We start from the raw sequence: 56,453 nt of genomic DNA on the forward strand, positions 1-56,453 counted from the left end.
GGTAGTGCCGGCCGCCGGCCGGCTCCACGGATTGCATGCAATCTCGTAGAGCTGGGCTCTGCCCAGCTGCTGTTGGATTCAGGCGAACAGCTGCAGTGTGCACCGTTTCCCTGGCTTGGGCCGCCCGGTGCCGGTTTGCGGGGTCGCCGCAAGTACGTCCGTGTAGGCTACGCGGACGCCATCCATGGCGACGAGTCCCCCGCAAACCGACCCCGGTCGACCCTTTGACAGTTGGCCGATGGCCACGGGAAACGCCGATGTCGGCCTTCGGCCGACATGGGGTTTCGTTCGATTTCCATGCGTTACCGGACGCGGGCGATTTCACGGCGGTTGTTTGGGAACCAACCCTACCGGAGCGTGCCCCGCCTCGTAGTGACATGCCATGCGTGTCCCCCGTAAACCGTCAAAGCACGCATTCGTGTCGACCATCGGTCGGCACACCGGCTTTTCCTGTGGCCTCCGAGGCACTGTCGGAGGGTCGGCGGGGGTGGGTTTGAGGGGGCACGAGCCGCATGGATGCGGCGATGAGCCTACATGGATGTATTTACGGCGTCCCCCACAAACCCGCACCCGACGGCCCTGACCAGGGAAACCTCGCAACCCACGGCTGTTCGCCCGAATCCAACAGCAGCTGGGCAGAGCCCAGCTCTACGGATCGCATGCAATCGGGGGAGCCGGCCGGCGGCCGGCACTACCGCAAATACCAAAAAAAACGGCGCTTCCGTTTCGGGAAGCGCCGTTGCCTTTCGCGTCAGTGACGAACGCTTAGTTCGCCAGCTGGGCCTTGGCTGCCGCCACCACGTGCTCGGCGGTGATGCCGAAGTGCTTGTACAGCGCGTCGGCCGGGGCCGAGGCGCCGAAGGTGTCGATGCCTACCACGGCGCCGTCCAGGCCCACGTACTGGCGCCAGAAGCCGGTGACGCCGGCTTCCACCGCCACGCGGTTGCGGATCGCGTTCGGCAGCACCGACTCACGGTAGCCCGCGTCCTGGCGCTCGAACACGTCGGTGGACGGCATCGAGACCACCCGGGTCTTGATCCCGGCTGCGTCGAGTTCCGCCTTGGCCGTCATCGCCAGGCCCACTTCCGAACCGGTGCCGATCAGGATCACGTCCGGCACGCCGCCTTCCGCCTCGGCCAGCACGTAACCACCGCGCGCGATCTGCGCCACCTGCTCGGTGCTGCGCTGCTGGTGCGGCAGGTTCTGACGGCTGAACACCAGGCAGCTCGGGCCGTCCTGGCGGGTGATCGCCGCCTTCCAGCTCACTGCCGACTCCACCGCATCGCACGGACGCCACACATCGTTGTTCGGGATGTAACGCAGCGACGCCAGGTGCTCCACCGGCTGGTGGGTCGGACCGTCTTCGCCCAGGCCGATCGAATCGTGCGTGTACACGTGGATCGCATGCGCCGGGATCAGCGCGCTCATGCGCACGCCGTTGCGCGCGTAATCGCTGAACACCAGGAAGGTCGCATCGAACGGAATGAAACCGCCGTGCAGCGCCAGGCCGTTGGCAATGGCGGTCATGCCGAACTCGCGCACCCCGTAGTACACATAGTTCGCGTTCGGATCATCCGTCGCGACCGACTTGCTCGCCTTCCACAGCGTCAGGTTCGAGTGCGCCAGATCGGCCGAACCGCCGACCAGTTCCGGCAGCAGCGGCGCGAACGCCTCGATGGCCAGCTGCGACGCCTTGCGCGACGCAATGGTCTGGCCTTCAGCCTGCACCTGCGCGATGTACGCGTCTGCCTTGGCCACGAAATCGGCCGGCAGCTCACTGTTCGAACGACGGGTCAGCTCTTCGGCTTCGGCCGGGAACTGCGCCGCGTACTTGTCGAACTGCTGCTCCCACTCCGCCTGGCGCAGCGTGCCGGTGCTGCCCGCACGCCAGCCCGCGTAGATCTCTTCCGGGATCTCGAACGGACCGTAGTTCCAGCCCAGCTGCTTGCGGGTCGCTTCCAGCTCGTCCTTGCCCAGCGGCGCGCCGTGGCTCGATTCCTTGCCCGCCTTGCCCGGCGAACCGAAACCAATGGTGGTGCGGCAGCAGATCAGGGTCGGCTTGTCCGACTGCGACAGCGCGCTTTCGATCGCCGCCTTGATGCTGTCCGGGTCGTGGCCATCGACGCCGCGCACCACGTTCCAGCCATAGGCCTCGAAACGCTCGGGGGTGTTGTCGGTGAACCAGCCTTCGGTGTTGCCGTCGATCGAGATGTGGTTGTCGTCCCAGAAGCAGACCAGCTTGTCCAGGCCCCAGGTGCCGGCCAGCGACGCCGCTTCATGCGACACGCCTTCCATCAGGCAGCCGTCGCCCAGGAACACCCAGGTGCGGTGGTCCACGATCTCGTGTTCCGGACGGTTGTAGCGCTGCGCCAGCAGCTTCTCTGCCAGCGCGAACCCCACCGCGTTGGCCAGGCCCTGGCCGAGCGGACCGGTGGTGGTCTCCACCCCGGGGGTTTCGTGGTGTTCCGGGTGGCCGGCGGTCTTGCTGCCGAGCTGGCGGAACTGCTTGAGCTGCTCGATCGGCAGGTCGTAGCCGCTCAGGTGCAGCAGTGCGTACTGCAGCATCGAGCCGTGGCCGTTTGACAGCACGAAGCGGTCGCGGTTGAACCACTTCGGGTTGTTCGGGTTGTGACGGAGATAGTCGTTCCAGAGGACTTCCGCGATGTCCGCCATGCCCATCGGCATGCCGGGGTGACCGGACTTGGCGGTTTCGACCGCATCAGCGGCAAGGAAGCGGATGGCGTTGGCCAACTGGCGGCGGGTGGGCTGCGTCATGATTCAGGGGTGTCGGGAGGCGGCCGCGAAGCTGCGGGCCGCCCATTGTCCCATAGTCCACCCGCCGGGTCAGGCGGGTCAGGCGTGTGAAGACGTCCCCGGCACCGGGCTTTCTTCAGTTTCGCCCTTGGCCACCAGCGTGGTCAGGGCCAGGTCGCCGGTGACGTTCAGCGCGGTGCGGCACATGTCCAGGAAGTGGTTCACGCCCAGGATCAGGCCGATGCCCATCGGGTCCACGCCGACCATGGCGCAGATCATCGCCACCACCGGCAGCGAACCGGACGGCACGCCGGCCGTGCCGATGCCGCCCAGGATGCAGACCACCATCACCATCAACTGCTGGGTGATGCTCAGGTCCACGCCGAAGAACTGGGCCAGGAAGATCACCGTCACGCCTTCGAACAGCGCGGTGCCGTTCTGGTTGGCGGTGGCGCCCACGGTCAGCACGAAGCGCGAGACCTTCTGCGGCAGGCCCATCTGGTCAGCCACGCGCAGCGCGGTCGGCAGGGTGGCATTGCTGGAGGCGGTGGAGAACGCCATCACCGTTGCTTCCTGGGTGTCGCGGAAGAACGCGATCGGCGAACGGCCCGACAGCCACACGGCCACGCCGTAGCTCACCACCATGTGCAGGCCCAGCGCCAGCACCACCACGCCTACGTACGCGCCCAGGCGGATCAGCAGGTCGAAGCCGAAGATCGCCGCCAGGTTGAACATGAAGCAGGCCACCGCGTACGGCGCCAAGCGGATCACCAGGTTGATCAGGGTCATCGAGACCTCGAACACGCCTTCGATCACCTTGCGCAGCGGCGCGGTCTTTTCGTCCGGGGACAGCACCATGCCGATGCCGAACATCAGCGCGAAGAACATCAGCGACAGGATCGCGCCATTGCTCGACGCCGCCGCCAGCACGTTGCTCGGCACGATCGACAGCAGCATGTCCATGCCCTTGGGCTGCTCGCCGATGTTGGCCACGATCTCGCGGCTGCGCTCGACGTTTTCATGCAGCAGCTGCTGGGCCATGGCCGGGTCCACGCCCACGCCCGGCTTGAGCAGGTTGACCAGCACCAGGCCCAGGCCGACCGCCACGCCCGAGAGCAGCACGGTGTAGGCCAGGGTCTTCCAGCCGATCCGGCCGAGCGAACGGATGTCGCCCATTTCCGACACGCCCATCACCAGCGCCGAGAAGATCAGCGGCACGATCAGCATGAAGATCAGGTTGAGGAACAGGCCCGACAGCGGCGTGGTCACGTAGGTCATGACCGCGCGCGCAGCGTCGGGCAGCCACGGAATGCCGCCGCCAATGGCGTGCACGATCAGCCCAAGCACCAGGCCAAGCCCGAAGCCGATACCCATTTTCCAGTGCAGTGGCAGCTTCTGCCGGGGTGTTGCGGCGTCGGTCATCGGAGCGGCATTCCTTGAAGATAAGTAAAAGAGCTTAGCAAAGCCGGCCATCCCGCCCGCTTCAGCCGGACGGCGGGTACAGCGGCGGCAACGGAGTATTCGACGCGGCCGGCGCCGGCTGCCAGTGCGGTCCGTCATGGAAGGCACGGCGCAGCGCCTGCCGGGCCTGGCCCGCATCGCCGCCATCGGCACTCCAGCGCGCGGCCTGCAGGTCCTGCAGGGCCTGCCGCTGGGCCGGGTCGGCCAGCTGCGCCAGCACCGCCTCCAGGCCACCCCGGATCCCGCCCATCGCCGCCAGCAGCGCGACGATGTCATCCAGTCCGTCCTGATCCAGCGCGCGGCGCAGCTCGGCGCGCGAGGGCCGGCCGGCGGTCGGTGCGGCCTCGGCGAGCGGACCGCCGCCCACGGCCGCAGGCGCGCGGCGGCGGCGCCATGCCCAAGCCAGGGTCAGCAGCCACAGCGCGGCGAAGCCCACGGCTGCAGCGATCCAGCCCCACGGCGGACCGCCCGGGGCGCTGCCGCCCAGGGCGACGCTGTCGCCCGTGGGCGCCGTGGCTCCGGGCAGCGCCGAGGTGGTGTCCAGCGCCACCGGCGCCGGCGCGGTGCCCGGCGCGCCTTCGGCCACGGTCACGCGCAGGTCGGGCAGCGTGGCGGTGCGTGCCTGCCCGGCGCGCACGTCCCACCAGCCCATGCGCGGGCCGGGAATGGCCAGGGTGCCGGGCTGGCGCGGCACCACCGAGTAGCGCCGGGTCAGGGTCAGGCGCGGGGTGCCGCCATTGAAGGTCTCGTCGTACTGCGGCGGCTCGGCGAACACCTGCGCGGCGGGGCCGACATCCAGCGGCGGCAGTTCCGGGAACTGCGCGCGGGTGGCGCCTTCGGCGACCGCTTCGACCACCACGGTGACCGCTTCACCGGCGCGCCCGTGGGTGGGCGCGGCGGTGTAGCGCAGGCGCAGGTCGTGCAGGGGCAGCCACGGCTGCGGCGCCGCGTCCGGTTGCGCGCGGACCTGCAGGGTGCGGTCGGGCGCGTTGGCGCGCAGCCGGCCGTCACCGCCGAACAGGTCATCGAAGAAGCCGCCGGCACTACGCCCTTCGAAGCGCGCGCCCTTCAGCACCAGCGGGCCGCTACGCTCGGGAATCAGCAGGTAGCGGCGCTCCACCACGTTGTAACGACGGCCGTTGACCTCGCGGACCAGGCTGCGGTCTTCGCCCACCCGCTGCAGCGAGGCGCCTTCCGGCGCGTCGAACCCCAGCTCGCCCGACAGCAGCTGCGAGGCGTAATACAGACGCACCACCACGCCCACGCTCTGCTGCACGTAGGGGTTGGCGTCGTCCACTTCGGTTTCGACGAAGGCCTTGGCATTGCCCGGCACCGCGGCCGATGCGCCGCTGCTGGCCGACACCGTCAGCGGTATCGGCGCGGTCAGCACGTTGCCGACCCGCAATGACGGAATGGTCAGCACGCCGCTGCGGCGCGGCGTGAGCGCCACACCATACAGAGAGCGCGACTGCATCGCGCCATTGCTCCATTGCACCTGGCGGCTGCTGGTCTGGCCACTCAGTTCGAAATCGGCCTGCAGCGGCGTGTAATCGGGCGCGCCACCGTCGGACTCGATGTTGAGGGTGACCGTTTCGGTGTCGCTGATCGCATCACGGTCCAGCCAGGCCCGGGTCTGCGCGTTGGCCACGCCGCTCACGCACAGCAGCAGCCAGACGCAGGCGCGCCACCCGAGCCGCGTGGAGGTTGCTGGGTTCATGGTCCTTCCCGTTTCCTGCGTTCGTTTTCCAGTTGGAACTTGGCCCGCAGCAGGCTGCCCGGATCATCCGGCACCCGCCGCATCCAGGCCTCCACGGCCTGGCGCTGCTCGCGCTGCTGCGGCGTTTCGTTGGCCTGTGCGCGCTGCGCCGGGGTCTGGTCGGCCTTGCCCTGCTGGCGCTGCATCGCCTCGTCCATGCGCTGGCGCTGCGCGGCGTCGGCGCGCGCCTGCTCGGCCGGGTCCGGTTTGCCGGGCTCGTTTTTCTGCTGTGCGTTGCCCTGCCCGGTCTGCGGCTGGCCCTGGTCGCCCTGCTTGCCCGGGTCCTGCTTCTGCTGCTGCGGGCTCTGCTGGTTCTTGTTCTGTTGGTTCTGCGGGTTCTGTTGGTTCTTCTGGTTCTGCTGCTGGCCCCCACCCTGCGGCGGCTTGCGCTTGCGCGCGGCGTCCACGGCAGCACGGTTGGCCACCGCATCGGGCATGCCCGGGCGCTGGCGCAGCGCATCGTCGTAGGCGGCGATGGCGGCGTCGTACTGGCCCTGGCGTGCCAGCGCGTTGCCCAGGTTGTAGTGCGCTTCGGGCCCCTCGATGCCTTCGAACTGCTGCTGGGCAGCCGCGAAGTCACCGCGACGATAGGCATCGACGCCGGCGGCAATCCGCTGCTGGTCGCGCTGGTCGTCGCGCTGCCACAGCGAGCGTTCGGCCGCGTGCACGGGCGCCGGCGCGGCCAGCGGCAGCAGCACGCACAGCAGTGCAACGGCGGCGAGGCCACGACGCCGGAAGGCCCACAGCGACAGCAGCATCAACGGCGGCAGCAGCCAGAAGCCTTCATCGCGCCAGGCCATGCCTTCGCCCTGCCGGCTCTGGCCTTCGCCGGCGCTGCTGCGCGGGGTGAGCACGCCGAGCGCACGCAGGTCGCCGTCGTCGTTGGCCACGGCGGCGTAGTGGCCGCCGCCGGCATCGGCCAGCGCACGCAGGCTGCCCGGTTCCAGCTGGGCGCGTTCGATCCGTCCGTCGCTGCTGCGGTAGGCGGCGCCGGACGGCGTGCCCAGCCCCAGCACCGAGACCTGGAAGCCCTGCGCACGTGCAGACGCGGCGGCGGCACGTGCCGCGTCGTCGGCGCGGTCGGTCAGCAGCAGGATGTCGCCGCCCTTGGCGCCGGACTGCTGCAACAACAGCACGGCCGCTTCGATGGCGCGGTCGGCGCGCTGGCCATCGCGCGGCATCACGTCCGGCGCGAGGGCGTCCAGATACAAGGCCACATTGGCGCGGTCGCCGGTCAACGGCGCCACCGTATACGCGTCATCGGCATACGCCAGCAGGGCCAGCTCGCCGCCGCTGCGCTCGCGCAGCAGGGTGGCCAGCTTGGCCCGTGCCTGCAGCAGGCGCGACGGCGGCAGATCGGTGGCAGTGACCCGCGAGGACAGGTCCAGCGCCACCACCAGCGGGGCCGGCGCCTGCCACAACGGCTGCGGCAGCTGCCGCCAGCCCGGGCCGGCCAGCGCCAGCACGGCCAGCGTCCAGCCGAGCAGCAACAGCAGCAGGCCGCCCCATGCGCGCCGGCCGCCGGCGACCAGCAGGTGCGGCAGCAGGTGCGCGTCGACGTTGTGCCGCCATACGCTGCTGCGACGCCGGCGCCAGTGCCAGAGCAGCGCGATCAGCGGCAGCGCGGCCAGCGCCCACAGTGCCTCGGGGCGTGCCAGGTGCAGCGGTACATTCATCAGGTTCATGCCCAGCGCCTTGGCAGCAGCCAGGCCAGTGCGCCCAGCAGCATCGCCAGCGCCAGCGGCCACCCGTAACGCTCGATGCGCGGGCGCACCGCGGCACCGGCGGCGGTGATGGGTTCCAAGCGGTCCAGCTCAGCATAGATGCCGGCCAGTTCGTCGGTGTTGCGTGCACGGAAGGCGCGCCCGCCGGTGAGCTCGGCAATGCGGCGCAGGGTGGCTTCGTCGACCGGATCCTCCCCTGCCGCGATCTGCACGCCGAACAGGCTCATGCCGCCGTCGCCACCGAACGCCACCGGGTACACCCGCACGCCTTCGGCCTTGGCCAGCTCGGCCGCACGCAGCGGCGGCAGCACCCCGGCATTGCTCACTCCGTCGGTGAGCAGGATCAGCACGCGCTGGCCTTCGGGCTGCTCGCGCAGGCGCTTGACCGCCAGCGCGATGGCGTCGCCGATCGCGGTATCGCGGCCGGCCAGGCCGACCTCGCTGTCGGTGAGCTGGTTGCGCACGGTGGTCAGGTCGGCGGTGATCGGGGTGAGCGTGTAGGCGCGCTCGCCGAAGATGAGCAGGCCGACCCGGTCGCCGGCGCGGCGGTCCAGGAAGTCGGCCAGCACGGCCTTGGCGGCGGACAGGCGCGGCACGATCTGGTTGCCCAGGGACATGTCCGGCTCGCTCATGCTGCCGGAGACGTCGACCGCGAGCATCATCTGCCGGCCCTGCTGCGGCGGTGCGATCGGTTCGCCCAGCTGTTGCGGTCGGGCCAGCGCCACGCACAGGCAGGCCCAGGCCAGCCACGGCAGCAGCCGGCCGATGCGCCAGGCGGCTGCGCCGTGGGCCTGGCCCAGGTCGGCCAGCGCACCGGCGGCATACGGCACGCGCAGCGCGGGCCCGGCGGCCGCGCTACGCGGCCACCAGCGCATCAGCCACGGCAACGGCAGCGCCAGCAGCGCCCATGGCCAGGCCAGGTCGTCCAGCCACGGCAACAGCGAGACCAGGCTCTGCGGCATCATCGTGCGCGCCCGCTGATCAAGGTCAGGAAGCGCGCCCGCGCCAGGCTGCGCAGCCGGTCCACCTCGTCGGGGGCCAACGTGGGGCGGTAGGCGCCGTCCAGCAGCAGGCGTCCGTCGCCGTCGGAGAATGCACGGCTGCCGGGGGCATCGAGGAATTCCAGCCAGGCCTGGCCCTGCAGCAGCTCGGCACCGGCCTGCCGACGGCGCGCGGCACGGCGCAGCAGCTCGGCGATGGCCGCCACCTGGGCGGTGCCCGGCGCGGCGCCCTCGACGGTGGTGTCGAACAGCTGCAGCCAGCGCCGCTCGCGACGGCGACGCAGCGCGCGCCAGGCCCACAGCGCCAGCACGATGAGGGCCAGCACGCCCAGCACCAGCCACCAGCCCAGCGGCAGCGGCCACCACGATGGATACGGGGGCAGGTGCACGTCGCGCAGCGGCAGCGAGGTAGCCGTGCTCATGCCACTACCGCCGACGGCAGCGGGCCCAGCCAGCAGTCGCTGGCGTCGTCGGTACTCACCACGTGCACCTGGATGCGGCGCGCACCGAGGCTGCGCTGCAGCGCTTCGAGCGGTTCAACGAAGCGCGCATGCCAGTGCGCGCGCACGGCGCTGTCGTGCAGGTCGAGCACCACCGGGCGTCCCTGCGACAGGAACGGCAGCACGGCGTCGGGCGGCGCCAGTTCGAGCGGGTCGGCCAGCAGCATCAGCTGCACTTCGTGATGCATGGCCAGTGCGGTCCAGCGCGGAATGTCGATGGCGGCCGCGCGTGCAGGATCGGCCAGCACCACCACCCGGGCGCCGGGTCGAAGCACGCGCGCGGCCTGCTGCAGTGCGCTGTCCAGGCCGGCGTCGTCGGCGGGCGGCGCCGCATACCAGCGGGTCAAGGCGTCGAGCACGCGCAGCACGCCACGGGTGCCACCGGCGGGTGCGATCGGCGCTTCGCTGCGGCTGCCGCGCAGGGCGCTGAGGCGGTCGCCCTGGCGTTGTGCCAGCCATGCCGCGACCGCGCCGACGCGGGCGGCCTGCACCGATTTGAAGCGCACGCGGGTGCCGAAGTACAGCACCGGGTCGGTGTCGGCCACCAGCAGGGTCAGGCGTTCGCGTTCGGCTTGGAACAGCTTGGTGTGGGCACGGCCGGTGCGCGCGGTCACCCGCCAGTCGATGTGGCGGGCGTCGTCACCGGGTACGTACTCGCGCGACTCTGCGTATTCCATGCCGCGCCCACGCATCGGCGACGGCGCCTGGCCGGCGTGGGCCAGGCGTCCACGCCGCGCCGGTGCGAGCCGGTGCGCGCTGCCGCGCAGCGCCACCAGCTCGGCCAGGCTCGGCTGCACGCCATCGCCTGCCAGCGCGGTGGCCGGGGTGTGGTCGGGACCGTGCATGACGGGCTCAGGGCACCGGCACGCGGGCCAGCAGTTCGGCCACCAGGCGTTCGCCGTCCCAGCCTTCGGCGGTGGCTTCGTAGCTGGGCAGCACGCGGTGGCGCAGCACATCGGGCGCCACGCTGCGCACATCGTCGGGGGTGACGAAGTCGCGGCCGGCCAGCCAGGCGCGGGCACGCGCGCAGCGCTCCAGCGCGATCGAGCCGCGCGGGCTTGCCCCCCAGGCGATGCGACGCGCCAGCGCCGGGTCGTAGCGTGCCGGGTCGCGGGTGGCCAGCACCAGTTCGATCAGGTAGCGCTCCAGTGCGGGCGCCATGTGCAGCGAGAGGATCGCGCGGCGTGCGGCGAACACATCGTCCAGCGGCATCCGCGACGGGACGGGGGCAGGCGTGCCCAAGGCGTCGCGGGCGCGCTCGCGCGCCAGCCGCAGGATCTCGGCTTCGGCGGTGGAATCGGGGTAGCCGATCCGGACGTGCATCAGGAAACGGTCCAGCTGCGCTTCGGGCAGCGGGAAGGTGCCCTCCTGCTCGATCGGGTTCTGGGTGGCCATCACCAGGAACAGCTTGGGCAGCGCGTAGGTGTGCCGGCCGACGGTGACCTGGCGTTCGCCCATCGCCTCCAGCAGTGCCGATTGCACCTTGGCCGGGGCGCGGTTGATTTCATCGGCGAGCAGGATCGGGTGGAAGATCGGGCCGGGGACGAACTCGAAGCGGCCTTCCTGCGGGCGCCAGATCTCGGTGCCGGTCAGGTCGGCCGGGAGCAGGTCGGGGGTGAACTGGACGCGGGAGAAATCGGCCTCCAACCGCGCCGCGAGGGCGCGGATGGCGGTGGTCTTGGCCAGGCCGGGCGCGCCTTCGACCAGCAGGTGGCCGTCGGCCAGCAGCGCGGTCAGCAGGCGTTCGACCAGCGCGTCCTGACCGACGATCTCGGCCGAGAGCGCCGTGCGCAGTGCGCGGAAGCCGTCGTGCAGGCGGTCGTACTCCGGGGTCGGGGCAACGGGCGTGGGGTCGGGTGCGGGCATGGGGGGTGGCAGGTTCATGGGTCCATCTGACCACGCGACAGGCGTAAGGTTCCGCACCCATGATGGCAGGCCCGGCCCGGCTGCGGGATCAAGATTGCCTGAACGCGAAAAGGGCCGCACGGTGGCGGCCCTTTCGCTGTACTCCGGTGGCAGGACTCAGTTGGTCTTGGCCACGCGCAGCACCTTCGGGGTGACGAAGACCAGCAGTTCGGCCTTGTCCTTGTTGCGGCTGCGCTTCTTGAACAGGTTGCCGAGGAACGGCACGTCGCCCAGGAACGGCACCTTGTTGACGCTGTTGCGGTCGGTGAACTCGTACACGCCACCGATCACGACGGTCTGGCCATCGTCGACCAGCACCGCGGTGTTGACTTCACGGCGGTTGATCGTCGGCACCTGGCCGTAGCCTTCCAGCACAATGTAGCTTTCGACTTCATCCTTCTTGACCGACATGTTCAGGAACACGCGGTTGTCGTTTGTGATGGTCGGGGTGACCTTCAGTTCCAGCAGCACTTCCTTGAACTGCACGTTCGGGGTCGCTGCCTGGCCGCCGGTACCACCGGTGATGGTGACGTAGCCGATTTCCTTACCCTGCTTGATCACCGCTTCGCGCTGGTTGGTGGTGACCACGCGCGGGTTGGAGATCACCTCACCACGCGATTCCTGCTGCATGGCCGAGAGCTCCACGTCCAGCAGGTAGCCGGCGTTGAGGATCGACAGTGCCAGCGAACCCGGATTGAGGGTGCTTGCGACCGGCAGGTTCCAGTTCAGGCCACCGGTGTTGATGGTGCGCGGCGGGCGCACCGGCACGGGACCGGTACCGCCACCTGCCGCCCACTCGTTCAGCGCTTCCTGGTACTCGGTGGCGTTTTCGCCGTCGCTGGTGATGTTGCTGTGGTTGGTGGTGGTGTTGCCGCTGAAGTACACGTTGTCGCGGCTGCCGGTGATGCCGAACTTGGCACCCAGTTCACGCGCGAAGGTGTCGGTGGCGATCACGATGCGGCTTTCGATCAGCACCTGGTCGACCGGGCGGTCGATCACGCTGATCAGCTCGCGCATGCGCGCGACCTTCTTCGGGATGTCGCTGATCATCAGCGTATTGGTACGTTCGTCGGCCACCAGGCGACCGCGCGAGGACAGGAAGCCGCTGTCTTCCTGCGACGTGCTGCCACCACCGCCACCACCGCCACCGCCGCTGCTGCCGCCGATGCCCTTGGCTTCGGTCAGCGCTTTGAAGATCTGCGCGGCGTTGTGATAGTTGATCTGGACGTATTCGGTGACGAGGTCCACGCGCTGGTCGATGGCGATGCGCGCGTCTTCCTTGTCCTGCTCGAACTTGGCCAGCTCCGGCTGCGGCGCGACCCAGATCACGCCGCCTTCGCGACGCTTGTCCAGGCCCTTGGCACGCAGCACGATGTCCAGTGCCTGGTCCCACGGCACGTTGACCAGACGCAGGGTGACGTTGCCGGCGACGCTGTCGGAGGCCACGATGTTCAGGTTGGACTCTTCGGCGATCAACTGCAGCACGGTGCGCACCGGCACGTCCTGGAAGTTGAAGGTCACCGGCTTGCCGCTGTACCCGCGCTGGGCAACCGCCGCAGCCGCCTGGGTCACCGTGGTCGCGGTGATCGCACCGGTGGCAGGAGCGCTCTTGCGCGGGCTGATCTCGACCACGTACTCGTTGCCGGTCTGGTAGGCCAGCGACTCGAACGCGGTGCTGGTGTTGAGCACCAGCTGGGTACCGCCGCCATACGGCTTCGGGTCGATGCGCTGCACCGGGGTGGCGAAATCGACGACGTTGATCGACTTCTGCAGGGTGTCCGGCAGGGTCGCGTTGCCGATGTCGACCACGACGCTGTTGCCCTGGGTGCGAAGGTCCGGGTTGGCGCCGGCACCGTCGAACTGCAGGATCAGGCGGCCGCTGCCGTCTTCACCGCGCTTGAAGTCGATCTTGGACACCGCCAGCGAAGCCGGTGCGACGGCCGGCGTGGCGCCGGCCCCCTGGGTGGTTGCCGCTGCGGCCGGCGTGGCCGCCAGCAGCGTGCCATTGGCCACCATGAGCGCGACTCCCAGCGCGCACAGGTGGATCAGCTTCGGGCGCCGGACGGAGCGCTGCAGCATGGCGTTGGAAAAGGTCATCGTGCTATCCCCATAATCATTCATTGATCTTCAAGCGCGATCGATGCAGGCCGTTCCAGCCAGCCGCCCGCGCCATCCGGCACCAGTTCAATCAGTTCGATCCGGTCTTCGAAGACCCCGGTCACGCGACCATCGCTCTGCCCCATGTAGACACCCGGACGCACCCGATAGGTGACCTTGTCCGGTGCCATCACCAGCGCGACCAGTCCGCCACCATTGCCGATCGAACCGACCATGTCCAAGGCGTCCAGCGGGAAGGCTTCCAGCGGCTCCTTGCGGCGGTTCGGATCCGGGCGCAGTCCCGAGCCACCGGCCTGGGGGTTGGCCCAGGCGTCGGTGAACGGGTCACGCATGCCCTGTGCGGAGTACTCGAAGGTCTCGAACTGCTGCATGACCGGCAGCGGTTCGAGCGGCGGTGCCGGACGTGCACGCACGTCGGCGGTCCACTTTTCCAGGTTGGGCGCATCGCCGGGCGTGCTGGTGATGCTGCGTGCGCAGCCTGCCAGCAGGACCAGCATCAGCAGGCCACAGAGCCGTGCGGTACGGGCAAGGTTCATGGCTTGCCTCCGTTCGCAGCGGCGGTCTGGGCAGCGGCTTTTTCCTGCGCTTCCATTTCCACGTCGTCCAGGTACCGGTAGGTCTTGACCGTACCGGACAGCTCCAGCGCGCCACTGCGTGCGGTGATGCCGGTCTTGGGGTCCTTGGGCTTGAGGTTGATGTCGTGCATGGTCAGGATGACCACGCGCGGCAGCGAGGCCACGCCGCTGACGAAGGCACCGAACTGGTGGTAGCTGCCCACCATGCGCAGGGCGATCGGCTTCTCGGCGTAGAACTCCTTGGGCACTTCCTCACCGGGCTGGAACAGCTCGTTGACCAGGCCGCTGGACAACGCGGTCTGCGAGATGTCGATGATCAGGTCCGGCATTTCGGTCTTGCTGGGCAGCTGGCGCAGCATCTGCTGCAGCACCTGCTCCATCTGGGCCAGCTGCTGTTTCAGCGGCTCCAGGTTGACCGCGCGGCCCTGTTCCTTCTCGAAGTCCGCGCGCAGGCCGACTTCGGTGCGTTCCAGGGTCTCAAGCTCTTCGCGCTTGCCGCTGATGAGGACGAACCAGGCCAGGACGATGATCAGCAGCGACAGCAGCGCGCAGAAGACGATCTTGGCCTGCTGCGGCCAGCTGCCGATGTTGTTGAAGTCCAGGTCCTTCATGTTGACTTTCTTGCTCATGCGGCCCCCTTCTGCGGCGCGCTGGACGCCGCCGGTTGCGTGGCCGGGGCAGGAACGATGCGGCTGCCAGCGGGTGCCGGTGCGGCCGGCGCCTGCGTCGGTGCATCAGCAGGTGCCGGAGCGGTGCCCGGTGCCGGGGCCAGCGGTGCCACGGCCGGCGCGGTGGCCGGTGCGGCATTCGGGTCAGCACCCGGCGTGACCGCGCTGCCGTCCGGCGCCAGGCCGTCGACCGCTTCGCTCTGTGCCGGCAGCGTCACCTTGACCACGAACACGTACGGCAGTGCCGAGATGTCCGCGACCGGGCCCACCACCTTGTCCTTCTCTTCTTCCGGCTTGCGGGCTTCGATCACCGACAGTTCCGGCTTGGTCATCCAGCCCGAGCTTTCCAGGTTGCGCATGTAGGCACTGACCCGGGCGTTGGACTGGGTACGGCCTTCCAGGGTCAGGATGTCGCCTTCCTGCTTCAGCGCGGTCAGCACCAGCCCATCGGGGATGGTCCGGACCAGCGCGTCGAACAGGTGCACCATCTGCGAACGCTTGGCCTGCAGCTGTTCGATCACCTTCTTGCGGGCCAGCAGGCGATCGCGCTGGCGGTCCAGTCGGTCGATCTCCTTGTTCTGCTCCTTGACCTTGGCGATCTCGGTCTGCAGGAACGTGTTGCGATCTTCCTGGCCGCTGATCTGGCGGTCGTAGTAGAACCAGATCAGCGCCGACAGCACGACGCCGGCGATGGCGGCGAAGCCCAGCATGGTCATGAACTCGCGCTGGCGTTGCTTGCGCCGTTCGGCGCGCCAGGGCAATAGATTGATTCTTGCCATCAGTCGAAGCTCCTCAGCGCCAGCCCGGTGGCAATCATCAGCGCCGGGGCGTCCTGGGCCAGGGCATGTGCCTGCACCTTCGGGCCCAGCGTCATCTGCGCCAGCGGGTTGGCCACCACGGTCGCCACGCCCAACTGCTCTTCCACCATTTCCGGAAGACCGGCCAGCGCCGCGCAACCGCCGGCCAGCACGATGTGGTCGACCCGGTTGAACTCGCTGCCTGCGTAGAAGAACTGCAGCAGGCGGCTGATCTGCTGGACCGTGGCTTCCTTGAACGGCTCGAGTACTTCCATCTCGTAGCTTTCCGGCAGCCCGCCCTGGCGCTTGGCCAGGCCGGCTTCCTCGTAGGTCAGGCCGTAGCGGCGCATGACCTCGTCGGTCAGCTGCTTGCCGCCGAACACCTGCTCACGGCTGTACAGGCTGCGCCCGCCGCGAAGCACGTTCAGGGTGGTCATGGTGGCGCCGATGTCGACCAGCGCGACCACGCCATCGCTGGCGATCGGCAGTTCGCTGGCAACCAGGGCGAAGGCGTTTTCGACCGCGAAGGCCTCCACGTCCATCACCCGGGCGGTCAGGCCACCGAGTTCCAGCGCCGACTGGCGCAGCTCCACGTTCTCCGAGCGCGAGGCCGCCAACAGCACCTGGACCATTTCCGGGTTGTTGGGGATCGCTCCGAGCACCTCGAAGTCGAGGTTCACTTCCTCGATCGGGTACGGGATGTAGTTGACCGCTTCGAGCTCGACCTGGGCTTCCATGTCGTTCTCGTCCAGGTCGGCCGGCATCGGGATGAGCTTGGTGATGACCGCAGAGCCGGCCACGGCCGCGGCGGCATGCCGGGCCTTGGTACCGGAACGGTTCACCGCGCGGCGGATGGCCTCACCCACGGCCTCCACTTCCACGATGTTCTTTTCCACCACCGCATTCGGCGGAAGTGGTTCCACAGCGTAATGTTCCACACGGAAACGATTGCCACTGCGGGAAAGCTGCAGAAGCTTTACTGCAGTCGAACTGATGTCGACGCCGATGAGCGGCGACTGGCTTTTTGGGATAAGCCCCACGGTTTCTCCCCTGCCGACGGGCACTTGAACGCATAACCTGCGTCCGCGCATTAATAACGTTTTTTTTGCAAATGGCAACAGCCAACGTCCAAAACGCGCAACAGCGCACGCTTTGCCCGTCCCCTGACGGTCACCGAAATGCTCTCCCCGGGAACAACCCCAGCCGTTCCCTTGCGTAATCTATACTCTGCGGCCACGAAATTCGCAATCGGAATCTGTCACTGATGACTCGTCTTCGACGCTGGCTGCGCTGGATGCTGGTGGTTTTCCTGGTCCTGGCCCTGATCGGCGCAGCGGTCGCCGGCGGCCTGTACTACGCCATTTCCGCGCGGCTGCCGGACGTCCAGACCCTGCGCGACATCGAGATGCAGGAGCCGATGTACGTCTATGCGGCCGACGGCCAGCTGATGGCGGTGTTCGGCGAGTCCAGGCGGACCCCGATCACCATGAAGCAGGTCCCCGAGCGCCTCAAGCAGGCCTTCCTGGCCACCGAGGACGCCCGCTTCTATGAGCACGGCGGGGTGGACTACAAGGGCATCGCCCGCGCGGTCTGGCTGCTGGCCACCACCAACGACAAGCGGGTCCCCGGCGGGTCGACCATCACCCAGCAGGTGGCCCGGCAGTTCTTCCTGAGCTCGGAGTACAGCTACACGCGCAAGCTGGCCGAGATCCTGCTGGCGCGCAAGATCGAGCAGGAACTGAGCAAGGACGAGATCTTCGAGCTGTACCTGAACAAGAGCTTCTTCGGCAACCGCGCCTACGGCGTGGCCGCGGCGGCCCAGTTCTACTACGGCAAGACCCTGGCCGAGCTGGACCTGGACGAGATGGCCTCGCTGGCCGGCATCCCCAAGTTCCCCTCCAGCGGCAACCCGATCAGCAACCCCGAGCGCGCCCGCGAACGCCGCGACTTCTATGTGCTGCAGCGCATGGCCAACCTGGGCTTCATCAGCCAGGCCGAGGCCGACGCGGCCAAGGCGGTGCCGATGCACGCGACCGCGCATGAGCCGCCGGTGCAGGTCGACGCCCCGTACGTGGCCGAGCTGGTCCGCCAGGAAATGATCGCCCGTTTCGGCGGGGACGTGCTCAACAAGGGCTACCACGTCACCACCGCCATCAACGCCGAGATGCAGGCGGCGGCGAACCTGGCGGTGCGCGACGGCCTGCTGCAGTACGACCACCGGCATGGCTGGCACGGCGTGGAGCAGCAGGTCGCACTGGGCGCGGGCGACGATGCGGCGGCGCTGGCGGCCCATCTGCGCGGGATCAGCGCCCAGTCCGGGCTGCTGCCGGCCATCGTGGCCTCCACCGGCGCCGACGGCAGCGCCACGGTGGTGCTGGCCAACCGCACCGAGGTGGTGCTGCCGGCCTCGGCGGCCAAGTGGACTAACAAGACCCCGGGCAAGCTGGTCCAGCGTGGCGACATCGTGCGCGTGCGCACCGGCGAGAAGGAAGGCCAGTGGCTGCTGGACCAGATTCCGCGCGGCCAGTCCGCGCTGGTCTCGCTGGACGCCCAGAGCGGTGCGCTGAAGGCGCTGGTGGGCGGTTTCAGCTTCTCCGGCAACAAGTTCAACCGCGCCACCCAGGCGCGCCGCCAGCCGGGGTCGAGCTTCAAGCCGTTCATCTACGCGGCCGCCTTCGACAAGGGCTTCAATCCGGCCTCGATCGTGCTGGACGCCCCGGTGGTGTTCCGCGACCGCCGCGGCAAGACCTGGCAGCCGCAGAACGACGGCGGCGGCTTCCGCGGGCCGATGCGCCTGCGCGAGGCGCTGGTGCAGTCGCGCAACCTGGTGTCGGTACGCCTGCTCGATGGCATGGGCGTGGAGTACGCACGCAAGTACATCAGCGAGTTCGGCTTCGCCGAGGCCGAGCTGCCGCCGAACCTGTCGATGTCGCTGGGCACCGCGTCGCTGACCCCGCTGTCGGTGGCACGCGGCTATGCGGTGTTCGCCAACGGCGGTTCGCGCGTGGATACCTGGCTGATCGACCAGGTCAGCGACCGCGACGGCAACCTGGTCTTCAAGGAAAACCCGGCCCGGGCCTGCCGCGAGTGCGTCGGCACCAGCGGCGGCGCGCCGGTCAGCCAGGTGGTGGACGGCTTCAACTTCGGCGCGGCCGCCGCGCCGACCCCGGCCGGTGCGCCCGCACCCGAGCAGGCCGCCGCGCCGGTGGTGCCGGTCGACCCCAACGCCCGCACTGCGCCGCGGGCGATCGATGCGCGCACCGCCTACCAGCTGGTCTCGATGATGCGCGACGTGGTCCAGCGCGGTACCGGCACCGCGGCCAAGGTGCTCGGCCGCGAGGACGTGGGCGGCAAGACCGGCTCCACCAACGACCACCGCGATGCCTGGTTCTCCGGTTTCGGTGGCCCGTACGTCACCACCGTGTGGGTGGGCCGCGACGACTTCCGTTCGCTGGGCTACCGCGAATACGGCGGCCGTGCGGCACTGCCGATCTGGATCGACTACATGCGGGTGGCGATGAAGGACACCCCGGTGGCGCAGAACGAGCCGCCGACGGGCATGGTGCAGGCCACGCTCAACGGCGCTACCGAATGGGTCAAGGTGGAGGACATGGAGAAGCTCGCCGAGTACGACTTCAACACCCAGACCCAGCAGGCTGACGACGCAGCGTTCGACATTTTCTGAGATCGCCCGGATCAGGACACGCACGGCGTGTCCTGATCGTCACACGATGCGTGTAGAGTCGATCCCAGGTCGTAAAGGGGAGATCCGCTCATGCATCGTGCACGACAGCATGCCGAGAGCCAGACCCGCGAACGCCGCCACCGGCTTGCCCACGAGGCAGCCCGGTTGATGGCCGAAGGCGGAATCCGCGACTACCACCAGGCCAAACTGAAGGCCGCCGGGCGCCTGGGCATCCATGACGATGCCTCGCTGCCGCGCAATACCGAGATCGAAGACGCCCTGCGCGAATACCAGCGCCTGTTCGCCGGTGCCGGGCATGGCACGCAGCTGCGCCAGCGCCGCGAGGCCGGGCTGCGTGCGCTGGAGTTCCTGCACGGTTTCGCGCCGCGCCTGTGCGGCCCGGTGCTGGACGGCACCGCCGACGCCAACAGCCCCGTGCAGCTGCAGGTGCACAGCGACGATGCCGATGCCGTGCAGCGCTTCCTGGAAGAACACCGGATCCCGGCCGAGTCGCGCATGCGGCGGCTGCGCCTGGACCGCGAACGCACGCTGGATGCGCCGGTGTGGGTTTTCAGCGCCGAAGGGCTGACCTTCGACGTGGCGGTACTGCCCTACGACGCACTGCGCCAACCGCCGCTGTCGAGCATCGACGAGAAGCCGATGCGGCGCGCGTCGGCCGCGCAGCTGCGCACCCTGCTGGCCGAGGACGAGATCAGGGGCTACCTCGACAGCCCCTGAGACCTCCGCGCGCGCCTACCACCCGATGCCCACGCCCACCGCCACGGTGCTCTCGCCGCCCTGGCTGAAGGCGCCGTTGAGGCTGAAGGTGGTGGTGGCGCGCCGGTCCAGCACGCGCTGGTAGCCCACTGCGAGCGCGGACTCGCCATCGGCATGGCCGACGCCCGCGCCGAGCCGGTTCCAGGTAGGCAGCCCGGCGGTGTTCATTGCCATCGCCGCCTGTGCGCTGCCCATCGCCGCCATGCGGTTCATGCGCCGGTCGATGCGGTCGAAGCGGCGGTCGACGCCGGCCATCGCCTGGTCGGTGTAGGCGTTGGCTCGCTGCACCGCGTCGTCCACGGCACGGGTGTCGACCGGCGGCAGGGGCGCCTGGGCCTGCTGCGCGCCGCGCGCCCCAGCCTCGGCTGGAGCTGCGGCGGGCGCGGGCGCAGGCGCATCCGCTGCGAACGCTCCCTCGCGGTCTGCATCCGCAGTCGCCTCCACGGACGCCGTCAGCATGGGCGCCGCCTCCACGTCTGCACTGCCCTGCCCGTCACTGCCCTGCTGCGCGGCCAGCGCGCTGACCTGCTGGTCGATCCCGCCCATCCGGTCATGCGCGGCGCTCACCGCATAGTCGAGCGCATCCAGCGCGCTGGAGACCGTGCCGTGATACCGACCCTGCACCGCAAAGCGCAGGCCGCGCACGCCGCCTTCGGCGTTGACGCCGGTGCCGATCACCCCCGCCAGCTCCGAGAGCTGCCGCAGCGATACCACATCGTCGGGGGCGATGCCGGGCATCGCATTGGTGATCCGCCGGCGGATGCCCTGCCCGCCCACCGACACTTCGAACGGTCGCTGCACGATCGAGCCGAAGCCCAGTGCCACGCTGTCGTGGGCGCCTTCCCAGACTTGCGTGGAGGCGCCGATCGCCATGCCATTCTCGGCCAGCACGCGCGAGCGCGAGCCGAGTGCGAAGCCGTCGTGCGCCCCTTCCAGGATGATCGCGGCACGCCCGAGCGCCACCGAATTGCTGCCGCGCGCGGTGGCATAACTGCCGATCGCGGTCGAACCCGAAGCCTCTGCGCGGGCGTCGCTGCCCAGTGCGGTGCTCAAGTGCCCGGCATAGGCGGGGAAACTCTCGTCGTCGGCACCGACCCGCGCATACAACTGGGTGTACTCCAGCGCCGCGACCCGCTTTTCGGTGGCATACAGCTGCGTTCCGTTGACCGCGTGGCGGCTGTCGGGGCCCACATCGCCCTCGCCAAGGGCGATCAGGCGTGCGCCACGCAGGTGCACGGTGGCGTCCTTGTCGAAGCGCACTACATCGCTCAGGTCGGGCACCACCGGCACCACCGCCTGCACGCTGTCGCGCAGCAGGTCGATGTCGCGTCGGTTGCGGGCGATCCGCTGGCCATTGTCGTTGACCTGCCAGAGCGCGTCGGACCATCCCGGCGGCAGCACGCTTTCGGCCGGCGTTGGCGGCGCCGGTGCCGGGCACTGGATCACGCGCTCGCGTACGTGGTCGCGGCCGAACACCCCGGCCACGCCGACCCCGACCCCCAGCCCGCCGGCAAACGACAGCGCGCGCGCAGACGCAGGCGCGTCGTCGTCGCGCACCTCCACGCCGGCCGGGCTGGATACGAGCGGCGGCGTGGCCGCGACGGCCCCCGGCAGCGCCACGATCAGCGCGGCGGCAAGGCGGGCGCGGCGGCGCCGGGAAAGTGCGTGTTCAAGACGGTACATGGTGGTTCCCTTCAAGGCAGCAGGACCTGCTGGTGTTCGCGATAACCGTCGCGGCTGAGCCGGTAGTCCACGCGCAGCCGCGCGCCGGCTGCCGGCTGGAAAGGCAGCGCCAGCGCAGCGCCGGGATAGACGCTGCGCTCGATGTCATGGGTGGTGCAGGCGCCGGCGACGCACTGTTCGATGCGGCGGATGCCCAGCCGCAACGTGCCGCGGTTGTGCAGGGCACCGTCGAGCAGCTGCATCGCGACGCGTCCGTCTGCGGGCAGCACGTTGACCAGCACGCCCCACACCAGGCTGACCCCGATGGTGGCGCTGGCAGTGGGCCCCACCTCCGCCGATGCGTCCGGGTCTTCGCCGCGCACCCCTTCGAAGTACACCCGGAACGCGGTTTCCTCGGCCACCGGCGCCAGCGCGATCGCCCGCACCAGGCGGCTGCCGCCGCCGGCCAGCGCGAACATGCCCGGCGTGACCGCAAGCGCGGCAGCATCGCCGGGCGGTTCGTCGACCTCGTGTTCGGCGTCGCCCGCCGGGTCGACCACGCGCTTGACCGTGGCGCGGACGTACTGGGTGCGCGGCGACTGGGCATGCACGCGGATGCTGGTGGTGCGCCCGCTGTCGACGTGCACGCGCATGGGGTGCACGTCCAGGTTGGCCGACACCGGAGCGGCGAACAGCAAGAAAAGAAGCAGGAAAACAGTACGGTGCAGGCGCATGGGAGGTCTCGACGGGAATCAGGGGCGACGGGTCGGCAGGCGCATTTCCAGGCTCAGCTCGCCCTGGTAACGGCCATCGCGCTTGTCCGCAGCGGGAAACGGCGGGGTCAGGAAGGTCAGCGGCGTAGGCACGCAGTGCACGGCCTGCTCCATGCCCGGCAGCAGCACCGGCCGCAGCTCGGCGCTGTCGATCCCGTCCAGTACGGTGTGCTCGTCATGCGCCAGGTCGATGCGCCGGCCCGCGTGCAGCAGGTGCAGGCGGTAATCGATCCGCTCATGCGCGGCGCGCCCGCCACGCTGATGCCAGACCGAGAAATAACCGTGCGGTCGTCCCGGCGCTTCGGGGCCGCCGTCACGCGCGACCAGTACCAGCTGGCTGCTGAGCGAGCCCAGGCCGTCGTACAGGCACATGTCCAGCACCCCTTCCCCGCCGACGCTGGCTGGCAGCGGCCGGCTGCGCCTCTGCAGCTGCAGGTCCATCGGCGCGACCGAGGCGCCATGTTCGGGAAAGTGGATCGCGGCACGCTCGGGATCGGTGACGGTCACCTCCAGCACGAACACATGCCGACCCAGCACCGCGCCGCCCAGGCCGCTGCGCACGTCCAGGTGCAGCTCGGCCTGCCAGCGCCCGGCCACCAGCAGCGCGATGTCCCGCGCCGCCACTTCCAGCGTGGCGGCCGTGCCGGCGGGCTCAACGTGGCACTCGCGGGTGGCCGAGGTCCACAGCGGGTACTCCGACTTGTCCCAGTAGTCGTTGCTGCAGGCGCGCTCCCATTCAACCCGCTCCAGCCAGCCGATGACGGCGATGTCGCGGCGCTGGCCACTGCGCTGTTCGTGGAACTCCAGCTGGATCGGGCTGCGCCCGGTCGGGCCTTCGCCGCTGTCGGTGCGCGGGCAGCGGCCGCGCGCCGGCGTGTCCGTGCAGGTCACATGGATCCGTCCGTGCCCGTGGTCCACTTCCTGGAAACCGAGCACGGTGCGCGGCGCCCACAGCTGCAGCGGCTGCGGCGCGGCCCGGTCGAATGCGTGGTGATGCGTGGTGACGGTGGTTCCCGGGGTCGGCAGGGTCACCGGCGGACGCTGCGCGGCGGCCGGCTTTGCCAGCAGCAGCGATGCCAGGACGGCCACGGCCAGCCGATACACCGTGCGGCTCACGGACGACCCAGTGCGATCGGCGCGGCCGCATCGAGCAGCTGCTGGACCCGCGGCTGCTGGCTGATGTGCTCGGGCAGCGCGTCGCGCTCCAGCGGCGCGCAGGCCAGCGGCCCGACCAGCAGGACCACGCTGCGCTGTTCGCGCACCTGCAACGGGCACTGCAGCAGCTGTTGCCGCCGCAGCAGGTACAGCACCGCTTCGCGCTGCGGGAACTCGGCGATGAAGCCGCCGTCGTCCCCCAGCGGCGCCGCAGCCGCATTGAGGATGCGCGCGCCCGCCAGTGCGCTGCCAGCGGCATCGCGTGCGCTGCCGATGTAGGTGTAGGTGGCTTCGACCCCGACCGGCAGCGCGATCACCCGGCCCGGCAGCAGGAACGGCTGGTGCGCGGTGCCCGGGCGGGTCACGCGCACGCCGGCGTCCTGCACCGCGTGGGCGACATCGTGCACGTCCACGCGGTGGCGCTGGTAGCCGCTCAACGGCAGCAGGCGGCGTTGCCCGAAGCGAAGGATCTGGCGTCCCTGCGCGCCGGCCTGCACTTCGGCGGCGGCGCCCTCCAGGGTCGGCAGGTCGGCTGCGGCGACGCTCACCGCCGCCCCGGCATCGGCGCCGTTGGCGCTACCCCAGAACAGGCCGCGCCGCGACAGGGCCAGCGCCGAGCCATGGCTGAGGCTGTAGGCGGTGGCCGTGGCGTGCGCCTGACGGTAATGCGACAGCACCGCGCCGGTATGCCCGAGCGGGGTGTACGCGCGCAGCGCGAGCAGCGCGTCGACAGCACCGCGGTCGTCGACCTCGAGTTCGGCGCCGGCTTCGCGTGCGCTGCCATCCTGCTCCTGCCGCCACGACTGGGCCAGCACCAGCGCGCGCTCCGGTTCGCCCTGGCGCGGCTGCCGCGCTTCGATGCCGAACCGGCGCAGCACGCTGCTGCCGGCGGCGTGCTGCAGCCGCGACACGCTCACGCCGAACTGCGCGCCCTGGTCATGGCGCGCGCCGGCCTGGTGCCAGGCGCCGAGCCGGGCGCTGACGCTCATGCCGCGCCACTGCCGGGTCAGGCTGTAGTTCACCTGCACGCTGCGGGTGCGCTCGGCGATGCGCGCGAAGCCGGAGCGCACGGGCGCCGCGCTGCGCCGCCGGGTGTGGCCGAAATACAGGCTGCCGCCGGCCAGCGGCAGGCTCAATGAGGCGCTCAGGGCATCGGCACAGCCGAGCCGGTCATGGCAGCGCGCACCACGCATGCGCTGGCGGTACAGGTTCCAGGACGCGCGGTTGCGCACGCTCAGCTGTTGCTGGCTGCCACGGCTGCCGTCGCTGCCGGCGATGGCGCCGATCTCGGCCTGCAGGTCATGCGTGCGCAGGCGGTGCCGGGTACCGGTGCGCAGTTCGGCGTAGCTGTCGTCGCCGATCCGGGCGACGCCCACGCTGGCCCCGGACTGTCGCGCCAGTGGCAGGCGCAGTCCGGCCTGGAGTGCGCGCTGCCCGCTCGCGGGGTCGCGGCCCTGCGCACGCTGCCGGCCGCCCTGGACGAACCACTGCAGGCCGGGTTCGCCCCAGTCCTGGCCGCGCGAGAACGGCTGGATCTCACTGCGCACCAGCCGGCCGTCCTCATGGATGCGCAGGGTGACCTCGTAGCTGCCGGGCGGAAACTGGCGGGTGTCCAGGTCGGTGACGCCGGCAGGCAGGTAGAAGGTCTGCAGCAGGCGCTCGCCATCGAAGGCGTCCACGCGCGCCGGTCGGGACAGCAGCACGGCAAGCGGCGCGGCGCCCGGATCGGCGTCGACATCGACATAGGCCTGGGTAGTGCCCACGCGCACGCCGTCGAAACGTTCCAGCGGCAGCAGGCCCAGCCCGAACTGGCCCCCCTGGCTGCTGGCCAGGTTGCGGCGGTCCATGCGCCCCAGCTGCAGGTAATGGCGCCGGGCCAGGTCATGCCGGTAATACAGGTCGTCGAGCTGGAAGCGGTCGCGCGTGGGTTGACCGGGCCATCCCTGCCGCGCGTAGTTCCAGCTGCCCCCAAGGTGCCCGCTGCGCAGCACGCCGAGCGCGGCACTGCCATGCGCGTTCAGCGCATGGTCGCGGCCGCCGCCGCTGAGGGTCAGGCTCTGCTGGTGCAGCAGCGCGTTTTCGGCGTGCTCGCTGAGGCGGTGCAGGCCATCGTCGGCCGACGCCTCGCGCGGTAGCCAGCGCAGCGCGGGGAACAGCAGCAGGGCGCCGTCGCTTTCGTCGAAGATGGCATGCACGCGATGGGGATCCTCGGACGGGGCGCGCCAGCCGCATCCGGGCTGCGGCCGGGCGTGGACGCAGGCGAGATGGCTGTCGCGCGGCAGCGGGGTCGACAGCGCGGGCAGCAGGGTCTGCTGGGCGGAGCGGGACAGGCCCAGCGCGGCCAGGACCTGCGCGGGGTCTTCGAACTGGATGTGGTCGAGCGTGACCCAGGCGGGCCACAGGCCGGCCGAGCGACCGAACGCGCGTACCTCGAGACGTTCGCGCTGGCCACTGACCAGGTCTTCGAAACCGGCCGGCACCGGGCTCGCCTGCGCCGCCATCGGGGCAAGCACGAGCGCCACCGCCAGCCGGACCAGGGCGGAAGCAGGAATTCGCATGGCGGAAGCGCCGGCACCGACCGCGCGGGCGCGGTGCCGGCATGCAGGTCAGAGGCTGCTGGCCCTCTGCGCCAGTACCAGGCTGACCGGGCCGTCATACAGGCCGGCCGCGGCGATCGGACCCGGCGTGGCCTGGGCGACGGTCAGCGGCATTTCGATGGAGGCACCGGGAATGGCGCCGAGGAACAGCTGGTCGGCAGTGAAGGCGATGGGCGCAACGCCCAGTTCGCGACCATTGAGGCTGACCGCCAGCGGGATGTTGGTGGCACCGGCGGCGGTCACCTTGGGCATCAGCACGGCCGGCTCGGCCAGGCGCACGTCGACATCCATGCTGGTGTCGTTGGAGAACACGCGCACCCGTTCGCTCCAGCTGCCCAGCCCCTGCCCTGCGCGATAGGGCATCTGCACGGCGTCGGGCAGCACGCTGCCATCGGCCTTGAGCAGCGACAGGGTCGGGTCGACGTTGGCCCAGACGGTGATGTGCGCTTCGGCGGCGTGGACGGACAGTGCGGCGGTAGACAGCGCCAGGCCCAGCGCGGCCTGTTTCAGAGTGCGGTACATGAGGTTCTCTCCCTTGATGGATGTGCACCTCGCATGAGGTTGTCGACCAAGGTAGGCAGTGCGCTGCGCTGTCCACACGCAAGCATTCTTAAAGCCGGCGCAGCGCTGCTCGATCTGCGACAGCGCGCGCGATACCGCTGCATTTCAAGCGTTCCGAGCAGTTTTCAGTCAATCGCGTCGCTGCCTGTCGCTTGCTGCAATGACAAAAAAAAACACCTCCTTTCGGAGGTGTTTTTTGACGCAACCAGCGCTGGATCAGCCCTGGTAGTCGCGCACGTCGCTGCCGGTGTAGACCTGGCGCGGACGGCCGATCTTCATTTCCGGGTCGACCTGCTGTTCCAGCCAATGCGCGACCCAGCCGGAGGTACGGCCCAGTGCGAACATGACGGTGAACATTTCGGTCGGGATCTGCAGCGCCTTGTAGATGATGCCGCTGTAGAAGTCGACGTTCGGGTACAGCTTGCGGGCGACGAAGTAGTCGTCCTGCAGCGCGGCCTGTTCCAGCTTGACCGCAACGTCGAGCAGCGGATCCTGCACGCCCAGCTGCTTGAGCACCTTGCTGGTCATCTCGCCGATGACCTTGGCGCGCGGGTCGAAGTTCTTGTACACGCGGTGGCCGAAGCCCATCAGGCGGAAGCCGGAGGTCTTGTCCTTGGCCTTGAGCACGGCCGATTCGACGTTGTCGGCCGAACCGATTTCCTCGAGCATCTTCAGCACGGCTTCGTTGGCACCGCCGTGGGCCGGACCCCACAGCGCGGTGACGCCGGCGGCGACCGAGGCGTACGGGTTGGCACCGGTCGAACCGACCAGGCGCACGGTCGAGGTCGAGGCGTTCTGCTCGTGGTCGGCGTGCAGGATGAACAGCAGGTCCAGCGCCTTGACCACGTCCGGGTTCAGGTCGTACTGGCCGTCGGCGGACTCGAAGGTCTGCTTCAGGAAGCGGCTGACGTAGTCCAGCGAGGTGTCCGGCGTGTTGGCCGGCAGGCCCTTGCCGTGGCGGTAGATCAGCGCCGACAGGGTCGGCACCTTGGCGATCAGGCGCACGGCGGACTGGCGACGCTGTTCGGCGTCGGACAGGTCCAGCGAAGCGTGGTACTTCGCCGACAGCTGCGCGATGGCCGCGGCCAGGATCGCCATCGGATGGGCGTCCTTGTCGAAGCTGGCAATCAGCGCGTTGATCGAGGCGTCGACGTTGGCTTCGGCCGCCAGCTCGTCGGTGAAGGCCTTCAGCTGCTCGGCGCTCGGACGCTCGCCGTTGATCAGCAGGTAAGCCACTTCGACGTAGCTGGACTTTTCCGACAGCTGTTCGATGGGGTAGCCGCGATACAGCAGCACGCCCTTGTCACCGTCGATATAGGTGATGGCGGACTTGCAGCTGGCGGTGGCGGTGAAGCCGGAGTCGTAGGTGAAGAGACCGGTTTCCTTGGTCAGCTTCGAAATATCGACGCAATCGTTGCCGAGCGTGGGTTTGATGACAGGCAGAACGACCGACTTTTCGCCGGCGTTGAGCGTGACCTGATCAAGATCGGACACTGTGTGCGCTCCTCAGGGGAAGGCGCCCACCCAAGCGCGTGGGGCGGGCACGTGAATGAAGTCCACAACCTGTGCTGTGGATCACGTCATTATCGCACAGCAACATTTGCCACGCCCTAGGACGGAAGTCGTAGACGAACAGGCGCCACGCCCTGTGCGCGCAAGCGCTGGCGGGGCAAAACCGGGCCGGAATGGACACTGCGTTCCCGCGACCGGCGCAATTTATGAACCACCGTTCATCCGGCAGCAGGGTTCAGGCAAGCAAAAAAAAACAACGGCCGCCTGGGCGACCGTTGTTTTCATGCAGCAGCGTGACAGCTCAGGCGGCGGTCTTGCCGAAACGACGCTTGAACTTGTCGATACGGCCGCTGGTGTCGATCACCTTGTGCTGGCCCGTATAGAACGGGTGCGAGGCCGAGGAGATTTCGATCTTGACCAGCGGGTATTCGTTACCGTCGGTCCAGGTCGTGGTTTCCTTGGTCGCAATGGTCGAACGCGACAGGATCTTGAAGTCAGAGGTGACGTCCTGGAAGACGACGTCACGGTAGTTCGGATGGATATCGGCCTTCATGGACACACCGTAAAATTTGGAAAAGAAAAACGTAAGCGCGACATTATAGTCCCGGCGACCCCCAAGGGCAAGCCGGGACCCGCGCTACATGAACAGGCCCGCCGTGGCGGCCTTACTGGACCCCGAGCGCGCTACGGACCTGGGCTTCAAAGCGCCCCTGGTCGTAGGCCATCAGCAGCTGGGTGTTGTCCGGCTGCCCGGTCTGGCGGTTCCAGTCGACAATGGTAGCACCGCGGGCATGGCCCGGGGCCAGCTCGACATTCAGCGGCCGGGACTCGACCCGCAGCGCGCCCTCGGGCTGCAGCGCCCAGGCCATGGCCAGCGCGTCTGCGGCGAACCAGCGGTCGCCACGGCTGTCTTCGGACCAGAGCCGGGTCTGGCGCGAGATCAGCTCATAGAAGCGGGCCTTGTCGCTGTCCGCGGCCAGCCAGCCTTCGACATCCTTGTGCAGCAGGCCGTGGGCCACCGTGGCTTCCCAGTCGGCGACCTCGATGTGCGGGAAGCCGGTGAACACCACGTGCGCCGCTTCGGGGTCGAAGGCGATGTTGAACTCGGCGGCCGGGGTGATGTTGCCGTGGCAGGTGACCGCCCCGCCCATCACCAGGAAGCGCTTCACGCGCTGCGGCAGGGTCGGGTCCAGCTTCAGCGCCAGGGCCAGGTTGGTCAGCGGACCCAGCGCGACCAGGAACAGCTCGCCGGCGTACTGGTGGGACAGGCGCAGGATGGCCAGCGCGGCATGTTCGGCTTCGGCCTGGCGCTGCGCGGCAGGCAGGTTGACGTCGCCGAAGCCGTCGGCGCCATGCACATGCGCGGCGTCGACGGACGGGTGCACCAGCGGTTCGGGGGTACCGGCGAACACCGGCACGTCTTCGCGGCCGGCGACTTCGCACAGCTTCAACGCATTGCGGACGGTGTGGTCCAGGCCGACATTGCCGGCGGCAATGGTGAGGCCGACCACGTCGTGGCGTTCGTCGGCAAAGGCCATCAACAGGGCCAGGGCGTCATCGACACCCGGATCGGTGTCGATCAACAGCGGAATCTTCTTGGACATGCGTGCCGTCTTGAATTAGCGGCAAGGGACTGTCGCACCCCTGCATGACAAATACAAGGCGGGTCAGGCGCCGGCGTATTTCACCGCGCTGCCGATCCATCGATCCACGACCCGGTCCGCCACCGCGGGCTTTTCGCCCAGCAACCGCTCGGCCAGCGCGTGCACCTCCGGCAGCAGGTCGGCGTCACGGGCCAGGTCGGCCATGCGGAAGCCGGCCAGGCCGGTCTGGCGGGTGCCGAGCAGTTCGCCGGGGCCGCGCAGCTCCAGGTCCTTTTCGGCGATGACGAAGCCGTCGTTGGTCTGCCGCATGGTTTCCAGCCGCTCGCGCGCCATCGCCGACAGGCGTGCCTGGTACAGCAGCACGCAGCGCGATACCGCCGAGCCGCGCCCGACCCGGCCGCGCAGCTGGTGCAGCTGGGCCAGGCCGAGCCGCTCGGCATTTTCAATGACCATCAGCGAGGCGTTGGGCACGTCCACGCCCACTTCAATGACCGTGGTGGCCACCAGCAGGTCGATCTGGCCGGCTTTGAACGCGACCATGGTGGCCAGTTTCTCGCTGGCTTTCAGCCGCCCGTGCACCAGCCCCACCCGTACGCCCGGCAACAGCGCCTGCAGCGATTCGTAGGTGGCCTGGGCCGGGGTGGCGTCGAGTTCGTCGTTCTCTTCGATCAGGGTGCACACCCAGTACACCTGCCGGCCTTCGCGGCAGGCCAGCGCGATGCGCTCGATCAGTTCCGGGCGGCGGTCGTTGTTGAGCGCCACGGTCTGCACCGGGGTGCGACCGGGCGGCAGTTCGTCGATCGCCGACACGTCCAGGTCGGCGTACTCGGACATCGCCAGGGTGCGTGGAATCGGGGTGGCGGTCATCACCAGCTGGTGCGGCACGCTGCGCCCACCCGCGCCCTTGTCGCGCAGCGCCAGGCGCTGGTGCACGCCGAAGCGGTGCTGCTCGTCGACGATGGCCAGCGCCAGGTCATGGAACACCACCGCGTCCTGCATCAGCGCGTGGGTGCCGACCACCACCTGGGCCTGCCCGTTGGCGACCTGCTCCAGCACCTTGCTGCGCGCCTTGCCGGTGACCTTGCCGGCCAGCCACGCCACCTGCACGCCGAGCGGTTCCAGCCAGCCGCGCAGGTTGGTGAGGTGCTGCTCGGCGAGCAGTTCGGTCGGCGCGGCCAGCGCGACCTGCTTGCCCTGCTCCACCGCCAGCATTGCCGCCAGCGCGGCGACCACGGTCTTGCCCGAGCCCACATCGCCCTGCACCAGCCGCAGCATCGGGCGCGGCTTGGCGAGATCGTCGCGGATTTCGCCGAACACGCGCTTCTGCGCGCCGGTGAGCGCGAACGGCAACTGCTTGAGCAGGGCCTTGCACAGCCGCCCGGGCCCGGCCAGCGGCGGCGCGTGATGCGCCTGCAGTGCGATGCGCTGGCGACGCAGGCTGAGGTGATGGGCGAGCAGTTCTTCCAGCGCCAGCCGACGCTGTGCGGGATGGGTGCCGGCCGCGAGTGCGGCCAGGTTGGCGTCCGGCGGTGGCCGGTGCACGGTGAGCAACGCGCTGCGCAGCGAGGGCAGCGCGAGGCCGTCGAGCCAACCGGGCGGCAGCAGTTCCAGCGTGGACTCTTCGGGCAACCGGTCCAGGGCCTGGCCGATCAGCCGGCGCAGGGTGGCCGGACCCATGCCTTCCACGGTGGGATACACCGGGTCCAGGCTGTCGCCCAGCGCGGGGTCGTCGTTGCGGCCGAGGATCTCGTAGCTGGGGTGGACGATTTCCAGGCCCAGCTGGCCCGGCTTGGGCGTGCCGAAGCAGCGCAGCCGGGTGCCGACCGCGAACTGCGCGACCTGCTGCTGGCGGAAGTGGAAGAAGCGCAGCACCAGGGTGCCCTGCCCTTCGTCTTCCACCGCAACCTTGAGCGTGGGCCGGAAGCGCATGCCGCGGTCGACCGCGACCACGCGCGCTTCGACCTGCGCCGGCACGCCGTTGCGCAGGTCCTGGATGCGGGTCAGCGCGGTGCGGTCTTCATAGCGCAGCGGCAGGTGCAGCCACAGGTCCTGCAGCGAGGCCAGGCCGCGTGCCGCCAGTTTGGCGGCCACGGCCGGGCCCACGCCAGCGAGCACCGCCAGCGCGGTGTCGCCGGACGGCGCCAGCGCCGGGGTGACCGCCGACCTGCGTGCCACGTGGCGTGTCAGGCGATGACCATGACCGCGTCGACCTCGAAGTTCGCACCCTTGGGCAGGCCGGACACTTCGATGGTGGAGCGGGCCGGGAACGGCGCCTGGAAGTAGTCCTGCATGACCGCGTTGACCTTGGCGAATTCGGCCAGGTCGGTCAGGTACAGGCCCAGGCGGACCACCTGGTCGAGCGAGCCGCCGGCGGCTTCGGCCACGGCCTTGAGGTTGTCGAACGCGCGGCGGGCCTGCGCTTCGACGTCCCCGGCGCCGACGATGTCGCCGGTGGCGGGGTCAAGCGGGATCTGGCCGGAGAAATACACGGTGTTGCCGGCGCGCACGGCCTGCGAGTACGGACCGATCGCGGCGGGGGCCTTTTCGGTGTTGATGATCTGACGGGACATGGGGAATCCAGGGTCGAAAAACAGAGTCCCCATTGTACCGGCGTTATTGTCGCCGCACCGACTGCACCACCGAGAGCCGGCGCAGCCTGCGCATGACCTCGGCGAGGTGGTTGCGATCGCGGACCTGGATGTTGAAGGCCAGCACCGCGGCGTTGAAGTCGCGATCCAGGTAATCCACCCGTTCGATGTTGGAATGGCTCTGCGCGATCGCCGCGGCGAGCTGCGCCAGCACGCCGGTGCCGTTCTCCACTTCCACCACCAGCGCGGTGTCGTAGTCGCCGGAGACCGTGGTGTCCCAGCCGATCGGCACCCAGCGTTCGGGCGACTTGCGCAGCTCGGCCAGGTTCGGGCAGTCCAGGCGGTGCACCACGATGCCCTTGCCGGCGGTGTGGTAGCCCATGATGTCGTCGCCGGGGATCGGCTGGCAGCAGTTGGCGAAGCTGACCACGCCGCGCTCGCTGCCGTTGATCAGGATCTTTTCCTGCGAGTGCTTCGAATGCGCGCCACCGCGCAGTTCGGCATAGGCCATCAACGCCTGCGCGGCCTGGTTGGGCATCCAGTTGCCCAGTGCCACTTCGGCCAGCAGCGCTTCCAGGCGCGGGTAGCGGTGTTCGGCCAGGAACGCGTCCAGGCGCCCCTTGGGCAGCCGCTCCAGCGAGCTGTCCATCGCTTCGAGCGCGCGGTCCAGCATGCGGTGGCCCAGCTGCACGGCGTCTTCGTGCTCGAGCTGCTTGAGCTGGTGGCGGATCGCGGTACGCGCCTTGGAGCTGACCACGAATTCCAGCCACTGCGGCTTGGGCGTGGCCGAGCGCGCGGTGATCACTTCCACGGTCTGCCCGCTGACCAGCTTGGTGCGCAGCGGCACCAGTTTCTTGTCGACGCGCGAGGCCACCGCCATGTTGCCGACGTCGGTGTGCACCGCGTAGGCGAAGTCCAGTGCGGTGGAGTTTCGCGGCAACGCCAGGATCTTGCCCTTGGGCGTGAACAGGTAGACCTCGTCCGGGAACAGGTCGACCTTGACGTTGTCGAGGAACTCCAGCGACGAACCGGCCGCGCGCTGCGAGTCGATCAGTTCCACGATCCAGGCGTGGGCACGGCTCTGCGCGCTGTTGGGGCTGTCGCCGCCGAACTTGTAGGTCCAGTGCGCGGCGACGCCGCGTTCGGCGATCAGGTCCATTTCCTCGGTGCGGATCTGCACTTCGATCGGCGAGCCGTACGGCCCGAACAGCACCGTGTGCAGCGACTGGTAGCCGTTGGCCTTGGGAATGGCGATGAAGTCGCGGAAGCGCCCGTCCAGCGGCTTGAACGTGGCATGCACCGCGCCGAGGGCGTGGTAGGCGTTGGGCACGCTGCGCACGACCAGGCGGAAGCCGAACACGTCCATGACCTGGTCGAAGGATTTGTTCTCGTCGCGCATCTTGTTGTAGATGCTCCACGGGGTCTTGATCCGGCTGACCAGGCGGTGCTCCAGCCCTTCCTTGGCCAGCCGCTGCGACAACTGCACCTCCACCTGCGCCATCGCTTCGCGGCGCACCACCGGCTGGCTGCGGATGTGCTTTTCCAGGATCGCATGGCGCCACGGATACAGCGCCTTGAAGCCGAGGTTCTGCAGCTCGCTCTTGACCAGGCTCATGCCCAGCCGCTGCGCGATCGGGGCGTAGATCTCCAGGGTTTCGCGGGCGATGCGGCCGCGCGCTTCGGTGCTCTGCGCGCCGAGGGTGCGCATGTTGTGCAGGCGGTCGGCGAGCTTGATCATGATCACGCGCAGGTCGCGCGACATCGCCAGCAGCATCTTGCGGAAGCTCTCGGCGGCCGCTTCCTGGCGGTCGCGGAACTTCAGCTTGTCCAGCTTGGTGACCCCGTCGACCAGCTCGGCCACGGCTTCGCCGAACTCGGCGGCCAGCTCTTCGCGGGTCAGCGGGGTGTCTTCGATGGTGTCGTGCAGGATCGCGGCGATCAGCGCTTCCACGTCCAGGCCGAGCTCGGCCAGCACCTGGGCCACGGCCACCGGATGGGTGATGTAGGGCTCGCCGGACTTGCGGGTCTGCCCGGCATGTGCGGACGCGCCGACTTCCCACGCACGGCGCAGCAGCGGCAGCTGCTCGGGCGGCAGGTAGTGCGCTGCGCGTTCAAGCTGGAGGACATAGTCGGGTACGGCCGCGCCGGGGGACGTGGCGACCTTGGCAGAGGGGCCTGGGTTCATGGCTGGAAGACTATTCCAGCAATGGGATATCGGCAAACTATTGCTTTTTGATCGGTGTCACGACCAGCGGTCGTGACCCACACGTTGAAATGAAAAAAGCCCGCGCAAGGCGGGCTCTTTTCCATTTCAACGGTGATCGCGGAACGCGATCAGTCGTCGTTCTTGGACATGTCTTCGTCGGCAACGACTTCGGCAGCGGCCCATTCCAGTGCTTCACGCTCGGCGCGCTCGCGTTCGGCCTTCTCGACTTCGTCGATCAGCGCGTTGTCGATCTTGCGGGCGGCAATTTCGCGCAGCGCCAGCACGGTCGGCTTGTCTTCGGTTTCGCTGTTGTCCAGGGTGGCCTGGACGCCGTTGGCCAGCTGACGGGCGCGCTTGGACGCCATCATGACCAGCTCGAAACGGTTGTTCACGACTTCCAGACAATCTTCTACGGTGATGCGGGCCATGCGGGCTCCCGGCAGCCGACGCGGGCTGCTCAATCGAATGAGGGAAAGGGGACGGATTGTACCGGCCGGGGCTGGACAAAATCAAGCCGACCGGCTACCCGCCCCTTGTGAATCAGTCAGTTGCCGTTGCCGTCCGGGGTCAGCAGGGCCTGGATCAGGCCGGCGTGGCGGACTTTCTGCGACTCACGGCGCAGGCGGCTGGCCGTGAAGATGGCGCACAGCTCGTCCACGGCGGTCTCGAATACCTCGTTGACGATGACGTAGTCGAAGTCGTTGAAGTGCAGCATTTCCTCGCGGGCGGCCGCCAGGCGCTGGGCGATCACCGCCTCGCTGTCCTGCCCGCGCTTGCGCATGCGGTCCTGCAGGGCCTGCTTGGACGGCGGCAGGATGAACACCGTGACCGTGCCCGGGACCGTCTGGCGGACCTGCTGGGCGCCCTGCCAGTCGATCTCCAGCAGCACGTCCTGGCCGGCGGCCAGCTGCGGTTCCACCGACTGCCGGGCGGTGCCCTTCCAGTCGCCATGGACCCAGGCGTGCTCGAAGAAGTCGCCGGCGGCGATCATCCGTTCGAACTCTTCGGCACTGACGAAGTGGTAGTGCTCGCCATTCACCTCGCGCGGGCGGGTTGCGCGCGAGGTGAACGAGATCGACAGGGCGATCTGCGGGTCGCGCGCCAGGGTGGCGTTGACGATGCTGCTCTTGCCGGCCCCGGAGGGGGCGGCCACGATGTACAGGGTGCCACGCGCCGGCGCGGCGCTGGGGGTGGGCTGGCTGCTCATTCGATGTTCTGCACCTGTTCGCGGATCTGGTCGATCAGCACCTTCAGCTCGACGGCGGCGTTGGAGGTGCGGCTGTCCACCGACTTGGAGCCCAGCGTGTTGGCTTCGCGGTTGAACTCCTGCAGCAGGAAGTCCAGGCGGCGGCCGACCGGCTCACGCTGCCTGAGCACGCGGCGGATCTCCACGATGTGGCTGCGCAGGCGGTCCAGCTCTTCGTCCACGTCGAGCTTCTGCAGCCACAGCACCAGTTCCTGCTCGGCGCGGCCGGGGTCGACCGGGTGCGGCAGGTCGGCCAGGCGCGCGGCCAGCTTGGTGCGCTGGCCGTCGCGGATCAGCGGGATCAGGGTGGTGACCTCGGCGGCGATGCGCTCGATTGCGTCAACCCGCTCGCTGATCGCAGTGGCCAGCTTGTCGCCTTCGCGTTCGCGCGCGGCCACGAAGCCGTCCAGCACCTGCTCCAGCAGCGCCAGGGCCTCGGCCTGCAGGGCGGCGGCGTCGGTGGCCTCGCCCTGGGTCACGCCCGGCAGCTGCAGCAGGTCGGTGAAGCTGACCTGCAGGTTGGGGAAGTCGGAGGTCAGCCGGTGCGCCAGCGCGCCCAGCTGGCCCAGCAGGGCCTCGTTGACCTGGAGGCTGCCGCCGGTTTCCGGCGCGCGCAGGCGCATCACCAGGTCCAGCTTGCCACGGCTCAGCCGTGCGGCGATCCGCTCGCGCAGCTGCGGTTCCAGCGCGCGCAGCTCTTCAGGCAGGCGCGTGCCGACCTCGAGGAAGCGGTGGTTGACCGAGCGCAGCTCGCACCCCAGCGTGCCCCAAGGGGTCGCCCGCTCGCCGCCGGCGTAGGCGGTCATGCTTCGAATCATTCGGGGTTTCCGATGCTCTCAAAGGGGGAATGGTACCCTAGCGGCCTTCTTCGAGCCTCCTCGCCTGCCGGTTCCCGGCCGGGCGCGGAACCGCATCCCCCGTCTTACCGGAAGCCATCCATGTCCGATCCCCGTCCCAGCGGCCGCCAGGCCGACCAGCTGCGCCAAGTGCGCATCGAACGCGCCTTCACCCGCCACGCCGAAGGCTCGGTGCTGGTCAGCTTCGGTGAAACCCGCGTGCTGTGCACCGCCAGCGTGGAAAACCGCGTGCCCGGCTTCCTGCGCGGCAAGGGCGAAGGCTGGGTCACCGCCGAGTACGGCATGCTGCCGCGCTCCACCCACACCCGCAACGACCGCGAAGCGGCGCGTGGCAAGCAGGGCGGCCGCACCCTGGAGATCCAGCGCCTGATCGGCCGCACCCTGCGCGCCTGCATCGACCGTGGCGCGCTGGGCGAACGCACCATCACCCTGGACTGCGACGTGCTGCAGGCCGATGGCGGCACCCGCACCGCCGCCATCACCGGCGCCTACGTGGCGCTGGTGGACGCGGTGAACTTCCTGCTCAAGCGCGGCGACATCAAGCGCAACCCGATCTTCGGCGCGGTGGCCGCGGTGTCGGTCGGCGTGTACCGCGGCACCCCGGTGCTGGACCTGGACTACGCCGAAGACAGCGACTGCGACACCGACATGAACGTGGTGATGAACGACGGCGGCGGCTTCATCGAGCTGCAGGGCACCGCCGAAGGCCACGCGTTCCGTCGCGACGAGCTGGACGCGCTGCTGGCGCTGGCCGAAAAGGGCATCAACGACCTGTTCGCGGCGCAGCAGGCCGCGCTGGCGCAGCCGTGACCCGGCGACTGGCCCTGGCCACCCTCGTGGTGGCCGATTACGACGAGGCGATCGCCTGGTACACGGGCAAACTCGGCTTCCACCTGATCGAGGACATCGACCAGGGCAGCAAGCGCTGGGTGATGGTCGGCCCGACCGACGGCAGCGCTGCGGCGCTGCTGCTGGCGCGCGCCAGTACCGACGAGCAGCGCAGCCGGGTCGGCAACCAGACCGGCGGCCGGGTCGGCTTCTTCCTCAACACCGACGACTTCCACCGCGACCATGCCGCGATGACCGCGCGTGGCGTGGAATTCCTGGAAGCCCCGCGCGAAGAGTCGTACGCCACGGTCGCGGTGTTCCGCGACCTGTACGGCAACACGTGGGACCTGCTGGAGCCCAAGCGATGAAACTGGTACTGGCCAGCGGCAACGCCGGCAAACTGAAGGAACTGCAGGCGATGCTGGCCGGCCTGCCGCTGGAGATCGTGGCGCAGGCCGAACTGGGCGTGGGCGACGTGCCGGAGACTGGCCTGACCTTCGTCGAGAACGCGCTGATCAAGGCGCGGCATGCCTGTGCCAGCACCGGCCTGCCGGCGCTGGCCGACGACTCGGGCCTGATCGTCGACGCGCTGGACGGCGCGCCCGGCCTGTACAGCGCGCGCTATGCGGGCAGCCCGACCGATGACGCGGCCAACAACGCCAAGCTGCTCGAGGCGATGCGCGACGTTCCCGCCGGCAGCCGCACCGCGCGCTTCTACGCGGTGATCGTGCTGCTGCGCCACGCCAACGACCCGCAGCCGCTGATCTGCGAAGGCAGCTGGGAAGGCGAGATCCTCGACGAGCTGCGCGGCAGCCACGGCTTCGGCTACAACCCGCTGTTCCTGGACACGGTGCTGGGCCAGACCGCGGCGGAAATGGCGCCGGACGTGAAGAATGCGATGAGCCATCGCGGCAAGGCGCTGCAGGTGTTGAAGCAGAAATTGTCGGTTATTTATTGATCCGTGCCGGGCAGAGCCCGGCACTACGCATTGCGAGGAGCCGGCCAGCGGCCGGCACTACCCAGATGTCTGAAGAACATTGCAACCACCTGCCGGGCGAATCCTGCGACCACGACCATGGCGTGTCGCTGGTGCCGCCGCCGCTGTCGCTCTACGTGCACCTGCCGTGGTGCGTGCGCAAATGCCCGTACTGCGATTTCAATTCGCACCAGGGCAAGGGCGAGCTGCCGTTCGAGGCGTATATCGATGCGCTGGTCCGCGACCTCGACCAGGACCTGCCGCTGGTCTGGGGCCGGGTGGTGAACAGCGTGTTCTTCGGCGGCGGCACGCCCAGCCTGTTCCCGCCCGAGGCGATCGACCGCTTCCTGCAGGCGGCGTCGGCACGCCTGCGCTTCGCGCCGAACCTGGAAGTGACCCTGGAAACCAACCCGGGCACGGCCGAGCATGGCCGCTTCGACCGCTACCGCGCGGCCGGGGTGAACCGGATCAGCTTCGGCATCCAGACCTTCAACGACGCCGCGCTGCAGCGCCTGGGCCGCATCCACGACAGCGGCGAAGCCGAGCGCGCGGTGAAGCTGGCCCAGGACGCGGGCTACGACAACTTCAACATCGACCTGATGTACGCGCTGCCGGAGCAGACCCTGGCCCAGGCCGAGCATGACCTGGAACGCGCGTTCGCCTTGCAGCCCACCCACCTGTCGCACTACCAGCTCACCCTGGAGCCGAACACGGTGTTCTTCGCGCGGCCGCCGCAGGGCATTCCCGACGACGACGCGGCCTGGGACATGCAGGAGCACTGCCAGCGCCTGCTGGCCGAGGCCGGTTACGCGCAGTACGAAGTCAGCGCCTATGCGCGCCCCGGCCGGCAGAGCCAGCACAACCTGAACTACTGGCGCTTCGGCGACTACCTGGGCATCGGCGCCGGTGCCCACGGCAAGATCAGCAGCGGCGCCGGGCAGAACGTGCTGCGGCGCTGGAAGCACAAGCACCCGCAGACCTTCATGGACACCGCCGGTACGGCCGCCTCGCTGGGTGGCGACGAGGTGATCGACGCCGGGCGCCTGCCATTCGAGTACATGCTCAACCTGCTGCGCCTGCACGAGGGCTTTTCGCTGCGCGATTTCGAGTCGCGCACCGGCCTGGAGCGGGCGCGGATCGCCGCGCCGGTGCAGCTGGCGGTCGAGCGGGGCTGGTTGACGGTGGACGGCGACCGGGTGCAGCCGACCGAGCTGGGCCGGCGCTTCACCAACGATGTGGTGGAACTGTTCCTGTAGGGAGATCCCTTCTGGCGGGGACCTTGGGAAACCGGTAGATTCTGTGCTCTCAGGGGAGCCGGAACCTACAACGGATGTCAGCGTCCGCACCTTCATCACAGCCCGACCTGACCCGGTTCGCCGGCGTCAACGCGCCGCCGCGCGTGCGCCACCTGCTGGCCGCGCTGCACGCGCTGGCCGAGAAGACCCTGGGTACCCCGCTCAAACTGACCATCGTCGAGCTGGAGCGCGAGCTGTTCCGCGACGCCGAGCGTGCCCGCAACAGCCAGATCCAGGCCGACATCTACGCACAGACCCGGCGCCTGCACGAGATCAACGCGCAGTTCGCGTCGCGCTTCCTGGACGCGCTGGGCACGGTGCTGGCCAGCCTGCGCGAACCGCGCGTGCGCCATGTGCCGGCGCCGACCCAGCCGGTCTCGGCCACCACCCTGACCCTGGTCACCGATACCGACATCGACCGCGACATCGTGCTGGCCGACATCGTCCGGCGTGAGTCGCAACGCTCGGCCGGGGCGCTGCAGCTGCTCGGGCAGCGCTTTGGCGTGCTCGCGGCGGGGCCGGCCTTCGACGTGGAAGACCTGCCGTTCGGGCCCAACGTGCTGTGCCGGATCGCGCGCGACCTGGGCGAGGAATTCGCGCTCGGGCTGGAAACCCAGCTGGCGCTGTACCGGGTGTTCGACCGGCAGTTGATCGAGCGCCTGGGCGAGCTGCTGGAACGCGCCAACATCCTGCTGACCCACGAGGGCGTGCTGCCCGGCCTGGTCTACACCCCGTACCTGGCCCGGTCGGCCACCACCCGGCGCATCGTCACCGGGCCGGAGCGCGGCGCGGGCAACAACGCGGCCGGCGGCGCTGCCAACCGCCCGGTCACCGGCTGGAGCGGGTCGGCCGGCGCGGGCAGCTGGGCGGCAATGACCAGCGAGGCGATCGGCCCGGTCGCCGCGCCCGCCTCCACCGCGACACCGCCGCCGCTACCCGACATGGGCACGCCGGGGCCGGGCGCGGACATGAACGCGCCGGCGCTGTCGGCCCTGCATCACCTGCTGGACGCGGCCCGCCACACCCAAGGCGCGACCGGACTTGCGGCCGCCGCTGCGGCGACCGGCACAGGCCACCCTGTCGGCGCGCCGGGTCCGGGCGGGGCGGCGCCTGACGCGGCCGATGCCCCTGCCGACGCCAGCCGCCCGCAACCGGTGGCGGTGGACAGCAGCGCGGTGCATGCCACGCTGGCCAAGCTGCAGGCGCAGGCCGCGGGGGTCCGCCGCAGCATGGCCGACCTGCACAACGCGCTGCTGGCGCAGATGCGCGCCGAGCACGGCCCGCAGGCCAGCCTGACGGTCAAGGACACCGACACCTTCGACCTGCTGGACATGCTGTACGGGCAGATCCACCGCGAGGTGCGACCGGATGCGGCCGCGGCGGACCTGCTGACCCGGCTGCAGGTGCCGGTGGCCCGCGCGGCGCTGTCCGACCCGGCGTTCTTCGTGCGCGACCAGCACCCGGCGCGCGAACTGCTCAATGCGGTGGCCGAAGCCGGGGCGAACTGGCTGGGCGAGGACGACGTCGATCCGCAGCTGGTGCAGAAGCTGGACCGTGCGGTGGACAAGGTGGTCACCGACTACGAAGGCGACTCGGCGGTCTTCGATGCGGCCAATGAAGAGATCCAGCAGCACTTCCGCGCGCTGGCGCACAAGGCGGAGCTGGCCGAGCGCCGGCATGTGGAAGCGGCACGCGGCAAGGAACGGCTGGAGTCGGCCAAGCAGCAGGCGGGTGCGAGCATCGAACAGCTGTGCGCGCAGGCGGCACCGCCGCGCTTCGTGCAGTCGCTGCTGAAGCAGGCCTGGTCGGACGTCCTGACCCTGACCCTGCTGCGCAACGGCGAAGGCTCGGAGCAGTGGCACGCGCGCGAGAAGGAAACGGCGCGCATCGCCGAGGTCACCTGCCAGCCGCCGGGCAGCGCCGAAAGCGATGCCGAACTGGGCCAGCAGGTGGAATCGGCGCTGCTGCAGGTGGGTTACCACCAGGACGAGGCGTCGGCGATCGCGCGGCGCCTGTCGACCCCGGGGGGCGAGGACGAAGCCAGCTCGCGCACCGAGCTGACCGCGCGCATCCGTGCGCGCTCGCGGCTGGGCGAGCAGGCCGAAGGCACCGAGGCCCGGCGCGAGGCGCCGCTGGCGCGCAGCCCGGCCGAGGAGGACTACTACCGCCAGCTGCGCACGCTGCCGTTCGGTACGTGGTTCGAGTTCACCACCAACCAGCAGGGCGACATGCGTCGCCAGCGGCTGTCCTGGTACAGCCTGATCACCGACAACGCGCTGTTCGTGAATCCGCGCGGGCAGAAGGTGGCCGAGCATTCGCTGGATGGCCTGGCCCGGTTGATGGCGCACGGGCAGGCGCGGCTGGTCAGCGAAGGCAAGAGCCGCCTGATCGACCGGGCGTGGCAGGCGACCCTGCGCACGCTGCGTTCGCTGGCCGGCACGTCGACCCCTGCGGAGTCTGAAGCATGAACGACGACACCCGCCGCGCGCCGCGCCGCAACGTCAACGACCAGGTACCGGTGACGGACACGCTGGCCGAGGCCGTGATCGGGCGGCTGGGCAACATTTCCGAGACGGGCATGCTGATGCTGTGCTCGGTGCCGATGAACGAGGATGCGCTGTACCAGATGCGCTTTGCCATTCCCGGGGCGAATGGGCAGCCGCAGACTCTGGACGTGGGCGTGCACCTGCTGTGGAACGAGCCCAGCCATGTGACCGGGCAGAGCTGGGCGGGGTTCCGCTTCCTGACCCTCAGCCGGGAGCACAAGGAGCAGCTGCGGGCGTGGATCGCCGAGGAATCTTCGGCGGTCTGAGTGCCGGTTCCGGCACAGCACGCGCTGGCCGATTGCGGCAGAATCAGGGGCTGCATTCCGCACTGCCTGATGAGCCCCCGCGATGAACCAGACCGACTTTGCTGCCCTGTATTCCCAGCACGTGCGCGTGCTCTGCCAACGCGCCGACGAGGCGCTGGCGCGTGGGGGGTTCGATCATCTGGTGATTCCGAGCGGGACGCTGTATTACCAGGCGTTCGATGACCGCGATTATCCGTATGCGGTGAACCCGAACTTCAAGGCGTGGCTGCCGCTGACGAAGGTGCCCAACAGCTGGGTGGTGTACACGCCGGGGCAGCGGCCGAAGGTGATCTTCCACCAGCCGTTCGATTACTGGCACGTGGTGCCGGACGCGCCCAACGGCTGGTGGGTGGCGCATTTCGACATCGAGATCATCCGCACGGCGGACGAGGCGCTGGCACTGTTGCCGCGCGATGCGTCGCGCTGCGCGATCCTGGGTGAGCCGCAGAGTGCGCTGGGCGGGTTCGTGCCGAACAATCCGGAGCCGGTGATCCATTACCTGGACTGGCACCGGGCGTACAAGACGCCGTACGAGATCGCGCTGATGCGCGAGGCGCAGCGGCTGGGGGTGCGTGGGCACCGTGCGGCGGAGGCGGCGTTCCGTGCGGGGGCGAGCGAGTTCGAGATCCACATGGCGTACTGCCGTGCGGTGGGCCAGGACGCCAATGAGCTGCCGTACGGCAACATCATCGGGTTGAACGAGCATGCGGCGGTGCTGCATTACACGGACCTGGGGCGTACGCCGCCGCAGCCGCTGCGCAGTTTCCTGATCGATGCGGGCGCGAGCGCGTTCGGTTACGCGAGCGACATCACGCGTACGTATGCGGCCGGTGGCCACGATGAGTTCCAGGCGATGATCGAGGCGGTGGACGTAGCGCAGCAGCAGATGGGCGCGGGCGTGCGCGCCGGGGTGGACTACAAGCAGCTGCACGTGGACGCGCACCTGTCGTTGATGGGCATCCTGAAGGACTTCGGGGTGCTCAAGGTCTCGCCGGAAGCGGCGCTGGCGACGGGGGTGAGCGCGGCGTTCTTCCCGCACGGCCTGGGCCATCTGATCGGGCTGCAGGTGCACGATGTGGCGGGCTTTGCGGCGAGCGACAAGGGCGGCCGGGTGGAGCGTCCGGAGGGTCATCCGTACCTGCGCCTGACCCGTTCGCTGGAGCCGGGCATGGTGGTGACGATTGAGCCGGGTGTGTACTTCATCGACATGCTGCTGGACGAGGTGAAGCAGCGCGGCCATGCCGACAGCATCGACTGGACCCGCGTGGACTTCTTCCGCCCGTACGGCGGTATCCGCATCGAAGACGAGGTGCTGTGCACCGAGGGCGATGCAGACAATCTGACGCGTCCGGAGTTTGCGAAGGCCTGACGGCCCTGGCCGCGTTTTCTGCGGCACTCGATGGAATGACGTATCGCCGGGCCCTGCCCGGCTGCTGTTGGATTCAGGCGAACACCCGCAGGTGCAAGGATCCCTTGGCTTGGGCCGCCCGGTGCCGGTTTGCGGGGTCGCCGCAAGTACGTCCCTGTAGGCTACGCGGACGCCATCCATGGCGCCGAGTCCCCCGCAAACCGACCCCGGGCGACCCTTTGACAGTGGGCCGGTGGCCACGGAAAAAACAGGGCCGATCATTTCCGTGCGTCACCGGGCGCGGATGATTTCACGGCAGTCGTTTGGGAACCGACCCTACCAGCAGGCCAGCGCGCGGTCTCGAACCCGCGTAGGGACACGCCAGGCGGGGCAGATCTCTCTGGAGAAAAGCCCCCTTCTTGTTGAAGGGGGCGCGCCGAAGGCGGGGGGTTAAGGTGGAATGCGCGGATAACGCGGGCCGAAGGCCCGTGTTATCCCGGAGCGGGGCTGCCCGGCGGCCGCCCCTGCACGTATGAATTGAAACGCCGCTCTTCGCGAGAACAATGGAATCAGCGCGAACCGCCCATCTCCGCTTCAATCTCATCGGCACTTCGCGCCAATGCTGCAGTCAACACGTGGTGCCCATCATCGGTAATCACTACATCGTCTTCGGTACGGATGCCGATGCCGCGCCAGCGGGCTTCCACGCTGGTGTCGTCTGCGCCGATGTAGAGGCCTGGCTCGATGGTGAAGGCCATGCCGACTTCTAGCATGCGTGAGTCGCCGGCGAGGCGGTAGTCGCCTACGTCGTGCACGTCGAGGCCGAGCCAGTGGCCGGTCTTGTGGCGGTAGAAGCGCTGGTAGTGGCCTTCGGCGATGTTCTCTTCCAGTGTGCCCTTCAGCAGGCCGAGCCGCAGCAGGCCTTCGGTGAGCGTCTGCACGGCAGCCAGGTGGCCAGCCTCATAGGCCACGCCGGGTCGCGCCTGGGCCAATGCGGCCGCCTGCGCTGCGCCGACCAGGTCGTGCAGCGCGCGCTGTTCGGCGCTGAAGCGGCCGTTGACCGGGAAGGTGCGGGTGATGTCGCTGGCGTAACCGCGGTACTCGGCGCCGGCGTCGATCAGGACAAGTTCGCCGTCGCGGCTGCGCGCGTTGTTGGCGCGGTAATGCAGGATGCAGCCGTTGCTGCCGGTGCCAACGATGCTGCCGTACGCCGCCCACGCGTCGTTGGCGCGGAACACGCGTTCCAGGTCGGCCTGAAGTTCGTACTCGTGGATGCCCGGTCGCGCTGCATGCATCGCGGCGCGGTGCGCCTGCACGGTGATGTCGGCGGCGCGCTGCATCAGTGCGATTTCCGCGTCGGACTTGAACAGCCGCTGTTCGTGCAGCAGGTGGCCCAGTTCCAGGAACTCGTGCGGCGGTTGCGCGCCGTGGCGTACCTGCGAGCGCACGCGGTTCACCCAGCCGATCAACTTGAGGTCGAACTCGGCGTCGCGACCGAAGTGGTAGTACACCCGCGAGCGGCCTTCCAGCAGGCCCGGCAGGATGTCGTCCAGGTCGTCGATCGGGTAGGCATCGTCCATGCCGTACTGCGCCACCGCGCCTTCCTGGCCGGCGCGGGCGCCGTCCCAGGCTTCGCGCTCGGCGTCGCGCTCGCGGCAGAACAGGATCACTTCGCCGTGGCGGCGGCCCGGGATCAGCACCAGCACCGCGTCCGGTTCCGGGAACCCGCTCAGGTACCAGAAGTCGGAGTCCTGCCGGAACGGGTAATGCGTGTCCAGGCTGCGCACCCGCTCGGAGGCGGCCGGCAGCACCAGGATGGCGTCATCGCCGGCCATCTCCATCAGCTGCTGGCGGCGGCCGGCGTACTCGGCGGCGGAAATGCCGGTCAACGCGTGGATGTCCATCTCAGTTCAGGCGCTGCCGGTGGCGCGCGGCCATCACGCAGTCGCCGTGCAGCAGCAGTGCCGCCACGCGGATGAATTCTTCGATCTCGGCCAGCGCGTCCTCGTCGTCGTCGTTGCCGCTTTCGAAGTCCTCGCTGGAGGCCTGGGCCAGCTTGGCCAGGTCGGTGAGCGCTTCTTCGCCTTCTTCGGAGAGGGTCGGTCGCTTGCTGCCCGACCCCAGGCCGAAACCGCCGAGGAACGCGCGCGCCCAGGTAAACAGCGCGTCGGCCTGCGCGGCGGTGTCCTCGCTGTCGGTCAGCAGCAGTTCGAAGGCGAAGTCGCGGTCCTCCAGCTGCGCCACGCTGGCAACGCGGAGCTGGTCGAGCGCATCGCCGTCGACCGGCGTTGGCGCGTTGTCGTCGGCCAGCACCCGCGCCGGCCATTCGCGCACGGGTGCGCCGCCGGCCGACAGCCAGCCGCACAGGCCGCCGTGCAGCTCGGCTGCATTGGCACCCAGGCCGGCCGCCTGGCTGGCCTGGTTCACGTCGTTGACACTCGGAAGTTCGGTCATTTCAAGGCTCGATCTGGTGGGGCGCCGGGACAGCCGGCGACCCCGGGGTGGCAGCGCCACAGTGTATCAATCCGTCGGTGTTCATTATTCGCTTGACCGGCTCCAGTCCCCTTGCCTATCGTGCCGGACATGGAACCTTCCGATGCCATCGCCCAGTTGCAGGCCTTTGCCGCCCGGGTAGAGGCGTTGCTGGAGCGCAACCAGCGCCTGGCCGAGGAGAACCGCAGCCTGCGCCACCAGCAGGAGACGCTGGTCAACGAGCGCTCGCAGCTGCTGGCCAAGAACGAGCAGGCCCGCTCCCGGGTGGAAGCGATGATCACCCGGCTCAAATCGCTGGAGCAGCACACATGAGCCAGAACGAACCGGTCAGCGTCCGCATCCTGGACCGCGAGTACACGGTGGGCGTGGGCGCGGACGAACGCGAAAGCCTGACCGCCGCCGCGCGCCTGCTCGATGCCAAGATGCGCGAGATCCGCGGCAGCAACCGCATGGCTGCGGTCGACCGCATCGCGGTGCTGGCCGCGCTCAACCTGGCCCATGAACTGCAGCAGCTGCGTGATGACCACGCGCGCCAGGCGGTGGCCCTGCAGCAGACGCTTGCCGATCTGAACAGGCGCCTGGACCGCGCCATCGACGGCGCGTGATCCGTCCTTCATTGTTCTGAATTGGCCTGTAATCCAACCGACGAACGGGGTATCCGATTTCGGCGCGTTGGCTATAATGGCCACGCGTTCTCTGCTGTGAACGACGGCGTGTGCAAACATTCGCCTTGTCCCTTAATTACGACCACGGGTGCGCGACGGCGCCGGGAGTGCAGGTCCGCCTTGTAGCGGGAAGCCCGAAGGAGTCCCAGCGTACCCACTTGAACCCCGGGTTCAAGGTCGTTTCGCACGCATCGTCACCGCGGAGAATGCAGTATTCCTGCAAGAGCGACGTTCCATCGGGACGTCGCTCTTGTTTTATCCGGCCCCAACGGACCCAGGCATGACCGACCCGCGCTCCGCACTGCGCCAGCAGTTGCGCCAACGCCGCCGAGACATTCCCGCCGCGCAGCGCCTGGCCGCCGCCGAACAGCTCGCCGATGCCCTGCTTGCCCTGCCCTTCGCGCCCACCCATGGCCACGTGGCCGGGTACTGGGCGCTGGATGGCGAGATCGCCCTGCACCGCTGGCAGATGCGCCTGCCCGACAGCGTGCGCTACTGCCTGCCGGTGCTGGACGGCGACACGCTGCGCTTCGCGCCGTGGCGCCCGGGCCAGCCGCTGACCGCCAACCGCTTCGGCATTCCCGAACCCGACATTGCCATTGCCGACACGCTGGCGCCGGCGCAGATGACGCTGGTGGCCGCGCCGCTGGTGGGCTTCGACACGCTGTGCCGGCGGCTCGGCATGGGAGGCGGCTGGTATGATCGCAGCTTCGCATTCCGCCAGCAGCGCCCGGCCCCGCCGTGGCTGGTGGGCGTCGGTTTTTCGGTGCAGCAGGTCGACGACCTGCCGGTGCAGCCGTGGGACGTCGGCGTGGATGCGATCTGTACCGACGCTGCCACCCATTTCCCCGTACCGAACGATCCCGAATGACCGCACGCAAGCGCTACTGGCTGATGAAGTCCGAACCGGACGCCTTTTCCATCGACGACCTCAAGCGCGTGGGCCAGGAACCCTGGAACGGCGTGCGCAACTACCAGGCGCGCAACTTCATGCGCGACGGCATGAAGGTCGGCGACGGCATCCTGTTCTACCACTCCAATACCAAGGTGCCCGGCATCGTCGGGCTGGCCACGGTCGCGACCGAAGCGTACCCGGACGACACCCAGTTCGATCCGAAATCCGACTACTACGACCCCAAGGCCACCCGCGAAACGCCGCGCTGGCTGCTCGTGGACGTGGCCTTCGAGCGCAAGCTGCGCGACACCATTTCGCTGGACGAGATCAAGCTGCATGCCGACGCCCTGGGCGAAGGCTTCGCGCTTACCGCGCGCGGCAACCGCCTCTCGATCGTCCCGGTGACCGCCGCGCAGTGGAAGCTGCTGCTGTCGCTCGAAAAGCACTGACCCCTTTCCCGTACGAGTTTCCCGCCATGTCCGAAGCCAAACGCCTCGCCGCAGAGAAAGCCCTGGAATACGTCGAAGACGGCATGATCGTCGGGGTCGGCACCGGTTCCACCGTTGCCTACTTCATCGACGGCCTGGCCCGCATCCAGCACCGCATCAAGGCCACCGTGTCCAGCTCCGAGCAGAGCACCGCGCGCCTGCGCCAGCACGGCATCGAGGTGATGGAACTGAACCACACCGGCAACCTGTCGCTGTACGTGGACGGCGCCGACGAGTGCGACGGCAACAAGTGCCTGATCAAGGGCGGCGGCGCCGCACTGACCCGCGAGAAGATCATCGCCGAGGCCAGCGAGCGCTTCGTGTGCATCGTCGACCCGAGCAAGCAGGTGCCGGTACTGGGCCGCTTCCCGCTGCCCGTGGAAGTGATTCCGATGGCACGCAGCCTGGTCGCACGCCGGATCATGGACATGACCGGCGGCCAGCCGGCCTGGCGCGAAGGCGTCATCACCGACAACGGCAACCAGATCCTGGACATCCACCACCTGCAGATCACCGACCCGGTGGCGCTGGAACGCGAACTCAACCAGCTGCCCGGCGTGGTCTGCGTGGGCCTGTTCGCGCGCCGCCCGGCCGACGTGGTGATTGTTGGCGGCGAACCGCCGAAGGTGTTCTGATAACCCCGCCGGCACGCCCGTGCCGGCTCCTGCCCGAGGGTCTGCCCATGCGCTTGATGCGCCTGCTGTTGCCGTTGCTGTTGCTGCTTACCTTGTCCGGCTGCGCCAGCACCGGCGCCAGCCATTGGGTGGAACTGGGCGGTGCCCGTTACCAGGTCGAACTGGCCACCAATGACGAATCGCGCGCGCGCGGGCTGATGTTCCGCGACGAGATGCCGGCCGACCACGGCATGCTGTTCCTGCATGAGCGCCAGGAGCTGCAGGCGTACTGGATGAAGAACACCAAAATCGCGCTGGACATCCTGTATTTCGATGACCAGCGCCGCCTGGTCAGCCAGCAGCGCGACGTGCCGCCGTGTTCGGCCGGCGACCGCTGCCCGCCCTACCCCAGCAGCGGCCCGGCCCGCTACGTGCTGGAGCTCAATGCCGGCCAGGCCGAGAAACTGGGCCTGCAGGACGGGGCCCAGCTCACCTTCGGCCCCGGCATCGCCGACCAGCCCTGAACGCCCTGCGGTGGCGGCGTTGTTTTCACGCCGCACCGCTTGAATCGCACCGCGTTTGTCGCCAGTCTGTGTCCATGCAGGGGCACATGACATTGCCGGCGTGGGACTCCCTGGCCGAACTGGACGACGAGGCGCTGCCGCTGTTGCCCACGGCCCTGCTGATCGCGCGCGACGAGTACCCCGACCTGGACCCGCAGGTCTACGACGCGCTGGTGCAGAGCCACGCCGACCACCTGCGCAGCGAGGTGGACACCATCGCGCACTGGCCGCTCAAGATCGCTGCGGTGAATCGCCACCTGTTCGACGAGCTCGGCTACGGCGGCGACCACGGCGAGTATTACGACCCGCGCAACAGTTACCTCAACCAGGTGTTCGAACGCCGCCTGGGCAACCCGATCTCGCTGGCCATGGTGCAGATGGAAGTGGCCCGACGCCTGGGCATTCCGCTGGACGGCGTGTCGTTCCCGGGGCACTTCCTGGTGCGGCTGCCGGTCGACGACGGGATGCTGGTGATGGACCCGTTCAACGGCGGCCGGCCGCTGGACGTGGAAGAGCTGCGCGAACGCGCGCGTTCGCACCTCGGCGGCGAGACGCCGGATGACCAGGTGCTGGCGCAGATCCTGGACGCGGCGCCGGCGCGCGCGATCCTGATGCGCATGCTGCGCAACCTGCACGGGGTGTATGCCGAGCGCAGTGAATGGGACCGCGCCGCGCGCAGTGCCGACCGCCTGCTGAAGCTGGCCCCGGAGCAGGACGACGCCCTGCGCGATCGGGGGCTGGCGTATCTGCAGCTGGATTACGAAGCCGGCGCCCGCCACGACCTGGGGCTGTACCTGCAGCGCAATGGCCAGGCCAATGACGCGCAGTGGGTCCGGGAGAAGCTGATCGAGATGGGTGGCCGGGTACCGCGGTTACATTAGTCGATCTCGACCATCTCGAAATCGTCTTTGGTCACGCCGCAGTCCGGGCAGGTCCAGGTGTCGGGCACGTCTTCCCACGCGGTGCCAGGGGCGATGCCCTCTTCGGGCAGGCCGTCGGCCTCCTTGTAGATGAAGCCGCAGACAACGCACATCCAGGTGCGGAAGGTGGTGGCGGTGGCGTCGGTCATCGGATAATCAGGCGTTGGACAGTACGGTCATAGGCCATTGTCCCACTCCCGCCGCGCTACCGGTAGCCATCGATGACAGCCCCTGCTTCCCCGTCCGCGCCCGTGCGCGGCGTGTACCTGATCACCCCCGACGACGCCGACACCGCCCGCCTGCTGGCGCGGGTCGAGCCCCTGCTGGCGGCCGGCCCGACCTGGCTGCAGTACCGCAACAAGACCGCCAGCAGCGACCTGCGGCACGAACAGGCGCGGGCCCTGCAGGCACTGTGCGCCGCGCACGCGGTGCCGCTGATCATCAATGACGACCCGGCGCTGGCGCTGGCGGTCGGCGCGGCCGGCGTCCACCTGGGCGGCACCGACGGCGACGTCGGCGCGGCCCGCGCCCTGCTCGGCCCGCAGGCCATCATCGGTGCCTCCTGCTACGACCAGCTGGGCAACGCCGAGCGCGCGGTGGCCGCCGGGGCCAGCTACGTGGCCTTCGGCGCGTTCTTCCCGACCACCACCAAGGTCACCAGCAGCCGCGCCCACCCGGACCTGCTGCGGCAAAGCGCCGCACTGGGCGTGCCACGGGTGGCGATCGGGGGGCTGAGCCCGGACAATGTGGGCCCGCTCATCGACGCCGGCGCCGACCTGCTGGCCGTGGTCAGTGGCGTGTTCGCCGCCACTGACCCGGTCGCCACGCTGCGCGCCTACCTCGCCCGTTTCCAGGAACCTTCCGCATGAACCACGACCAGTCCCACGCCCTGTTCACCCGCGCCCAGGCCCTGCTGCCGGGCGGCGTCAATTCGCCGGTGCGCGCGTTCAAGTCGGTGGGCGGCGAGCCGTTCTTCGTCGAACGCGCTGACGGCCCGTACCTGTACGACGTGGATGGCAACCGCTACATCGACTACGTGGGCTCGTGGGGCCCGATGATCGTCGGCCACAACCACGCCACGGTGCGCCAGGCGGTGAAGCAGGCGATCAACAACGGCCTGTCGTTCGGCGCGCCGTGCGCGGCCGAGGTGACCATGGCCGAGACCCTGACCCGGTTGGTGCCGTCGTGCGAGATGGTGCGCATGGTCAACTCCGGGACCGAGGCGACCCTGTCGGCGATCCGGCTGGCGCGCGGTGCCACCGGCCGCAACCGCATCGTCAAGTTCGAAGGGTGCTACCACGGCCACGGGGACTCGTTCCTGGTCAAGGCCGGCAGCGGCATGCTGACCCTGGGCGTGCCGACCTCGCCGGGCGTGCCGGCCGGGCTGAGCGAGCTGACCCTGACCCTGCCCTACAATGACTTCGAGGCCGCCACCGCGCTGTTCGCCGAACAGGGCGCGGACATCGCCGGCCTGATCATCGAACCGGTGGTGGGCAACGCCAACTGCATTCCGCCGCGCGACGGTTACCTGCAGCACCTGCGTGCGCTGTGCACGCAGTACGGCGCGGTGCTGATCTTCGATGAAGTGATGACCGGCTTCCGCGTGGCCCTGGGGGGCGCGCAGGCGCACTACGGGATCACTCCGGACCTGACCACCTTCGGCAAGATCATCGGCGGCGGCATGCCGGTGGGCGCCTATGGCGGCCGCCGTGAGCTGATGTCGCAGATCGCACCGGCCGGCCCGATCTACCAGGCCGGTACGCTGAGCGGCAACCCGGTGGCAATGGCGGCCGGCCTGGCGATGCTGGAACTGGTGCAGGCACCGGGCTTCCACGACCGACTCTCCGCCGCCAGCGCGCGCCTGTGCGCCGGGCTGGAAGCAGCCGCGGCCGAGGCCGGCGTGGCGGTGACCACCAACCAGGTGGGCGCGATGTTCGGGTTGTTCTTCACCGACCAGAAGGTGGAAACCTACGCGCAGGCGACCGCGTGCGATGTTGCGGCGTTCAACCAGTTCTTCCACGCCATGCTGGAGCGTGGCGTGTTCCTGGCGCCGTCGGCGTATGAGGCCGGGTTCCTGTCGAGCGCGCATGACGACGCGATCATCGACGCGACCCTGGACGCGGCCCGCGAGGCGTTCAAGGTGGTCAAGGCGGGTTGATCGACAACCGGCCGTTTGGTTTTCGGTTCAACCGAAGACCAGGCGGCCTTTCATCATCGCGAAATGCCCGGGGAACGAGCAGAAGAAGGTGTAATCGCCCCCCTTGCGCAACGCGGCGGTGGAGAAGGTGACGCTGGTGGTCTGTCCGCCGCCGATCACGGCGGTGTGCGCCAACACCCGTGCATCCTTCTTCGGCAGGTAGCTGTCGGCCAGGGTCATGCGCATGCCCGCCATCGCCACCGGTTGGTAATCCGCCGTACGGGTCAGGACCCAGTTGTGCCCCATCGCGGTGGCCGCCAGCTTGCCGGTGTGGCGCAGGGTCAGCTTCACCTGCGTGCAGTCGCCGGCAACCTTGATCTCCTTCTGGCTGAAGCTCATCTGGTCGGTACTGTCCAGGTTCACCGCGCACATGCGCGCCTGCGCGGCAGGGGCCAGGGCGAGGCCAGCGAGCAACACGGGAACAAGCAGTTTCACGGCGATCTCCATCATCAGGCACTGCAATTCTAGGCAGGCACGCGGTGACCGTGGTGCGACGCGATGTCGCAGCGGCGGCGTCCAGTGCGGTAACGTCAGCCGCTACTGCACCGACAACGGACACCATGCGCGTCGCCCTGGACTGCCTGCTGCTGGATTTCGACGGCGTGCTGGTCAACTACGCACGGCACCTGCGTGTGCGTCACCTGGCCGAAGCGTGCCGGCGTACGCCCGCGGAGGTGCAGGCCGCGTTGTTCGACAGCGGACTGGAGCGGCGCCATGACGAGGGCATGGACAGCAGTGCCTACCTGCAGGAATTGAGCGCCACGCTGGGCACGGAGATCAGCGTCGCGCAGTGGCAGGCCGCACGCATCGCCGCTTCACCGCCCCAACACGGCGTGATCGAGCGCGTGCAACGCATCGCCGGCGCGTTGCCGATCGCGATCCTCACCAACAACGGCGCGCTGATGGCGAAGACGATTCCGCAGATCCTGCCGGGCCTTGCCGCAGCGCTGGACGGCCGCATCCTGTGCAGCGGCGAACTGGGCGGGCGAAAGCCCGACCCGACCGTGTTCCTTCACGCGGTGGATCGGCTCAACGCACGCCCCACCCACACCCTGTTCGTCGACGACCTGTTCGTCAACGTGCGCGGTGCCCGCCAGGCCGGCCTGCATGCCGACACCGCCCACGGCAGCCGCAGCTTCGGCAAGCTCATGCACCGGTTCGGCCTGGATGCCTGACCCCTGCTGCGTGGCGCCTCAGCGCGACGCGATGTACGACTGCACCGCAGCCCGCAGGCGCTTCAGGCCTTCGGCGACTTCTTCATCGGTGATGTTCAACGCCGGCACGAAGCGCAGCACATCCGGCCCGGCCTGCAGCGTCAGCAGCCCCTGATCGGCCGCATGATCCAGGATCGCGCCGGCCTGGCCGGCGAAGTCCTTGTCCAGCACCGCGCCCAGCATCAGGCCGCGACCGCGCACCTGGCCGAACACCTTGAACTCGTCGTTGATCTTCCCCAGTCCATCGCGCAGCGCCTGCGACTGGCGGCTCACGTTGCGCGCGATCTCCGGCGAGGACAGCTTGCGCAGCGCCACCCGGGCCACCGCAGCGGCCAGCGGGTTGCCACCGAAGGTGGTGCCGTGCGCGCCGAACTGCATCGCCTCGGCCACCTTCGGCCCGGCCAGCATCGCGCCGATCGGGAAACCACCGCCCAGCGCCTTGGCCAGGGTCACGATGTCGGGTTTGACCTCGTCCTGCCAGTGCGCGAACAGGGTGCCGGTGCGGCCCATGCCCACCTGGATCTCGTCCAGCACCATCAGCGCGTTGTGCTGGTCGCACAGCTCGCGGATGCGCTTCATGAAGCCCGGCTTGGCCGGCATCACCCCGCCCTCGCCCTGGATCGGCTCCAGCATCACCGCGGCGACGTCGCCGGCGGCCATCGCGGTTTCCAGCTGCACCTCGTCGTTGAAGTCGACGTAGCGGAAGCCACCGGGCAGCGGCTCGTAGCCTTCCTGGTACTTCGGCTGTGCGGTGGCGGTCACTGCCGCCAGGGTGCGGCCGTGGAAGCTCCCGCGGAAGGTCACGATCACCCGCTGGTGGGCTGGGCGTCCCTGGGAAGCGGCCCACTTGCGCACCAGCTTGATCGCCACTTCATTGGCTTCGGCGCCGGAATTGCACAGGAACACCCGCTCGGCGAAGCGCGAGGCGGTGACCAGTTCTTCGGCCAGGCGCAGCGGCGGTTCACTGTAGAAGACGTTACTGGTGTGCCACAGCTTGCCGGCCTGCTCGATCAGCGCGGCCTTCAGGTCCGGGTCGTTGTGGCCCAGCCCGCACACGGCAATGCCGGCGGCCAGGTCGATGAACTCACGGCCCTGGGTGTCCCAGACGCGGGCGCCCTGGCCGCGCTCAAGCACCACCTGGCGCGGCTTGTAGACCGGCAGGTAGTAATGCGACAGGGACAGGAGCGGATCGGGGGCAGCGGCGGTCATGGCGGTCAGGGGTCCGGGAAAGCCTCCATTCTCCCCCTCCACCGGCTGGGGCACAATGCGGCCCATGCACCCCTTCCGCGCCCCCCAGCTCAACCCCGCGACCGAGACCGGCTGGCGCCGGACCTGGTTCGACATCATTTACCGGCACGATACCCGGCCCTCGCGCAACTTCGACCTGCTGCTGGTCTACGCGATCATCGCCAGCGTGCTGGTGGTGATGTTCGACAGCGTGCAGCGCTTCCATATCGAACATGCCAGCTGGCTGTACGTGGTGGAGTGGGGCTTCACCATCCTGTTCACCGCCGAATACCTGCTGCGCCTGGTGGTGGTGAAGCGGCCACTCCGCTATGCCTTCAGCATCTGGGGCATCATCGACCTGGCCTCGATCCTGCCCACCTATCTGTCGCTTTTCATTCCCGGTGCGCAGAGCCTGCTGGTGGTGCGCGCGCTGCGCATCCTGCGCGTGTTCCGCATCCTCAAGCTGACCCGCTACATCGAAGAAAGCGGCGTGCTGATGGAGTCGCTCTGGCGCAGCCGGCGCAAGATCCTGCTGTTCCTGTTCACGGTGGTCACCATCACCATCATCGCCGGCACCTTGATGTACGTGATCGAAGGGCCGAACCATGGTTTCACCAGCATTCCCAGTGCGATGTACTGGGCGGTGGTGACGATGGCCACGGTGGGATTTGGCGACATCGTGCCGCAGACGGTGCTGGGGCGGTTCGTGACCTCGGTATTGATCCTGATCGGTTACAGCATCATCGCGGTGCCGACCGGCATCTACACCGCCGAGCTGGCCAATACGATGCGGGACGCAGAGCGTGCCGCCAAGCGCGACGCACGGGGGTGCCCTTCGTGCGGGTTGGAAGGGCATGAAACGGAGGCGAAGTATTGCCGGCGGTGTGGGCATGCGTTGCCGGAGACGTTCAATACATGATCGGGTATACGTGGGACACGCATGGCGTGTCTCTACGCGTGCGGCCGCGGAATTGGTGTCGGACCCGATGGGCGTAGCGACACGCCATGCGTGTCCCGCGCGGTGCCAGCCATCCCATCAATCCAGAAACAGATCCGGCAACAACGGCCGAGACGGATCCACTGCGTATCCGCTCAGGTCGGTAATACCCGCCTCCGCCAACACCTCGTCATCCAACAGGAAGTTCCCGCTGAATCCCGCCGCCTCGCGCGTCAACACCGCGTGCGCTGCATCGGCCAGGATCTCCGGCGTGCGGCAGCCGGCCACGTCCACGCCCGGAATCATGTTGATTGCGTCAGTGGCAATCACGGTGCGCGGCCACAACGCATTCACCGCCACGCCCTGCGGGCCGAACTCGGCGGCCAGGCCCAGGGTGACGAAGCTCATGCCCATCTTGGCCAGGGTGTAACCGGTATGCGGCGCCCACCATTTCGGGTCC

53 protein-coding genes and 1 other RNA gene (1 of these 54 running past the window's edge) are annotated in these 56,453 nt (G+C 68.9%); 21 read left to right on the plus strand and 33 right to left on the minus strand.

The genetic code is table 11. The annotated features are described in order from the left end of the window. Nucleotides 1-765 precede the first annotated feature (765 nt). The 13 genes from tkt to PDM28_RS15200 form a co-directional block, all read right to left on the minus strand. Nucleotides 766-2,775, minus strand: a complete 2,010-nt coding sequence (gene tkt / locus PDM28_RS15140) for a transketolase (RefSeq protein ID WP_311182681.1) — start codon at nt 2,773-2,775, stop codon at nt 766-768. Nucleotides 2,776-2,853: 78 nt separating this feature from the next. Then, nucleotides 2,854-4,176, minus strand: coding sequence for a dicarboxylate/amino acid:cation symporter (locus PDM28_RS15145; RefSeq protein WP_102945185.1), 1,323 nt, complete (start codon nt 4,174-4,176; stop codon nt 2,854-2,856). Nucleotides 4,177-4,237: 61 nt separating this feature from the next. Beyond that, the gene (locus PDM28_RS15150) at nt 4,238-5,932 is read right to left on the minus strand and encodes a BatD family protein (protein WP_311182683.1); all 1,695 of its coding nucleotides are present in this window, start codon (nt 5,930-5,932) and stop codon (nt 4,238-4,240) included. After that, entirely contained in the window at nt 5,929-7,656 is a 1,728-nt protein-coding gene (locus PDM28_RS15155; RefSeq protein WP_311182684.1) for a VWA domain-containing protein, read from the minus strand. Before PDM28_RS15155 ends, PDM28_RS15150 begins: the two co-directional genes overlap by 4 nt. Further along, entirely contained in the window at nt 7,653-8,657 is a 1,005-nt protein-coding gene (locus tag PDM28_RS15160) for a vWA domain-containing protein (protein ID WP_425507671.1), read from the minus strand. Before PDM28_RS15160 ends, PDM28_RS15155 begins: the two co-directional genes overlap by 4 nt. Continuing rightward, nucleotides 8,657-9,118 (minus strand): DUF4381 domain-containing protein, encoded by a 462-nt coding sequence (locus PDM28_RS15165; RefSeq protein WP_311182686.1) that lies wholly within the window; start codon nt 9,116-9,118, stop codon nt 8,657-8,659. The genes PDM28_RS15160 and PDM28_RS15165 overlap by 1 nt, the downstream gene beginning before the upstream one ends. Further along, entirely contained in the window at nt 9,115-10,041 is a 927-nt protein-coding gene (locus PDM28_RS15170) for a DUF58 domain-containing protein (RefSeq protein ID WP_311182687.1), read from the minus strand. The genes PDM28_RS15165 and PDM28_RS15170 overlap by 4 nt, the downstream gene beginning before the upstream one ends. A gap of 7 nt (nt 10,042-10,048) precedes the next feature. Continuing rightward, nucleotides 10,049-11,080, minus strand: a complete 1,032-nt coding sequence (locus tag PDM28_RS15175; RefSeq protein ID WP_311182688.1) for an AAA family ATPase — start codon at nt 11,078-11,080, stop codon at nt 10,049-10,051. 138 nt (nt 11,081-11,218) lie between these two features. Beyond that, nucleotides 11,219-13,198 (minus strand): type IV pilus secretin PilQ, encoded by a 1,980-nt coding sequence (locus PDM28_RS15180; RefSeq protein WP_311182689.1) that lies wholly within the window; start codon nt 13,196-13,198, stop codon nt 11,219-11,221. A 20-nt stretch (nt 13,199-13,218) separates the two neighbouring features. Further along, entirely contained in the window at nt 13,219-13,716 is a 498-nt protein-coding gene (locus tag PDM28_RS15185) for a pilus assembly protein PilP (protein WP_425507672.1), read from the minus strand. 35 nt (nt 13,717-13,751) lie between these two features. Then, nucleotides 13,752-14,423, minus strand: a complete 672-nt coding sequence (locus PDM28_RS15190) for a type IV pilus inner membrane component PilO (RefSeq protein WP_070207394.1) — start codon at nt 14,421-14,423, stop codon at nt 13,752-13,754. After that, a complete protein-coding gene (locus tag PDM28_RS15195; protein ID WP_311182691.1) occupies nt 14,420-15,241 on the minus strand; it encodes a PilN domain-containing protein in 822 nt (273 codons plus the stop codon). Before PDM28_RS15195 ends, PDM28_RS15190 begins: the two co-directional genes overlap by 4 nt. Further along, the gene (locus PDM28_RS15200; RefSeq protein ID WP_038686523.1) at nt 15,241-16,299 is read right to left on the minus strand and encodes a pilus assembly protein PilM; all 1,059 of its coding nucleotides are present in this window, start codon (nt 16,297-16,299) and stop codon (nt 15,241-15,243) included. The genes PDM28_RS15195 and PDM28_RS15200 overlap by 1 nt, the downstream gene beginning before the upstream one ends. A gap of 224 nt (nt 16,300-16,523) precedes the next feature. On the opposite strand from PDM28_RS15200, the gene PDM28_RS15205 reads away from it, so the two are divergent. Together PDM28_RS15205 and PDM28_RS15210 are read left to right on the plus strand one after the other, a co-directional pair. Next, nucleotides 16,524-18,944, plus strand: coding sequence for a penicillin-binding protein 1A (locus tag PDM28_RS15205; RefSeq protein ID WP_311182692.1), 2,421 nt, complete (start codon nt 16,524-16,526; stop codon nt 18,942-18,944). 90 nt (nt 18,945-19,034) lie between these two features. Then, nucleotides 19,035-19,682, plus strand: a complete 648-nt coding sequence (locus PDM28_RS15210; RefSeq protein ID WP_311182693.1) for a hypothetical protein — start codon at nt 19,035-19,037, stop codon at nt 19,680-19,682. 15 nt (nt 19,683-19,697) lie between these two features. On the opposite strand, the gene PDM28_RS15215 is transcribed toward PDM28_RS15210, so the two are convergent. The 14 genes from PDM28_RS15215 to PDM28_RS15280 form a co-directional block, all read right to left on the minus strand. Then, nucleotides 19,698-21,404 carry a YadA-like family protein gene (locus PDM28_RS15215; RefSeq protein WP_311182694.1) on the minus strand — a complete coding sequence of 569 codons (1,707 nt, stop codon included), beginning with the start codon at nt 21,402-21,404 and terminating at the stop codon, nt 19,698-19,700. Nucleotides 21,405-21,415: 11 nt separating this feature from the next. Further along, nucleotides 21,416-22,117 (minus strand): pilus assembly protein, encoded by a 702-nt coding sequence (locus tag PDM28_RS15220; RefSeq protein WP_311182695.1) that lies wholly within the window; start codon nt 22,115-22,117, stop codon nt 21,416-21,418. A gap of 18 nt (nt 22,118-22,135) precedes the next feature. Then, nucleotides 22,136-23,272 (minus strand): CfaE/CblD family pilus tip adhesin, encoded by a 1,137-nt coding sequence (locus PDM28_RS15225; RefSeq protein ID WP_311182696.1) that lies wholly within the window; start codon nt 23,270-23,272, stop codon nt 22,136-22,138. Continuing rightward, nucleotides 23,269-25,869: a CS1-pili formation C-terminal domain-containing protein gene (locus PDM28_RS15230; protein WP_311182697.1), complete on the minus strand. Its 2,601-nt coding sequence runs from the start codon at nt 25,867-25,869 to the stop codon at nt 23,269-23,271. The genes PDM28_RS15225 and PDM28_RS15230 overlap by 4 nt, the downstream gene beginning before the upstream one ends. Nucleotides 25,870-25,917: 48 nt before the next feature. Beyond that, nucleotides 25,918-26,430 carry a CS1 type fimbrial major subunit gene (locus PDM28_RS15235; RefSeq protein ID WP_311182698.1) on the minus strand — a complete coding sequence of 171 codons (513 nt, stop codon included), beginning with the start codon at nt 26,428-26,430 and terminating at the stop codon, nt 25,918-25,920. A 255-nt stretch (nt 26,431-26,685) separates the two neighbouring features. Then, entirely contained in the window at nt 26,686-27,963 is a 1,278-nt protein-coding gene (locus tag PDM28_RS15240; RefSeq protein WP_102945170.1) for a citrate synthase, read from the minus strand. Nucleotides 27,964-28,282: 319 nt separating this feature from the next. After that, nucleotides 28,283-28,534, minus strand: a complete 252-nt coding sequence (locus PDM28_RS15245) for a type B 50S ribosomal protein L31 (RefSeq protein ID WP_102945169.1) — start codon at nt 28,532-28,534, stop codon at nt 28,283-28,285. A gap of 112 nt (nt 28,535-28,646) precedes the next feature. Continuing rightward, the gene (locus PDM28_RS15250; RefSeq protein WP_070207384.1) at nt 28,647-29,585 is read right to left on the minus strand and encodes a nucleoside hydrolase; all 939 of its coding nucleotides are present in this window, start codon (nt 29,583-29,585) and stop codon (nt 28,647-28,649) included. Nucleotides 29,586-29,648: 63 nt separating this feature from the next. Continuing rightward, a complete protein-coding gene (gene recG / locus PDM28_RS15255) occupies nt 29,649-31,760 on the minus strand; it encodes an ATP-dependent DNA helicase RecG (RefSeq protein WP_311182700.1) in 2,112 nt (703 codons plus the stop codon). An 8-nt stretch (nt 31,761-31,768) separates the two neighbouring features. Further along, a complete protein-coding gene (locus PDM28_RS15260; protein WP_070207382.1) occupies nt 31,769-32,155 on the minus strand; it encodes a RidA family protein in 387 nt (128 codons plus the stop codon). A gap of 43 nt (nt 32,156-32,198) precedes the next feature. After that, nucleotides 32,199-34,358, minus strand: a complete 2,160-nt coding sequence (locus PDM28_RS15265; protein WP_070207381.1) for a RelA/SpoT family protein — start codon at nt 34,356-34,358, stop codon at nt 32,199-32,201. A 149-nt stretch (nt 34,359-34,507) separates the two neighbouring features. Then, nucleotides 34,508-34,807 (minus strand): DNA-directed RNA polymerase subunit omega, encoded by a 300-nt coding sequence (rpoZ, locus tag PDM28_RS15270; protein WP_005410877.1) that lies wholly within the window; start codon nt 34,805-34,807, stop codon nt 34,508-34,510. Between the two features lie 116 nt (nt 34,808-34,923). Beyond that, complete coding sequence (gmk, locus tag PDM28_RS15275) at nt 34,924-35,586, minus strand: guanylate kinase (protein WP_102945166.1); 663 nt, start codon at nt 35,584-35,586, stop codon at nt 34,924-34,926. Continuing rightward, on the minus strand, nt 35,583-36,443 hold the full coding sequence (locus PDM28_RS15280) for a YicC/YloC family endoribonuclease (RefSeq protein WP_311182703.1): 861 nt from the start codon (nt 36,441-36,443) through the stop codon (nt 35,583-35,585). Before PDM28_RS15280 ends, gmk begins: the two co-directional genes overlap by 4 nt. Before the next feature lie 120 nt (nt 36,444-36,563). On the opposite strand from PDM28_RS15280, the gene rph reads away from it, so the two are divergent. The 7 genes from rph to pepQ all read left to right on the plus strand — a co-directional run bounded on the left by rph (nt 36,564) and on the right by pepQ (nt 43,801). Continuing rightward, on the plus strand, nt 36,564-37,292 hold the full coding sequence (gene rph, locus PDM28_RS15285) for a ribonuclease PH (protein WP_311182704.1): 729 nt from the start codon (nt 36,564-36,566) through the stop codon (nt 37,290-37,292). Then, complete coding sequence (locus tag PDM28_RS15290) at nt 37,289-37,678, plus strand: VOC family protein (protein ID WP_311182705.1); 390 nt, start codon at nt 37,289-37,291, stop codon at nt 37,676-37,678. Before rph ends, PDM28_RS15290 begins: the two co-directional genes overlap by 4 nt. Further along, the gene (gene rdgB, locus PDM28_RS15295) at nt 37,675-38,268 is read left to right on the plus strand and encodes an RdgB/HAM1 family non-canonical purine NTP pyrophosphatase (RefSeq protein ID WP_172448094.1); all 594 of its coding nucleotides are present in this window, start codon (nt 37,675-37,677) and stop codon (nt 38,266-38,268) included. The genes PDM28_RS15290 and rdgB overlap by 4 nt, the downstream gene beginning before the upstream one ends. A gap of 65 nt (nt 38,269-38,333) precedes the next feature. Further along, nucleotides 38,334-39,542, plus strand: a complete 1,209-nt coding sequence (gene hemW / locus PDM28_RS15300; protein WP_311182706.1) for a radical SAM family heme chaperone HemW — start codon at nt 38,334-38,336, stop codon at nt 39,540-39,542. A gap of 74 nt (nt 39,543-39,616) precedes the next feature. Next, complete coding sequence (locus tag PDM28_RS15305; protein ID WP_311182707.1) at nt 39,617-42,049, plus strand: DUF1631 domain-containing protein; 2,433 nt, start codon at nt 39,617-39,619, stop codon at nt 42,047-42,049. Next, nucleotides 42,046-42,393: a PilZ domain-containing protein gene (locus PDM28_RS15310; RefSeq protein WP_070207374.1), complete on the plus strand. Its 348-nt coding sequence runs from the start codon at nt 42,046-42,048 to the stop codon at nt 42,391-42,393. Before PDM28_RS15305 ends, PDM28_RS15310 begins: the two co-directional genes overlap by 4 nt. An 82-nt stretch (nt 42,394-42,475) precedes the next feature. Further along, nucleotides 42,476-43,801 (plus strand): Xaa-Pro dipeptidase, encoded by a 1,326-nt coding sequence (gene pepQ / locus PDM28_RS15315; protein WP_311182708.1) that lies wholly within the window; start codon nt 42,476-42,478, stop codon nt 43,799-43,801. A 548-nt stretch (nt 43,802-44,349) separates the two neighbouring features. Here pepQ and PDM28_RS15320 read toward each other — a convergent pair. Next, a complete protein-coding gene (locus PDM28_RS15320; RefSeq protein ID WP_311184706.1) occupies nt 44,350-45,678 on the minus strand; it encodes an aminopeptidase P N-terminal domain-containing protein in 1,329 nt (442 codons plus the stop codon). 7 nt (nt 45,679-45,685) lie between these two features. Beyond that, nucleotides 45,686-46,234 carry a UPF0149 family protein gene (locus tag PDM28_RS15325; RefSeq protein WP_102945158.1) on the minus strand — a complete coding sequence of 183 codons (549 nt, stop codon included), beginning with the start codon at nt 46,232-46,234 and terminating at the stop codon, nt 45,686-45,688. Nucleotides 46,235-46,363: 129 nt separating this feature from the next. Here PDM28_RS15325 and PDM28_RS15330 point away from each other — a divergent pair, with 129 nt between their 5' ends. The 8 genes from PDM28_RS15330 to PDM28_RS15365 all read left to right on the plus strand — a co-directional run bounded on the left by PDM28_RS15330 (nt 46,364) and on the right by PDM28_RS15365 (nt 50,379). Then, the gene (locus PDM28_RS15330; protein ID WP_070207332.1) at nt 46,364-46,585 is read left to right on the plus strand and encodes a TIGR02449 family protein; all 222 of its coding nucleotides are present in this window, start codon (nt 46,364-46,366) and stop codon (nt 46,583-46,585) included. Further along, complete coding sequence (locus tag PDM28_RS15335; protein WP_102945157.1) at nt 46,582-46,878, plus strand: cell division protein ZapA; 297 nt, start codon at nt 46,582-46,584, stop codon at nt 46,876-46,878. The genes PDM28_RS15330 and PDM28_RS15335 overlap by 4 nt, the downstream gene beginning before the upstream one ends. Before the next feature lie 85 nt (nt 46,879-46,963). Next, nucleotides 46,964-47,148, plus strand: a non-coding RNA gene (ssrS, locus tag PDM28_RS15340) — 6S RNA. Between the two features lie 70 nt (nt 47,149-47,218). After that, the gene (locus PDM28_RS15345) at nt 47,219-47,809 is read left to right on the plus strand and encodes a 5-formyltetrahydrofolate cyclo-ligase (RefSeq protein WP_102945156.1); all 591 of its coding nucleotides are present in this window, start codon (nt 47,219-47,221) and stop codon (nt 47,807-47,809) included. Further along, nucleotides 47,806-48,282: an EVE domain-containing protein gene (locus PDM28_RS15350; RefSeq protein WP_311182709.1), complete on the plus strand. Its 477-nt coding sequence runs from the start codon at nt 47,806-47,808 to the stop codon at nt 48,280-48,282. The genes PDM28_RS15345 and PDM28_RS15350 overlap by 4 nt, the downstream gene beginning before the upstream one ends. A 26-nt stretch (nt 48,283-48,308) precedes the next feature. After that, a complete protein-coding gene (rpiA, locus tag PDM28_RS15355) occupies nt 48,309-48,956 on the plus strand; it encodes a ribose-5-phosphate isomerase RpiA (RefSeq protein WP_311182710.1) in 648 nt (215 codons plus the stop codon). Between the two features lie 47 nt (nt 48,957-49,003). After that, nucleotides 49,004-49,459 (plus strand): DUF192 domain-containing protein, encoded by a 456-nt coding sequence (locus PDM28_RS15360; RefSeq protein ID WP_311182712.1) that lies wholly within the window; start codon nt 49,004-49,006, stop codon nt 49,457-49,459. A gap of 74 nt (nt 49,460-49,533) precedes the next feature. Beyond that, complete coding sequence (locus tag PDM28_RS15365) at nt 49,534-50,379, plus strand: SirB1 family protein (protein WP_102945153.1); 846 nt, start codon at nt 49,534-49,536, stop codon at nt 50,377-50,379. On the opposite strand, the gene PDM28_RS15370 is transcribed toward PDM28_RS15365, so the two are convergent. Beyond that, nucleotides 50,376-50,567: a rubredoxin gene (locus PDM28_RS15370; protein WP_070207325.1), complete on the minus strand. Its 192-nt coding sequence runs from the start codon at nt 50,565-50,567 to the stop codon at nt 50,376-50,378. The genes PDM28_RS15365 and PDM28_RS15370 overlap by 4 nt on opposite strands. Nucleotides 50,568-50,639: 72 nt before the next feature. Here PDM28_RS15370 and thiE point away from each other — a divergent pair, with 72 nt between their 5' ends. Further along, a complete protein-coding gene (gene thiE / locus PDM28_RS15375) occupies nt 50,640-51,287 on the plus strand; it encodes a thiamine phosphate synthase (protein WP_311182713.1) in 648 nt (215 codons plus the stop codon). Next, nucleotides 51,284-52,576, plus strand: a complete 1,293-nt coding sequence (gene hemL / locus PDM28_RS15380; protein WP_311182714.1) for a glutamate-1-semialdehyde 2,1-aminomutase — start codon at nt 51,284-51,286, stop codon at nt 52,574-52,576. Before thiE ends, hemL begins: the two co-directional genes overlap by 4 nt. Before the next feature lie 27 nt (nt 52,577-52,603). Here the strand turns inward: hemL and azu are convergent, their stop codons facing one another. After that, a complete protein-coding gene (gene azu, locus PDM28_RS15385; RefSeq protein WP_311184707.1) occupies nt 52,604-53,062 on the minus strand; it encodes an azurin in 459 nt (152 codons plus the stop codon). A gap of 113 nt (nt 53,063-53,175) precedes the next feature. On the opposite strand from azu, the gene PDM28_RS15390 reads away from it, so the two are divergent. Further along, nucleotides 53,176-53,790 carry an HAD-IA family hydrolase gene (locus PDM28_RS15390; protein WP_311182716.1) on the plus strand — a complete coding sequence of 205 codons (615 nt, stop codon included), beginning with the start codon at nt 53,176-53,178 and terminating at the stop codon, nt 53,788-53,790. An 18-nt stretch (nt 53,791-53,808) separates the two neighbouring features. Here the strand turns inward: PDM28_RS15390 and PDM28_RS15395 are convergent, their stop codons facing one another. Continuing rightward, nucleotides 53,809-55,038, minus strand: a complete 1,230-nt coding sequence (locus tag PDM28_RS15395; RefSeq protein WP_311182717.1) for an acetylornithine transaminase — start codon at nt 55,036-55,038, stop codon at nt 53,809-53,811. 64 nt (nt 55,039-55,102) lie between these two features. Here PDM28_RS15395 and PDM28_RS15400 point away from each other — a divergent pair, with 64 nt between their 5' ends. After that, entirely contained in the window at nt 55,103-55,975 is an 873-nt protein-coding gene (locus PDM28_RS15400) for an ion transporter (protein WP_102945148.1), read from the plus strand. Between the two features lie 117 nt (nt 55,976-56,092). Here PDM28_RS15400 and PDM28_RS15405 read toward each other — a convergent pair whose 3' ends face one another. Further along, nucleotides 56,093-56,453, minus strand: partial view of an SDR family oxidoreductase gene (locus PDM28_RS15405; RefSeq protein ID WP_311182718.1) — the end only. 458 nt of this gene lie beyond the right edge of the window; 361 of the gene's 819 nt are visible here — the last part of the coding sequence; the start codon falls outside the window, past its right edge; it ends in the stop codon at nt 56,093-56,095.

This window comes from Stenotrophomonas aracearum (assembly GCF_031834615.1).
Lineage (GTDB): Bacteria > Pseudomonadota > Gammaproteobacteria > Xanthomonadales > Xanthomonadaceae > Stenotrophomonas > Stenotrophomonas aracearum.

Coding starts and splice junctions, on each gene's coding strand:
- PDM28_RS15195 (WP_311182691.1), bottom strand. CDS start 15,241: ATGGCAAGAATCAATCTATTGCCCTGGCGCGCCGAACGGCGCAAGCAA.
- thiE (WP_311182713.1), top strand. CDS start 50,640: ATGACAGCCCCTGCTTCCCCGTCCGCGCCCGTGCGCGGCGTGTACCTG.
- gmk (WP_102945166.1), bottom strand. CDS start 35,586: ATGAGCAGCCAGCCCACCCCCAGCGCCGCGCCGGCGCGTGGCACCCTG.
- PDM28_RS15260 (WP_070207382.1), bottom strand. CDS start 32,155: ATGTCCCGTCAGATCATCAACACCGAAAAGGCCCCCGCCGCGATCGGT.
- PDM28_RS15220 (WP_311182695.1), bottom strand. CDS start 22,117: ATGCGCCTGCACCGTACTGTTTTCCTGCTTCTTTTCTTGCTGTTCGCC.
- PDM28_RS15245 (WP_102945169.1), bottom strand. CDS start 28,534: ATGAAGGCCGATATCCATCCGAACTACCGTGACGTCGTCTTCCAGGAC.
- PDM28_RS15310 (WP_070207374.1), top strand. CDS start 42,046: ATGAACGACGACACCCGCCGCGCGCCGCGCCGCAACGTCAACGACCAG.
- PDM28_RS15400 (WP_102945148.1), top strand. CDS start 55,103: ATGCACCCCTTCCGCGCCCCCCAGCTCAACCCCGCGACCGAGACCGGC.
- PDM28_RS15210 (WP_311182693.1), top strand. CDS start 19,035: ATGCATCGTGCACGACAGCATGCCGAGAGCCAGACCCGCGAACGCCGC.
- PDM28_RS15160 (WP_425507671.1), bottom strand. CDS start 8,657: ATGCCGCAGAGCCTGGTCTCGCTGTTGCCGTGGCTGGACGACCTGGCC.
- hemW (WP_311182706.1), top strand. CDS start 38,334: ATGTCTGAAGAACATTGCAACCACCTGCCGGGCGAATCCTGCGACCAC.
- PDM28_RS15250 (WP_070207384.1), bottom strand. CDS start 29,585: ATGTCCAAGAAGATTCCGCTGTTGATCGACACCGATCCGGGTGTCGAT.
- azu (WP_311184707.1), bottom strand. CDS start 53,062: ATGGAGATCGCCGTGAAACTGCTTGTTCCCGTGTTGCTCGCTGGCCTC.
- PDM28_RS15350 (WP_311182709.1), top strand. CDS start 47,806: ATGACCGCACGCAAGCGCTACTGGCTGATGAAGTCCGAACCGGACGCC.
- PDM28_RS15175 (WP_311182688.1), bottom strand. CDS start 11,080: ATGAACCTGCCACCCCCCATGCCCGCACCCGACCCCACGCCCGTTGCC.
- PDM28_RS15215 (WP_311182694.1), bottom strand. CDS start 21,404: ATGTACCGTCTTGAACACGCACTTTCCCGGCGCCGCCGCGCCCGCCTT.
- PDM28_RS15370 (WP_070207325.1), bottom strand. CDS start 50,567: ATGACCGACGCCACCGCCACCACCTTCCGCACCTGGATGTGCGTTGTC.
- PDM28_RS15325 (WP_102945158.1), bottom strand. CDS start 46,234: ATGACCGAACTTCCGAGTGTCAACGACGTGAACCAGGCCAGCCAGGCG.
- PDM28_RS15155 (WP_311182684.1), bottom strand. CDS start 7,656: ATGAACCTGATGAATGTACCGCTGCACCTGGCACGCCCCGAGGCACTG.
- rph (WP_311182704.1), top strand. CDS start 36,564: ATGTCCGATCCCCGTCCCAGCGGCCGCCAGGCCGACCAGCTGCGCCAA.
- rpiA (WP_311182710.1), top strand. CDS start 48,309: ATGTCCGAAGCCAAACGCCTCGCCGCAGAGAAAGCCCTGGAATACGTC.
- PDM28_RS15395 (WP_311182717.1), bottom strand. CDS start 55,038: ATGACCGCCGCTGCCCCCGATCCGCTCCTGTCCCTGTCGCATTACTAC.
- rdgB (WP_172448094.1), top strand. CDS start 37,675: ATGAAACTGGTACTGGCCAGCGGCAACGCCGGCAAACTGAAGGAACTG.
- PDM28_RS15190 (WP_070207394.1), bottom strand. CDS start 14,423: ATGAGCAAGAAAGTCAACATGAAGGACCTGGACTTCAACAACATCGGC.
- PDM28_RS15235 (WP_311182698.1), bottom strand. CDS start 26,430: ATGTACCGCACTCTGAAACAGGCCGCGCTGGGCCTGGCGCTGTCTACC.
- PDM28_RS15165 (WP_311182686.1), bottom strand. CDS start 9,118: ATGAGCACGGCTACCTCGCTGCCGCTGCGCGACGTGCACCTGCCCCCG.
- pepQ (WP_311182708.1), top strand. CDS start 42,476: ATGAACCAGACCGACTTTGCTGCCCTGTATTCCCAGCACGTGCGCGTG.
- PDM28_RS15305 (WP_311182707.1), top strand. CDS start 39,617: ATGTCAGCGTCCGCACCTTCATCACAGCCCGACCTGACCCGGTTCGCC.
- PDM28_RS15230 (WP_311182697.1), bottom strand. CDS start 25,869: ATGCGAATTCCTGCTTCCGCCCTGGTCCGGCTGGCGGTGGCGCTCGTG.
- PDM28_RS15170 (WP_311182687.1), bottom strand. CDS start 10,041: ATGCACGGTCCCGACCACACCCCGGCCACCGCGCTGGCAGGCGATGGC.
- PDM28_RS15345 (WP_102945156.1), top strand. CDS start 47,219: ATGACCGACCCGCGCTCCGCACTGCGCCAGCAGTTGCGCCAACGCCGC.
- PDM28_RS15335 (WP_102945157.1), top strand. CDS start 46,582: ATGAGCCAGAACGAACCGGTCAGCGTCCGCATCCTGGACCGCGAGTAC.
- PDM28_RS15145 (WP_102945185.1), bottom strand. CDS start 4,176: ATGACCGACGCCGCAACACCCCGGCAGAAGCTGCCACTGCACTGGAAA.
- PDM28_RS15150 (WP_311182683.1), bottom strand. CDS start 5,932: ATGAACCCAGCAACCTCCACGCGGCTCGGGTGGCGCGCCTGCGTCTGG.
- PDM28_RS15330 (WP_070207332.1), top strand. CDS start 46,364: ATGGAACCTTCCGATGCCATCGCCCAGTTGCAGGCCTTTGCCGCCCGG.
- PDM28_RS15185 (WP_425507672.1), bottom strand. CDS start 13,716: ATGCTGGTCCTGCTGGCAGGCTGCGCACGCAGCATCACCAGCACGCCC.
- PDM28_RS15265 (WP_070207381.1), bottom strand. CDS start 34,358: ATGAACCCAGGCCCCTCTGCCAAGGTCGCCACGTCCCCCGGCGCGGCC.
- tkt (WP_311182681.1), bottom strand. CDS start 2,775: ATGACGCAGCCCACCCGCCGCCAGTTGGCCAACGCCATCCGCTTCCTT.
- hemL (WP_311182714.1), top strand. CDS start 51,284: ATGAACCACGACCAGTCCCACGCCCTGTTCACCCGCGCCCAGGCCCTG.
- PDM28_RS15180 (WP_311182689.1), bottom strand. CDS start 13,198: ATGACCTTTTCCAACGCCATGCTGCAGCGCTCCGTCCGGCGCCCGAAG.
- PDM28_RS15280 (WP_311182703.1), bottom strand. CDS start 36,443: ATGATTCGAAGCATGACCGCCTACGCCGGCGGCGAGCGGGCGACCCCT.
- PDM28_RS15390 (WP_311182716.1), top strand. CDS start 53,176: ATGCGCGTCGCCCTGGACTGCCTGCTGCTGGATTTCGACGGCGTGCTG.
- PDM28_RS15365 (WP_102945153.1), top strand. CDS start 49,534: ATGCAGGGGCACATGACATTGCCGGCGTGGGACTCCCTGGCCGAACTG.
- PDM28_RS15205 (WP_311182692.1), top strand. CDS start 16,524: ATGACTCGTCTTCGACGCTGGCTGCGCTGGATGCTGGTGGTTTTCCTG.
- PDM28_RS15360 (WP_311182712.1), top strand. CDS start 49,004: ATGCGCTTGATGCGCCTGCTGTTGCCGTTGCTGTTGCTGCTTACCTTG.
- rpoZ (WP_005410877.1), bottom strand. CDS start 34,807: ATGGCCCGCATCACCGTAGAAGATTGTCTGGAAGTCGTGAACAACCGT.